Source organism: cf. Phormidesmis sp. LEGE 11477 (genome assembly GCF_015207105.1).
Lineage (GTDB): Bacteria > Cyanobacteriota > Cyanobacteriia > Phormidesmidales > Phormidesmidaceae > Phormidesmis.
The window spans coordinates 1-57671 of sequence record NZ_JADEXO010000026.1 but is presented as its reverse complement, the minus strand read 5'-3'; the positions used below and the strand labels follow the sequence as shown (position 1 = coordinate 57671).

Genomic DNA, 57671 nt, shown 5'->3' with positions numbered 1-57671 from the left:
AACAATTCAGACTATTTGAGCGCGCGCGAAGATACTGGATGGAGATTCATTCCATTGTTGGGAGGAAGCACTCATGAGATGTATGGCCAAGTCGTTGATATAGATGACAAAGAGACGACATTTATCTCTTTGTTGTTTGAAGAAGATGGCACCCTTGAGTTTTATTGCAATAGCATTGAAAGCATGCTAGATACTTGGGCAGATGCGTATGAATTAGGGGCATATCAATCCATTGATGAAATAGAGGTAGAAGGGCACACAATTCCCTTATTAGAAGAAGACTCAGACATGGTTGCCTCGATTATAAGAAAAAACAACCCTGGAGTAGCAGAAAAGGCAATTGAAGACATAAGCCTGTTGAAGACGTTCTCTGAAGTTATGCATCGAGATACACGCACGAAAATTATAATGACATTGAGGTTATTGCAGCGTTATAAGCCTCCTGCTGCTGCTGACATCATCATTCAGTCACTAAAGAAGAATGAGAACCTATTTTTATATGAAAATCAGCAGCTTCTTTTATTTATTGCAGAAACTCTAGGTGAGCTATCTGAAAGAAAAGCTATAGGTAGCTTAAAGACTATTCTAAGAAAAACTAGCTATGAGAAAGTGAAGAGACAAGCAGAATACTCGTTGACTAAGCTCATTGATTGAGCTAATAGAGTGGAGCATTCTGTTCATTCCCAGATAAAGCAGACGCCTACAGCCGCTCTATAGTAAAGGATTCTGAACGTTCGGTCGGGCTAGTGCTTCTTGCTAAGCAGGCGGATTAAGCTTGGCTCTCTTGATGTCTTACAGCCTCTCATCAGGAGAGGGCTTTCCGAGCGGCGCTTTGTCGCATACGTTGCTATCAATAGCTAGCACATAGGAATCTTGATGTCCTCTTAGTGCTTTGTTAAAGTGCTGTCTGTGTTTTCTTAAATTTGTGTTGGAAATATGGAGGGGCAGGAGAACAACTGCGATCGCCTCCGCTTTTCCCCCACACATTTCACTGAAATCACATGTCCAACCACGTTATTTTCATTCACCCAGATGGCACTAGCCCCGCCCACTTCGGCATGGCGCGATTTGTTAAAGCAGGCCCCGACGGTCGGCTCAACTGGGATCAGTTAGACGAAGCGGCTGTCTATCTAGGCCACATGGAAGACCAGCTTACGGGCACGTCTAATGGGGGCGCGGTCACTCACGCAACAGGTGTGAAGGTCTACGCCGAATCGTTCGGGTTTGAGGTGGTTCGTGACGAAGACGGTAATCCAGTCATCGATGAAGCCACGGGCCGAGCGGTTGAAGAAGAGCTAATCGCGCTGTCCGGCACCAACCAGACCATCATGCAAGAGGCCGTTGCCGCCGGGAAAGCGACCGCGCTGATCAACTCTGGAGTGATTGCAGAGCCAGGGACGGCTGCGTTTGCTGCCGAAGTTGGACAGGCAGATGTACCCGCAGATGCAGAAGGATTCTCGGCGTTCCCGCGCGGTCAGTTCGCAGACATCACTCGTCAAGTGGTTGAATCTGGTATCGATGTGATCTTGGGCGGCGGCCTGGTGAACTATCTGCCAGTAGGCACCGAACCGCCTGCAGGTGCGGTTTATGCCAGCTCGGCTCAGCAGCTAGACGCGATTTCTACAGGGTCGAACATTCGCCCGGACACCAACCTAATTGAGCTAGCCGAAAGTCTAGGCTACACCGTGGTCTACACGAAAGCAGAGTTAGACGCGGTGGCCAGCGACCTAAGCGTGACGAAAGTGCTGGGCATCTTCGCGAACGAGGATACTTTCAATGACACTATTCGCACGCTAGGTGGGGGCCGTACGCCAGATGGAGGGCTCCCCGGCTTCGATGAGAACCTAGTTAATACAGATACTCCGCCCTATGTTCCCTCTGCGCCAACGGTGGGCGAGATGCTCGCGGCAGGGCAGGTCGTCTTAGAGCGCAGCCCTAAGTTTGCAGAAGGATCTTTGGTGGTGCTCGAAGAAGAAGGCACTGACAACTTTGGCAATATCAACAGCGCTTCTGGCATGCTAGAGGGATTGCTACGAACCGATGAGGCAGTTGGCGTAGCGCTAGATTTTTATGAGCGCCATCCTAATACGCTAATCATCACGGCTGCTGACAGCGATGCGGGCGGCTTGCAAACCGATGATACGGGCGAAACAGCGGGAACGACTTCGACTAACCCAACCGGTATCGACTCGCCCGATTTTCCCACTTTTCAAAACCCTAACGACGGCCAGCAGGGCGTGGGCACAGCGGCGTTTGTCGCTCAGCCTTCAGAGAGTGGTAATGTCTACAACTTCGATGTGGCCTGGGCTGGGCGACCTGACTTTGCCGGGGCGATTGTCACCAAAGCGCATGGCCTGAATGCCGATCGGCTGCCACAAACAGTGGACAATACCGATATCTATCGGGCTATGTACGAGACTTTGTTTGAGGTAGAACTGCCCGATCGCCCTGTCCCGGAGTTCGTTCCGGCCCCGGCGGCGACTGAGGACACTGGCAACGTCATCTTTATTCACCCAGATGGCACTAGCCCTTCGATGTATGGGTTTGCTCGCTTTGAAAGCGTTGGCCCAGATGGACGGTTGAACTACGATTTGATGTCTGATTCAGGGGTGTATCTAGGCCACATGCGCGATCAGCTAGTGGGCACTTCTAATGCGGGTGCGGTCACCCATGCGACTGGCGTTAAGGCACAGTCAGGTTCTTTTGGGCTAGATGAATTTGGCGATCCGGTGGTTTCTCGCTCGGGTAAGCGCGGCGTGACGATTCTAGAAGAGGCGATCGCAGCCGGCAAGTCCACGGCAGTAATCAACTCTGGCTTTATCGCCGAACCTGGCACAGGCGCGTTCCTTGCAGAAGTCGAAAGTCGTGGTAACGTTACCAGCATTACCGAACAGATTATAGACTCAGGCGTCAACGTCATTTTAGGCGGCGGCGAAATTCACTATTTGCCCGTGGGCACCATGGGCCGCTTTGGGGAAGAAGGCGTTCGCGAAGACGGTCGCAACCTGATCGCAGAAGCAGAAGCCGCTGGCTTTACCGTTGTTTTTGATCTAGAAGAGCTACAAGATATTTCTGAAGGAACTGAGCAGCTGCTAGGGATCTTTGCCGCTGAGGACACCTACAACGACAACCCTGAAGAACTCAACCAGTCGCTAGGGCTAGATAACTACGGCCAGCTACTGCCCGACGGTACGCCAACTAACCAGCCGACAGTAGCCCAGATGCTAGAAGCGGCGCTGCCTATCCTATCGGCTGACCCAGACGGCTTTATGGTCGTGATGGAAGAAGAAGGCACCGACAACCTTGGCAACGACAACAACTCAGGTGGCGTTCTAGAAGCTACCCTGCGCGCTGATGCCGCTTTGGGCGTAGCGATGGACTTCATTCAGGCAGAAGATCCCAATACCCTGTTGATTACTGCTGCCGATAGCGAAGCGGGTGGCGTTCAAGTTTGGCAGCCCACGCCCTTTGGCCCAGCCTTGCCAGAAACCATTCCAGAAGGGGTGACGCTACCGACTAATCCCACCGACACAGAGACTTTTGAGAATCCAGCAGACGGCGCTGAGGGGAGAGTGCCGCCGCTGACTACTTTTGCTTCGCAGCCTAGTTTAGACGGTGAGATGGGCAACTTCGTTACCGCCTGGGCTGGCACCTCTGACTTTGCTGGCAGCGTGGTCGCCAAGACCTACGGTATGAACGCCGATTTGTTAAATCCAACGGTAGATAATACTGAGATTTATCAGATTATGTACCAGACCCTCTTTGGCGTTGATTCGCTGCCCGACTACCAGGATGGGACGAATGAAGCCGATCAGCTAGTAGGCGGCGACGACAGCGATGTGGTAGTCGGGTTTGGCGGCGACGACCTGATAGCGGGTGGACTCGGTGACGACATACTGTATGGCAGCGATGGCGACGACCGGATCAGGGGCGATGCCAACAGACGAAGTGCTCAAATAGGCGAGAGCGGCGGCGACGACATTCTCTACGGCGGTGATGGTAACGACATCATGGGCGGGAAGGGCGGCAATGATAGCCTGTTTGGCGAAATCGGCGACGATACGCTTTATGGCGATCGCGGCGACGACATCCTCTACGGCGGGCTCGGCAGCGATCGGCTCTTCGGCGATGACAAGCGCAGCAGCGGTGCGGATGTATTCGTGCTGGCAGCGGGCGAGGGCAGCGATCGCATCATGGACTTCGAAGTGGGTAAAGACACGATCGGTCTGGCAGGTACGCTCTCTTTCGGCCAGCTCAGTATCGTCCAGTCAGGTGCAAACGCCATGATTGAACTCGGAGAAGAGACACTGGCGATTGTTCGTAATACCAGCGCTGACTTGCTAACCGAATCCGCGTTTATGTCGATCGACCTATAGCCAAGGTCCAAGGCCACTTTCGTCAGCGGCCTGCTTCTACAGCGTTCGCCACTTTGTTCTCAACTTGTTCAAGCATTTGAGCCCACGACAACAGAGCAAAGTGGCAGCCGGTCTATTTGTAGCTATACTCACTGCTAAAGCTAAACTCCCTGATACGCTGGTAGAGCATTCTCTTGTCGCTTAAGCCAATGGGCATTCCACAGAAGCTTCGCACTGTCCAGCAAACGACACCTCAGCAAACTGCACCAGCTTCAAATCTGACGGGCGCGGATTCCTTTGCGGGGTCTACTCGTCAGATTCAATCTAATCCTAACGATCATTTTGCGATCGCATTCGCCCCACTCGATCTAGCTCAGGCTTACGCGCTAGCAGACGATGGTGCTAACGGTGCGATCGCGCTTTTTAGCGGCATGGTTCGTAATCAAACCGATGGCCAGCCTGTCATCGCACTTGAATACCAAGCCTACGAACCGATGGCCGTCGAGGTGTTTAAACAGATTGCGGTTCAAATTCGTCAGCAGTGGCCCGACATTACCCGCGTTGTCATTCACCATCGCACTGGCAGGCTAACAGTTGGTGAGATTAGCGTCCTAGTTACTATCGGTAGCCCCCACCGCGCCGAAGCGTTTGCCGCCTGCCAATATGCGATCGATACGCTTAAGCACAACGCACCGATCTGGAAAAAAGAGCATTGGCAAGATGGATCTACGAGCTGGGTCAGCATTGCAGCTTGCGAAACCGACTCATGAGATCAGTCAGTGAAACTGAGGCGTGAGACTGTAAAGTGGAAAGCAATCTTAATTCCGTAGTTTAGGACACGTCTAACTCGTCCCTTGGCGTAGTACCGTTGAGCGTACTTAAGGACAGCAGGCCGTGAGGGATACCTACCGACTCAGCGGTGATTTTGGCAAGAATGGCTTTCCAGACCGATACGGAACTAAAAGCAGCGTATGCAGAGCGCCTGAAGCAAGCTGGTAAGGGCGTCTCGACTGACGTCCCTGTGGGCAATCACGGTAGCACAGTCGATATTCTGACCGAGTGTGAAGTCATCTTTTGCACAGCCAAGCTGGATAGAAAAAGCGCCCTGCTGATGAAGTCTAAGCTCGATTTTGTTAGCCGCTTTTCACCCGACTGGCAAAGGCTCGTTGTGGTTCAAAGCGTCGTTGAGCCTAGTGCGATTAGCCTACTCACCGAAGCCGACATTCAGCTCATCGAGCTTTCTAACGCGCCCGTTGAAGGCACCACGACAGAGCCTAAAGACCCTATAGTACCGGGAGAAGTTCCAGGAAAAGTAATAGAAGAGCAGCCGCAGCAAACGCCTTTTGGCCAGATTTTTGATCGGGAGAATTTGTACGCTTATCCTTCTCTAGATAGCGTTGAAGGTGGAGAGGGGTTTCGCGTAGCGCTGGTGGTAATCGGCATCGTTGTTTTAGTTGGAATCCTGGGTGCTGTTGTTTCTTCAGTGCGATCGCCAGAACAGCCGTCATCTGACTTACCTGCATTCTTAGCTAGCCGTCCTTAGGAAAACCCTCTAATCGTCTACGCGATCGCCGATGCGTGAGCGGTCTCTATCAAGTACCCATCAAGTAAAAACTTACTGAACCCAAAACGGCACATACTTCATTAGTTTGGGCGCGGCTGAGGCATCGTAAGGCTTGATAGCATCTGCCTCTATCGCTTCTTTTATCAAGCGCGAGGACGCTGCTCTATTTTTCTCTTCGATGCCAAATCGTTTACGGATAGTGGCGTTGGTCATGAATTCGCGGCTAGCATAGCGCAAGCAGCTATGAAGATAGCAGGCTCTAATCCGATCTTCCTTATCCATCTTTATCAGTGGACGCGGTGCAAGTAAGACAGATCGAGTGCTCTCTTCGACAACTTCAAAGATAGGGGGTGGTAGCTGATAGTACTCTGTTTGGAAAACGACTTTATCAATGCCAGTACCGCGCTCCTCACAAATTCTCATCCGTCGCATCAAGGATGCTAGTGACTCGTTTCGAGACTTCGGTGGACTATCAAGAAAGCGGTTGGTATCGATCAGAGGCTGACCTGGATTAGTAATTTCCATGCGGTCTTCGAAAATTTCTACCATCGGCCCCGAGCCAGTAATACTAAAGTCTTGGTGAATAAGCGTATTAGCCACCAGTTCACGGATAGCAATATCTGGATACATCGGTACCGTTCTACGGAAGACTTGCTCTATCACTTCGCTCGAAGGTAGCAAGCCACTGATATATAGAATCAAACCTTCAAATCCGCTGGCGTAGCCTCTAGCGTCTTCTTGCTCTCGGATGGTTTCGATTCGGCTGTTGCCCTTATACTGGATGACTCTGACGGCTTTACGACGTAAGGATGGGAATTTTGAGAGCTTCTTGGCAAACAAGATAGCGCCTACATTGGTGATATTCCATCTGCCAGAGTCGTCGTGGCGGATAATGTCATCGGCTTCTAGCGCTTCCAAGACGCCCGAACGAGTCTCGGGCAGCGGTTGCTGCATCAGATCGAAATAGGCAGGATAGTCGATCAGTTGAACCACCTGCTCTTCGCCTGCTCTGGCGATCGCAATATCGTTTTCAAAAGGCGTTTGGTCGAGCGATCGCCAAAGGGCTCTTTCCTTCTCTTGAAAAGCTTTCAGGTTCTTCTTGGCTGTACCGACGCGGATATAGGCTTGCCCTGAGAAGCGCACAGGATGGCGATTAGCAGCGGCGATTTCTAGTAAGACTACGGGCTGATCATCTACAGTGACTTCAAAAAACTGAAAGTTGATTTTTGGCTCCAGCAGCCTCAGCAGCCAGCTTTCTAGCTCTTCGTTGCCTTTCTTGGTAGTACTAGGAACGAATCGAGTACCTACGACCCGATGGTTTTCATCTTGAATTCTCCATATCAGGTAGGCTCTCGGCCTGTTTGCTAGGGCAGCTGCATTGGCCAGCGCCGAGATATATTCACCGATTTCTTGCGGATTGTCGTTATTGACTTTGAACTCTATCCACTCAGTTTCTTTGGGTCGCTTACACAGTTCTCGAACCAGGTTGATTAGGCGCTGATCGTGGATGTTGAAAATCATGCTGCCCCATTGGCTATCAGCTCATCGAGATTATCTTTCGTCACAACTTTTTTGAATAATGCCTACCCTCATTATCTTAAGAAGATAGTAAAAGCGGTTAGGCATTGCTAGTCAACCGATGGAAGATAATAACGTACCGTTCCGGTGAACGGTTGGCTGAGCTGCTTGGAGTTTGCTCTGGCGAGCATCGATAACTGCGCCAAGCTGCTGAGCAAACAATGGCGTTTGACTCAGCATTTTTTGGACGGCCTCGACTTCTAAGATTAAAACTTCTAAGTCCTCGCTAGCTGTGACGGTCATCGGCGTCGGCTCGTTAGCTAGGACAGCCGAATAGCCAAAGAAGTCACCTCGGGTTAGTGCAGCGATGGTGTGTTTTTTGCCTTTGGCGTCTTGGAAGAAGGCGATCGCACTGCCGGCCAGCACAAAATGCAGCTTCACCCCCTGCTGATCTTGCACAATCGGCGATTCTCCTGCGCCAAAATGACAGAAGCTCGCCTGGGCCGCCATATCTTCTAAGACAGCATCTTCTACCATGGCCAAACTCGGCAAAGACTTCATGTAGCTAGCCAACCGTCGCAGCATCTCGCCATCAGTCACCTTCGGCGCGTGGTGATGGTATACATCGCGAATCGGAAACGGAATCGATAAGCCGTTTCGCTTAGCCGCATACCAAATCCGGGTGACAAACTCGTCTCTAATGGTTGGCACCAGCGCATAGTCTGCTAGAAACAGCCGAACCCGATAGGTAATCGAGAAATCATCATAGGAAAGCGTATGCACAATCGGCGCTGGGGTGTCTAGTACGCCGTCTGTGCCCAATGCCGTTTCTATCATTACTCGCTTTACCTTATTGGGCGGATCGTCGTACGAAAAGCCAATATCAACCGGCTCGATATGACGAGTCTGGGGCCCTTTATAGTTACGAATCACCGCCTGAGAAAGGATAGAGTTGGGCACCACTAGCATCTCTAGCTCTCTATTGACGATATGTACAGAGCGCCAGTTGACTTCGACGACCTTGCCTCTATTGCCGTCTATTTCTAGCCAGTCCCCCACCTGAAAAGGCCGCTCAAACAGCAGCGCCATGCCAGAAATTAGATTACCCAAGGTATCTTGCAGCGCAAAACCAATCACCACACCGCCCAAACCCAAGGCAGCGACCAGGCCACCCAAATCTTGATCAAACACTTCGCGTAGCACTAGAGCCGCGCCAATGGCGATCAAAAACACCCGGACTAAGTCGCGAAATAGCTTAGGTATTTCCGCCTGCCAAGAGTGCGGCTTCGCCCCGGTAAAGAGCAGCACATTAGCAAATGACAGTGCCACCGCAATCAAAGCCACCCACGCTAGCGTTTCAACAATCTTGATGACTACCCAATCGCCGCTAAGCTCTAAAACTCGCGTCAATAAGAAGAACAGCGCCGCCAGCGGAAATACAAAAGTCCGCAGCTCTCGCATCACCTTCACCATGGGATGATGGCGTTTATCCAACTGCAATATCAGCTCACCGACTAGCAGCATGAGTATGGGAAAGCCCAGCATCAGAACCAGACCCCACCGCAGCCAATCCTCTGCAAGCGATACATTCATAGCCTTTAGCGCTCTCCGGTGTTCTTGAGGTAACAGATTTTCTAGCTTGTGAACAACCCTTCTAGGATATTGACTCGAAAGACAGACAGGCTTTTCCCCTTTCGCGGCTCAATATCACCTACAGGCGCAAACTCGTATAGATTGCTCAGACGCCTGACGACTGCCTCGGTGACATAAATGCTGCTCGGCTCGGCGGCTGACTGAACATGATGCGCGGTTATCACTGTATCGCCCCATATGTCATAGATCAGCCGCTGTGTGCCCACCGTGCCAGCTATGACCTCTCCGGTATGAACGCCTATTCGCATCTTTAGATCGACTTTCCATTCACGATTGATTTGGGCGACGATCTGGAACGACTCAGCGGCAAAGTCAATTACCCGTTTGGCGTGATCTAGCCGCGCTACCGACAAACCGCTCACTGCTAGGTACTCACTGCCGGTCGTCTTGATCTTTTCGACGCCGTGACTCTCGGTCGCTTCGTCTAGTGCTTTGACTAATTCGTTCAATATCTCGATCGCTTGTTTGGGCTTGAGCGCTTCTGTCATCCGCTGAAAATTCAGCACGTTCATAAAGATAACCGTGACGCTCTCTGCTTCATCGGCAACCAGGTTCTCACCTTTTCTTATGCGCTTGGCCACTGAAGCAGGAAACATGTTCAAAAGCAGCGCTTCAGTTTCCTGCGTCTTTTGAGCGACTAAGGCGTTGGCCTTATAGTTCTTTTTAACCATGTGATTGAATGCTTTAGCCAGTTCGCCTAACTCGTCGTCCGCTAGCACTTCAACAAATGCTTCTTGATGCCCTGCCGCTAGGCGACGAAAACCTTCACTAAGCTGATTGACAGGCTTTAAAAAGGCCCTTGCTAGCCATAGGGAAGCCAGCGTGATCAAGAATACTAGCCCGGCAGCCGAGATCAAAACGCGCCTGGCAAATACGGCAACAGGCGCGAAAATTTCGGCTTGATTGATCTCGGAGATGATGATCCAGTTGACGCCTCGAATATCTAGCTGTGTGTAAGCGCTAAGGACAGGTTGACCTAGATAGTTAGTCACTGTATCGACGCCAGATTGTCCATTCTGGGCGCGGTCGATCGTTGGGTTATTGACTGGCTGAGTGAGGATCGAGGTTTCTAACTGTCTGATGCGATCACCTTGTTCGAGATCTATTGTGGTAGAGGCGATCGCATCAAAATACGCATCAGGATCTTCCAGCCGCGCCCTAGAATCTGAGCGCATCGTAGCGTCCTCACCGACTATAAAAGTCTCTCCCGTTTCGCCCAAACCATCAGCGGCCCAGCGCTGGTTGCCGGTCATCACCCGGTTAATTTCGTCGACTGAAAGCTGTATGGCCATGACGCCAACCAGCTCTACCCCGTCGTAAATAGGCGTCGCCATGAACGCAGCAGGCGCACTGTAGGAAGGCAGGTAGAACTCAAAATCGACCATAGCAACATAGCCGCTATTCTGCCTTTGAGCATCTCTATAGACTTCTGCAAGGTTAGAGCTAGCAGTGCCAAAAAGAAGACTCGTAGCAAAATCAATCTCTTTTTCGACGGAATAAACAACATTTCCTTGATTGTCGATCAAGAACAGATCGTAGTAGCCAAACTCTTCGACCACCTCTCTAAAAATAGGGTGATAGCGTTTGTGAGCTTGACTGTAGTCGGTGCGATCGCCTGGCCCTTCAAACGCTTCCCTATCACCAACGGGATTAGGATTTTCGACAATGTATTCAAACTGCAAGTAGCGAGCAGCTAGAGCAGCGGGCAGATAGATATCCGAGTTGACCTCGCGGCCTGTTTTCTCTGCCAGCGCTGGCGCAAATTCGTTTCGATAAAAGTCGCGCAGTCCATTTGTTCGCCGCGCGTCAATCGAGGCAGACTCGTCTAATACCAAGTCATACGCCGCCGTAAAAGCCTTCATCGCCTCAACGGTGCTAGGTGCGTTGCCATAGACTTGGACTTCGCTACGCAGCGTTTGAAAGTAGTTTTCTATCTGCCTAGCCTTGGCGGCGCGTAGGCTGGTGAGCTGGTTTTCAAAGCTGCCAGCCAGCGCTTTTTGGCCGCTGCGATAGCCTTCGTAAGCGATCACTACAATTGAGCCGATGCTGACAGCTAGCAGCATCGACATTAGCTTCGACTGAATACTCAAACGGTTAAAACTACGCACACACAACCTTTTGCATTACGAAACGGAGTCAGCCGAAACGTCAGAATGCTTGTTTTTTCCGAGGTGATCGCACTACTGACTTGTTAGAAATTTCAGACAGATCTCAGGCACCAGCCAGAGTCGCCCGCTCAAGACATCGGCGGTTTTGATCCAAAAGGCTTGGGTAGTGCGATCACCTTCTACTAGATCAAACTTTTCATCTAGCTGATAGAACGCCACATCGACAAACCGAGCGCGAAATAGCTGAACTAGCTCGTGTTTGGGCTTGCCATTGAGCGTAAAGATGTTGTCTAGACAGCTTAGATACTCGATATCTGTCAGCTCGGCCTGAATTTCCTCTTGAAACTCGCGGGACAGGGCGGCCTCGCTAGTCTCACCAAAGTCAATACCGCCACCTAAGAACCGATAAAATATTTTCTTTGTTTTTGGGTCTTGTCCCTGGCTGACGAAAAGGTGGTTTCGGTGTTCTATCAGCCCTAGGGCAATAGGGCGAATGCGTTTGGGCATAGCTGTCTTTGACGTTTAGTCTTTTGTTCGTTGAGTCTCTTGTTCGTTGAGTCTCTTGTTCGTTGAGTCTCTTGTTCGTTGAGTCTTTTAGCGTTCAATCTGCAAGCGTTTAAGTTTTAGACATTCGGCTGTGTGCTCTACCCCGTGCGCTCTTATCTACGTTGGCTTTTTACGTTGGCTATTTTTGGAAGCTGGCTAGCTAGTCTGGGAAAGCCGCTTCAGGGTTCTCTTGTGGAGTAGGCCAATCTTCGTTTTCACCGCCGATGATAATCCGGCGAATTTCGACGTAGTCTTTACTGAACTGACGCACGGTGTTGATCAATATATCTAGCGCGATCGCATCTGTCGTGCCTAAATCAAACCAGCAGCGACCCCACAGCCCTTTGAATTCGACCTCAGCCATATTGTGCATTAGCGAAAGCAGCGATTCCTCGGCGGCATCTTCGTCGTAGTCAAAGTAGCTAATATCTACGCCGGTCTCTTGCACCTGAAGATTCTCAGCATTGAACCCACCCAGCTTCCCCATAAAATACCAGGAAGCAAAAATCTCTTCAACGTACTGCTGCTCAGGAATAGACGGCACCGTCTCAAACTCTAGCCAGATCCATAGATTGAAAAAATCACACTCGCGAAACTGAACCTGCACAGCGCTACTCCACACAAAAGCCACTAGCACTATAGAGTAAAGCTAGGGGATAAAGTCATCATTCCTGGTTCATCTTTGCCACCAATGCTTCACCTGCGCGATATCAGCTACCATCCCACTGTCACACCCACACCTATCCTCAGACAAATCTCTTTCGATCTTGCCCCTAAGCAGCTAGGTCTAATCGTCGGCCCTAGCGGTTCTGGCAAAAGCACTCTTCTCGAAATCTTGTCAGGACTAGCTACCCCCACTGATGGCCAAATCTTTTGGAGAGAGAAACCGCTGCTGCCGGAGGCGCTTCAGCAGATAGGCGGGCTAGTCTTTCAGTTTCCTGAGCGTCACTTTTGTGGTCATACTGTCTTTGAAGAGCTAAATATAGGCCACCATCCTAAGCTCAGCGCTGACCGCGTTTACGAAGCCCTAGCAGCAGTCGGCCTCGGCGATCTATCTTTCCAGGCGTCACCGCAGCAACTTAGCGGCGGACAGCAAAGACGACTAGCCCTAGCCGTTCAGCTAATTCGTCAACCCTATCTATTACTCTTAGACGAACCCACCGCCGGGCTTGACTGGTCTATGCGTCAGCAGCTAGTCAATCTACTTGCTCAGCTCAAACAAGAGTGGAGTTTACTGATCGTCTCCCATGACGCCGAAGATCTCATCGACATTGCCGACTACTGCTGGACAATCGATCATGGCCAGCTTTCTAGCGCCGATTCAGACCAGTTTCGCCGATCGTGATATCCTCTTCCCCGATGACAAACCTGCTTCCAACCCATCTTGACCTCTGGCAATCGACGCTAAGCTGGCAGCCAACTATCGAACAGCAGCGGCTGTTTCAAGCGCTTTATACACAGATCCTATCCGGGAACCAGCAGCTAAATCTTACTCGCATTACCGAACCCGAAGATTTTTGGGAAAAGCATCTTTGGGACTCGCTGAGCGGCTTGGCTCCCTGGCTAGCTGATCTGGCCGCAGCGACTACGCCGGAACCAAGCCCAAACCTGCCAGTGAACACCCTGCCAGTGAACACCCTGCCAGTGAACACAGAGACTAGTTTGAGCTTCGAGGATACCGAGTCTATTCCACTGAGAATGATTGATATTGGCACAGGCGGCGGATTTCCAGGGATACCAGCCGCGATCGCGCTCTCTCCTTTCACGATCGACCTTACCCTAGTAGACGCTACTCGTAAAAAGATCTTTTTCTTGCAAACGCTTTGTCAGCAGCTTGGTCTTAGCGCCGACTGCATCGCCACTCGCGCCGAAGCGCTAGGCCGAGACGCCCACCACCGCGAGACCTATGATCTAGCCTTAATCAGGGCCGTTGGATCAGCCGCCACCTGCGCGGAATATGTCCTGCCTTTTCTAAAAGTGGGTGGTCAAGCTGTGATCTATCGGGGCCAGTGGACTCTAGAGGAAACGGACGCACTTATCCCTGTAATTGAATTGCTCGGCGGCGAGCTTACTGACCTCCAAAGCTGGCAAACGCCGCTGACACACAGCAGTCGACATTGCTTATTCATCCACAAAGAACAGCCCATATCGACAGATTTTCCACGGGCAGTTGGGATTCCGGGAAAGTCGCCGTTGACATAGCTCTATTTTTTGGATCTAGATTCCCTGGTTTAGTGCTCTATCCAAGCTAATTGATCTCTACCCTCATTTTGCGACCTGACGCTGCGCTAAGCTTGGTTTTTGATCGTCATGACTTCAACGATCTTGAGTGCTAGCTCATCAGGAATGGCGAGTATCCGCCGCAAGTCGTCGATAAAAGCCTGCTCTTCTTTAGAGATCGTGCCGTCGGCAAATGCAAGATCAACCGCAAAGGTGAAAGCTGCTGGCGCTAGCTGAGGGGGAAGAGCAGCTTTTGCACTTTGGATCAAGATCATCGGGCCGTGCTTATCCAAACATTCGAGCAGGTAGCTGCGAATACGAGAGAAGCCGCCTTCGGTAACATCTTTGAATAGCTGCATCCGACTAAGCCGTAGCACCATGGCTTCGTTTTCGGCATCAGAGAGATAGCCGTCAGAGGCGATCGCTACCAGGCAAATCGCCGTAAATGCTTCCACCACGTTCATTGCGACTCTAGCTTCACCCACAGTCTTGAACATGGCATCAAAAATCCCCATAGCCTAATCCTCTCACTCTGTTGCACTTCAACCAGTGTGGACAAGGTCGGGGGCGTTCTACCAGCTTAGTGTGCTGCAATCCGCTAGAAGCATTTACGAGAAGTGAGCATTAGCCTAGAACCCCTACGCAAAAAGGGAGAAAGTCACGACTTTCCCCCTTCCTTCAAATAGATACCACCCACTAGACAGCTCGCTAGTCTAGCATCTCCAATTCTGGCATCTCCAATTCTGGCATCTCCAATTCTGGCATCTCCAATTCTGGCATCTCCAATCAGACGCTTTGACGCATCTCAGACTCTAGCTGTTCTAGCAAAGCCTGATTGCCCCTTTGCTTAGCGACCTCCATTCGATGCTGAAGCGATCGCGCAATATTTTGCTGATGGAGCGCAGTAGACTCTTCGAGCAAAGCCCGCCTAGCCCGCGAGGCAGAGCTGTGACCTGTTAGCTTGCCGCCTAGAGTTGTCCAGGTATTTGGAGTCGCTGTATCATTGCCGAGCTGCTGGATCTCGCCTGTGCGCGTAGTCTGATAGGCCGATCCTCGGTAGCTCAGACGCTCGGCTGGCTGAGGAATAGGCACATGGCGGACATATTTGTATTGAGACTGCTGACCTCGGTACTGAGTAGAAGCGTTGCTAGGGGTAACTTCTAGTACTGGGGGATTGTAGTCGTATTCGACGCCGCGATAAGTTAGTTTCATTCTCTTCGTTCCTTGAAAGTTAGCGTGGTTGGGTTAGGAACGCGTTCCTTCAGGCTCAGCGGGAGCTGCTGTCCTTACTTCCGTCTCGAACTACTACCTAAAGATCAATCGAGATGAACGAACTCAGATTTCTTCTGTTTCTGTATCTATTTTTACAATTTTTCCAAAAAATAACAACTCAGCATGACATTCGGATATCCGTCTCATATTTCTTTAATCTCAATCAGAGAAAGGGATTGACGCTATTGAAGTTATCTATCCTATTCAAATTCTTCATAAGACGACAAATTAATATACATTTACGGAACTTACTTAGCACATCGCCTTCATCTATTGGATTCGATAGATAGTTTGATCAGGAGTTCAAGCATTCAAACGCGCTTGCAAACGTCAGCTTTTATTCGGCTATCTAACCGTTACAAGCGACTGGTTTTATCTAGAATAGGATCGTAGAGGTCCCAGAGCGTAAGTTGCTCTTGAAGCCTAGAGCGTAAATAGCTCTTTAGACTCTGGGTTCGTTCTTTGTCGATTTTGGTAGTTTATCTCCTGCATGAAATGCATCATCAATCGGCGATCGCAGTTTTCCGCCAGCCATCGCTATTGGCTACCTGAGCTCAGCCCAGCAGAGAACCTTCAGCGTTTTGGCAAATGCACCACAAAGCCTGGACACGGCCACAATTACGTACTGAACGTTTCATTAGAAGGTGAGCTCGATCCTTACGGCATGGTGCTCGATCTGGCCAAAGCCAAAGCCATCATCCGCCAAGAAATCATCGACGCGCTCGATTTTTCATATCTCAACGAAACTTGGCCAGAATTCAAAAAAACGCTGCCCACTACCGAGCATGTGGCTCAGACAATTTGGCAGCGCCTGAAGACTCACTTACCCATTGTGGATATTCAGCTATTTGAGACACCTGAGCTATGGGCCAACTACAAAGGAAATGGAATGGAAGCGTATTTAACGGTATCCGATCACTTCAGCGCTGCTCATCAGCTAGCCCTGCCACAGCTCAGCGAGGAAGAAAATCGAGCAATCTACGGTAAGTGCGCTAGCCCCAACGGTCACGGTCATAACTATCAAGTTGAGGTAACGGTCAAAGGGCAAATCGACCCGCGAACCGGCATGATCGTCGATTTAGGGGATTTGCAAAGTGCGATCGCCCACCACGTCATCGAAAGATTCGATCACACCTTCCTCAACAAAGACGTTCCCTACTTTAGTAGCGTCGTTCCCACCGCCGAAAATATCGTCATTCATATCTGTCACCTACTCCACCAACCCGTCGCCGATATCGGGGCAACCCTTCACAAAGTAAAACTGATCGAAAGCCCAAACAACTCTGCCGAAGTCATAGCAGAATCTATCGACCACCCAAGCAAAAATGAGCGAAGCTCACAATCTTTGGCAGCGGTTTGAAATCACCTTAGCGGCTTTTTGCTCAAACATTTCTAACCATTGCAACCAGTCAGAAGCAGCCTCCAAGAAACACTAAAAAAGCCGTCCCTTATGTAAGGGACGACTTTTAGATGAGGCTTCTAGCTAATCAATCTTCGAGTAAGTACTCTAAGGCATCGTCTAGGCAATAGTAGCCATCTTCGCATTGCTATTGGCAAGCAATGTCTGCAGCTCTTCAGAATCGACAGTTTCTTTATCTACCAGCATATCTGCTAGCTGATCTAGAATGTGACGATTTTCTACTAGCACCTGCTTACAGCGAGCATAGGCCTGGTCAACTAGAGATCGAACTTCAGCATCGATCGATGCCGCTGTCTTCTCAGAAAAGTCACGCTCGCTGGCAATATCGCGACCCAGGAACGGGTTGCCCTGCTGACGACCGAGCGCCACCGGCCCTAGAATGTCACTCATGCCAAACCGGGTCACCATCTGACGGGCCGTATTCGCGACTTGCTGCAAGTCATTAGAAGCACCAGTGGTCACTTCTTCATCGCCAAAGACAATCTCTTCAGCCAAACGACCGCCCAAAGCGACTGCCATTTGGTTCTGTAAATAAGAGCGAGAGTATAGACCAGACTCCAAGCGTTCTTCACTAGGCGTAAACCAAGTTAAACCGCCCGCCCGTCCACGAGGGATAATGCTGATTTTTTGAACCGGGTCGTAGTCAGGCATCAAAGCACCAACCAAGGCGTGACCCGCTTCGTGATAGGCCACTAGCACTTTACGCTTTTCGCTCATGACCCGATCTTTCTTCTCGGGCCCGGCCAATACGCGATCAATTGCATCGTTGACTTCATCCATTGCAATCTCAGTGAGATTGCGGCGGGCTGCCAAAATAGCGGCTTCGTTCAACAGGTTAGACAGATCGGCACCGGTAAAACCAGGCGTGCGACGAGCGATCTTCTCTAGATCGACATCTTGAGAGAAGGTCTTGCCGCGAGAGTGAACGTTGAGAATCTCCAGGCGACCCGAGTAGTCAGGGCGATCGACGACCACCTGACGGTCGAAACGACCAGGACGCAGGAGGGCAGCATCCAAGACATCAGGGCGGTTAGTCGCCGCAATGATGATGATGCCTGTGTTGCCTTCAAAGCCATCCATCTCGGTCAGTAGCTGGTTGAGCGTTTGCTCGCGCTCGTCGTTACCACCGCCTAGACCGGCCCCTCGTTGACGACCAACGGCGTCAATCTCATCGATAAAGACGATACAGGGCGCGTTTGACTTAGCTTGCTCGAACAGGTCGCGCACACGAGAGGCACCCACACCGACGAACATCTCGACAAACTCAGAACCAGAGATAGAGAAGAAGGGAACGCCTGCCTCACCTGCGACGGCTTTAGCCAGAAGCGTTTTACCTGTACCTGGAGGGCCGACTAGCAGCACACCTTTGGGAATCTTGGCACCAATTGCCGTAAAGCGATCGGCGTTCTTCAAGAAGTCAACGACTTCGGTCAGTTCCAGCTTGGCTTGATCAATACCCGCTACATCACCAAAAGTGACTTGAGTCTGAGGCTCCATCTGCACCCGTGCTTTGGATTTACCAAAGTTCATGGCCTGACTGCCAGGGCCGTTAGAAGCGCGGCGGAACAGGAAGAAGAGCGCAACCAGCAGCAAAGCTGGAATAATCAGAGCGCTGAACAACCTAACAAAAGCGTTTTCGTCTTGGGTCGGTTGGACTGTGATGTCCACGTTGTTTTCTGTGAGCAGCTCGACCAGACCAGGGTCTTGAGGCAGATTGACAACGACGCGGCCTGTACCGTCTGGTGAGGCAAAGCGAGCCTGAGATTTATCCGATGTAATGGATACGCTCTCAACACGCCCTTGCTGAACGTCGTTAATAAACTGGCTATAGCGCTGAGACTGGGTCTCGACGCGAGGTTGATCGAAAAATGCAGTTGCCAATGCGATGACAACAACGACGAGTAGTACGTAAAGACCCGCGTTTCTCCAGCGTTTATTCACCGGGTGGAAGCCTCCTTTAAATAGTTGAGTGAGGATGCTTAGTCTTAAAGCTGGCCAATTTTTTGAAGAAGACGTTCATCAGGCTGTAAGAGACGCTGCTTTCGCACTGCTCTACAGCAAAATGGTCTAAAACTGAAGCCTGAAGCTCAACACTGATAGCTTAATTCCTTCGTTATTAACTTATGTTAACTCATTTCAGGAATCATCGACTTTTCTTCTGTCAAACTCGCTAGCTGCCGCTGTAACGCTTTAAGGCTGGCATTTTGAACGTTGTACTTTAGTGTAATGTCTCTATCTAGGATTGTGTGAATAGGCAAAAGCCCAACAACACAGTTGCTGTAGGCGATCGCATCAAACCCTGCCACCGCCGCCCTAGTCCAAGGCGATCCGTTTACCTTCATGCCCTTTGCACTCAGCAACGTTTGTAATCGCTGTCTCATCAATCCCGGTAAACACTGCGTTTGCAGCGGCGTCCACCACTGCCCTTGAGCGACGCCCCATAGATTGCCAGTCGCAGTTTCTAGCCACTCTCTTTTAGAGTTCATCAAAATAGCTTCTTGAGCGCCCGCTCTTTGAGCCTGTTTTCGAGCCTGCCAGCAAGCCAGATAATTGCCCGTTTTGTGCCGGGGAAAGCTCCGCTGATAATCAGTAGAGGCTAGCTGGCAAGTCACGCCTTCAGTTTGTTGCTGGGTTAGGCAAGGCGGTAAGTTACGACCTGTGATCCAAACTTTACCGTCAGGAAACACGGTGAGTCGTAGGACTAGATAGTGAGCTTTGAGCTGCTGTGCCCCTTGATATATGGAGAGCCAATCGGGCTGTACCCAATCAAAGTAAGTAAGGGATTGGGTGAGGCGATCGCAGTGCGCTTTCCACATCGTCATTGGATGGGCTAAATCTTGCCCATATACCCGCAGCGTGGTGAACACGCTGGCACCAAACCGCAAAGCCGCCGTATCGAAATTCGGACCCGAAAGAAACCCAGCACCGCTCTCGCCGTTCTCAAACAAATATCCGTCATACCAGAACAGACCTTCCGTCATTTGGCACTGCTCCTATAGCAAATCCCTCGGCTAGCAAATCCCTCGGCTAGCAAATCCCTCGGCGAATCCCCCCGATCAATAACTGGATGAATCACTCAGTACTCGATCTGCGACTAGCCCCGCCAGCCGATCGTTCAAAAACGCCGCACGTTCCGTCAGACGTTACCTGCAACCCTACCAAAGGCGATTCAACATTACGACAGCGCTGCCCTCGAAGATGACGGCAATAATAGCAAGTGCGAGTCGGATCAGCAGCCTTTGCCGGTTTGACTCGCATCAATTCTTGCTGGTCGAGTCCGCGAATCACTAGCTGATTACCCTGCCAGCTCGCCTCCACAATCCCAGTATCTGATAGCTGCGCCCAGCGTGGATCGCTTTCTAATAGTGGCGGCAATCGTAGCTGCACGCCTTGACGATCTATATCTATCTCACCTTCGTACAGCGTGCCTTGCGGTGGCGCTGGCTGCCAAAAAGCTGAGGCCAAAGGCAGGTCAATCGACTGGGCAGGTGTAGGCAAGTGCAGATGATAGCGAGCCTGCAAATCATCTAGACTGGCCAAACTGTTTAGCTGGCGCTGGTCGCCGTGGACAAAGATTACGTGCTGTGGACGAAGATTGTGAATAAGCTGCGTTGTCCCAACGCCGTCGCAGTGATTTGTCAGCATATAGTGCTCGACTGCCTCTGAATCCACTACAGCTGCTAGTTCGGCCAACCAATCGAAGCGGTGATAGGCTCCATACATCTGTTCTGATAGCTGCGTTTGCCAGAGTGAAATACTTTCCACATCCGGCACGAATACAGTCCAATCAACCGCGCTAGCGATTCCGTAGGCGCTTGGATGGGTAGCTGGATGCACAATAAAGACCGTCGCCTCTGGCTCATCAGCTAGTAGCTCTGGCGAAATTTGAGGTTCTAAGCGTCTCACTCGAGGCAAAACGCGCTCGTCCCAAAACAGCGGCTGGTGCTGAGCAAAATTTTGTACCGTGGTGGGCAGCGCCGATAAGCAGCCCAAGTAGGCATCACAGCCTCTGGCAATCAGCGGATCTACCCAGACATTGATCGGCTGACCAGTGAAATTATGATGACTACGCATCAGCATCAACAGCTCTTGACCTAGCCCTAGTAGCGGACTAGGAAAAACAGCGCGCCCCCCATGAGCTAACGCTCCGCTCAATCGTTCAACCAGGTAGTTTTCTTGCTGCTTGCGATGAGGATGCCGCTCAGTCCCATAGCTACCTTCTACGATCAGCACGTCCGGCTTTAGGTTCCTCAGTTCTGCTAAGGGCATGCCATCGACTAGTCGCCCGTTAGAAAGGAAACAGTCACCGCTATAGAAAACGCTATAGGTGCGCTGAGGTGTCTGATAGGTCAGCAAAAAAGCAGCGGCTCCTGGCATATGGCCCGCTGGCCAGAGCTGTACAGACAGCCCAGGGGCAATTTCGACTGGCGATCGCCACGGCAAAGACCGACAAAAATCTGTATCACTTTGCCCCGGCCAGTTTAAAGGCAACAGCCGAGTGGTCACCTCGCTAGCGAATATTGGCAGCAGAGGAAAGGTGCGATGTAGCGCCAGCAGTCCTCGCATATGGTCGGTATGAGCGTGGCTGCAGAAGGCAAAGTCGGCAGGCTTGGCTCGAAGCGCAGTGATATCGGCTAGACCACAGTCAAACAAAATAGAGTAGGGGCCAATCTGAATACTCAGACAGACCCCCTCATCTTCATAGCCGACGCTATGGGGCAAACAAGACAGCTCAGTCACAGGGGGGCGCTATATGCACAGACCATGCATTGAAAATTGGAAAAAACAGGTAGAAAAACCGCAGAATTGCGACGCGACTAATACTAATAAAGTACTAATAAAGTTATCTCAGCAAACAAAGTTATCTCAGTAGAAAGCACTTAGTGAGCAGATCCGTTGCCGTGATAGTTTTCAGAATCGTAGAAACCGTTGCGAGTACCAAAGAACAAGCAGGCAACTGAAAACAAGCCAGTCAAGATAAAGAAAACGAGCTTGATGTCCATAAGATTAAGTTAGTTAACTTCATCTAAGATCCTAGCAACTCCACTAGAGTGAGCCAGCAATTCTTAATGGTTTATGACAAATAGTTTTGAACAGGGAAAAAACAAGCCTCGATTTACACCCCACTCATCTTTGCCTACGCCATTAGACCCGTTCTTGGAATCGCCTGCTAGATTGATCGAACCCAACTGGTGCGATCGCCCTTCCACCCAGCTCGCCCCCGATCTCCTCGGCTGCACGCTTTATCGACAGCTTTCTAGCGGCATGCTAATCCGGGCCACCATTGTCGAAACTGAAGCCTACGCCCCTGGCGATCCGGCCTGTCACGCTTACAAAGGTCTCAGCCGCCGCAACGCTGCGATGTTCGGGCCACCCGGTCACAGCTACGTCTATCTGATATACGGCATGTATCACTGCCTAAATGTCGTTAGCGAATCGACTGGAATCGGCAGTGCCGTTCTGATCAGGGCGCTAGAGCTCAATGCCATTCCTTCCCATCTCACGCCTAAACAGACTGCAAAGCCTCACCGCATTGCCGCAGGCCCAGGCAAACTCTGTAGAGCGCTAGCAATCGATCGAACCCTAGATGGAATTTTGTACCATCCTGACAATGGGCTTTGGCTAGTGCATCGACCCCGAACCATCCCCAAAAATCAGATAGTGCAGACGACTCGCATCGGTATCACTAAAGCCGCAGACAAGCCTTGGCGATGGTATCTAAAAAACAGCCAATCAGTTTCTAAGCTTGCTGCCTAGACCTGCTCTCAGATTCAAATTCAGCTGAGCCCTAAATGCAGCTAGAACAGACCTAATTACTCCACTCAAAGCTTACGCACTTGAGGAGCACGTGTTCAAGTCTTACTCACTCAATCCCAGGACGTTTAGAGGGTCAGTTCCTTCCCACTGGCGGTGAATTTTACGGTTTCTACGTCCCAATCGCTGTTGTTCAGTAGGGTTTCTTCGACGCTACCAAACAGAGCTCTTTGCTCGCAGCTAGAGAGTGAGACAAACTGGCGCTGTGAACCTGGCGCTAGCTGCATATCGACGGTTGCTATGCTGCCATTGATATCAACCTGATAGCCAGACAGCTTAAAGGCGTTGTATTCCACTGCGCCCATCGCCTTGCCTACCGCAGAGGCGATCGCTTGGTCGCTGGGTACCTGCACCGACTGCTCAACAAAATCATTACACTGATCGTCGACTGTATAGACCGAGACAGTTACCATCTCATCGGCTGCGCCTGGCTGCTTGTCAATCCCAGCACCATCCGGCTTTGCTTCAGGCTGAACCTTATCAGGCGTTTGATCTTCAGCCGCAGAGGGATCTACTTCAGCAGCAGGGGTTTCTTCTGGATCGACCGTTACCGTATCCGGCGCGGTTGCACAGCCAGCAAAGACCAAACTCAACGTCAGCGCTAAGCCCGCTATAGACGTTTGGCCACGCTGGCGAGAAATGTGTTTTTGAATAGACTCTGGCAACCGAACCATCTGACGCAATACTGAATACAGCACTATATACAAAGACATTCTCATCCTACAAAACAACTCCCCCGACCTGCCAAATTTATGTGCCAATTTGCAAAGTACGTCGATGCTATTTGTCTTGGCCAATCCTCTATAGTTGACAGCAGTTAACAGCGCACCAGTTGACAGCGCGTCCGTGCGATCGCCCCTCCTCTATGACTACCCTTCCCTGGACCCGGCAACACATCATCTCTCTAGCTGACTTTAGGCCGTCGGAGTACAAAACTATCCTTGACACAGCGCTAAGCTTTCAAGGGGTACTGGCCCGCCGTAACAAGAAGGTGCCCACCCTACAAGGGCAGGTAGTCGCTAACCTCTTTTTTGAACCGTCTACTCGCACTCGTAGCAGCTTTGAACTTGCAGCCAAAAGACTCTCTGCTGACACCTTGAACTTTAGTCCCGGCAGCTCCTCGCTATCTAAAGGGGAAACTATCCTCGATACGGCTAAGACCTATCTAGCGATGGGTACAGATTTAATGGTGATTCGCCACCAGGGATCGGGGGTGCCTGCCACTATTGCCAGAGAAATGGATCGACTAGGCTCTGGCGTCGGCGTGCTTAATGCTGGCGATGGGCAGCACGAGCATCCGTCTCAGGCGCTGCTCGATCTGCTGACGATTTGTAACTCACTAGATGCCAACCAGCCAAAGATTGAGGATCTAAAAGGTAAAAAGATAGCAATCGTGGGCGATATTTTGCATTCGCGAGTAGCCCGATCAAACCTGTGGAGCCTCAGCGCTTGCGGGGCACAGGTTCATCTAGCAGCGCCCCCAACGCTACTGCCAAAGGCGTTTAAGGCAGCTTTTTCCCAGTCGCTAGCCACTCACGCCGGAACGATAGAGCGTCAGGTATTTGTCCATTGGGCGCTAGAGCCAGCACTGGATAAGGCTGACTTTGTCATGGCGCTGAGATTACAAAAAGAGCGGATGAGCGCACATCTGCTGCCGAGCCTACGAGCATATCATCGGCAATTTGGCATTACGCGCGATCGCCTCAAAATCTGTCAGCCCACCGTCAAAATCCTGCACCCTGGCCCGACTAACCGAGGAATCGAAATCACCTCTGATCTGATGGACGATCCCCGACTTAGTCTAGTCTCCAAACAAGTTGCGAGCGGTGTCGCCGTGCGGATGGCGCTGCTGTATCTGATGGGCGGCGCTAAGAACGGAGTCGTCAACCAGCTATAAAGCCTATAGCACCCCTTCTAATTCTGAATCATCTTCCGGGGTTGATTCTGGCTCTAATTCGGCATCAGCTACTTTCTTAAACGAGTTGTGTAATTCTAATAGGTGCTCTTCAACGGCTTCGTTTTCAGGCGTGAAGCTGCTGAATAATAGGACAGTTTGGTCATCGTAGCCAATAAAAGTTGCGATCGCCCGGCTCAAAGCCACTGGTCGGTCGGCTAACCAAATCGTAAATGCCTCCTGATCGTCGATGGTCACTTGACCATAGGGACCTACCGCCGATCCCTCTGTAATAAAGCTATCGATATTGGCGTTGATCAACACGCCCGGCGGCGAATCTACAACGAAAATCTCCGTCACCACCTCATCGGGGCTTCCCTTCGTACCGTCTAGGATTTGCACATTGTCATCTGGGCTCACCGCAATCTGCCAAGACACTGGATAGTCGATCGACATGCGATCATCTGAATAGTTAGCCGTTGGCGATACCGCAGATCCGTCTTCCGCCAGCGCATCTTCACTGGGCAGATCTTCACTGGGCAGATCTTCACTGGGCAACTCAGGAACGGCAGGATCTAGATCGCCTGCTAGAGCCGGAACTGACGCCAGCGTGTCCTTGGCTTGAGCAATCTGGGCAGGCTGCAAAGAGACCAGGCCAAACCCAGCTAAGGCTAGCAAAGTAGAATTCATCAGCATAAAAATATCCATCGAACAGCTTCTATCATCTCGCTTTGTAACATCTTTGTTAAGATGTCTACATATTCGATCTCGTATCTGGCTAACTTTTCTAGCTTTCTCACCCAGTAAGGCGAAAACAAAGCATCGAGGTAGCAAGAGACGATTCAGCCAAGGGACGATCGGCTCAAGAGACTAGCCAATGAGCGTCTAAGTCTTTGTGCGCTACAGCCCTTTATCATCCCACTACACTTTTATCGTCACTCACGGAGACGTTTGTCCATGCTGCGCTTGGAAAATATCAGCAAGATTTATCCCGCCGGAGAAGTTCTAAAGGATGTGAACTGGGAGGTCAAGCCCGGTGAGCGCATTGGGCTAGTCGGCGTCAATGGTGCAGGCAAATCCACTCAGCTTAAAATTATTCAAGGCGAGATAGAACCGACTACAGGATCGATCGTCCGGCCCAGCGGACTGCATATTGCCGCGCTTAATCAAGAATTTGAGGTTGATCCCCGGCGAACTGTCCGCGAAGAATTCTGGACGGTCTTTAAAGAAGCTAACAAAATTCAACATGACCTGGCAGAAATTCCAATCAAGATGGAAAGTGCTAGCCCCAAGGAATTAAATAAGCTGATCAACCTGCTAGACAAAAAGCAGCGGCAGTTTGAAGCGCTAGATGGCTATGGCCTAGAGGCACGGATCGAAAAGATTTTGCCAGAGATGGGATTCGATAGCGATGCTGGTGAGCGACTAGTCAGCTCTTATAGTGGCGGCTGGCAAATGCGGATGGGTCTTGGCAAAGTGCTCTTGCAGTCTCCTGATCTATTGTTGCTTGACGAGCCGACTAACCACCTCGATCTAGAGACGATCGAATGGCTAGAGACCTATCTCAAGGGGCTATCGATCCCGATGGTGATTGTCTCTCATGACCGAGAGTTCCTCGATCGCCTCTGCACGTCTATTGTTGAGACAGAAAGAGGCGTCTCGACGACATATCTAGGAAACTACAGCGCTTATATCGCTCAAAAAACGGAAAATCAGGCCGCTCAGCTCAGTACCTATGAGCGACAGCAAAAAGAGCTGGCTAAGCAGCAGACGTTTGTTGATAAGTTCAGGGCCAGCGCTACGCGCAGCACCCAGGCCAAAAGTAGAGAAAAGCTGCTCGCTAAAGTAGAAAGAGTAGAAGCGCCAATTGCCGACTTGCGAGGGCTGCAGTTTCAGTTCCAGCCAGCACCGCGCAGTGGACGAGAAGTGGTCAAGATTAGCGACATGACTCATAGCTATGACGACAAGATCTTGTTTTTAGGTGCGGATCTAGAAGTAGAGCGAGGCGATCGCATTGCTTTTGTTGGACCCAACGGTGCGGGCAAATCCACCTTGCTACGTCTGATTACTGGCATCGAGTCACCGGATGACGGCAGCGTTACTATCGGCAATCACAACGTGATCCCCGGCTATTTCGAACAAAATCAGGCCGAGGCGCTCGACTTGAACAAAACCGTTATCCAAACTATCCACCATGAAGTGCCTGATTGGAAGAATGAAGAAGTTCGCACCCTGCTAGGCCGGTTTCTGTTTAGTGGCGATGCTGCTTTCAAAAAAGTAAACGCGCTTAGCGGTGGAGAAAAAGCTCGCCTAGCCTTAGCAAGAATGCTCTTGCAGCCCGCTAATTTGCTGATCCTAGATGAGCCCACAAACCATCTCGATATTCCGGCCAAAGAGATGTTGGAAACTGCGCTTAAGAACTATGACGGCACAGCGCTAATTGTCTCGCACGACCGCTACTTTATCTCTCAGGTGGCCAACAAGATAGTTGAGATTAGAGACGGCGAACTGAGAGCCTATCAAGGTGACTATCACTACTACCTAGACAAGCTGGCCGAAGAAAAAGAAAGGGCAAGGCTAGAGAAAGTAGACGCCGAAAAAGCAGCTAAGTCAGCGGCGAAACGCCAGAAACAAAAAGAAAAGCAGCGACAAAAACAAATGGCTCAAGCTGCCGCCAAAAGCTCCTGACAGCCCTAGAGAAGTAGCGCCGTAGACGGCTAGAGCCCAGCTCATGATAAAGCGTGTCGTTTCTAATCAGTTAGGCACGCTTTATTTTTAGGGGAGACTCATGTTAAATGTTTAGTTATATCCACTTACTGCTGTGTTGCACGCTTATCATCCCGTAAGATCGGGCGACCACATTGACTGGTCGCACAGTTGCAGCTAAACCTGAGCATCAAAACAACCATAAAACAAGTCGATCAAAAATATTAAGTTCAATCTTTCTCAGTGGTAAATAGAGTTACTTTAAGACTTCAGATGCGACCTTATGTTCATATATTCATATATAAGGTGGATAGCCTAGGGGCAGCCAGGAGTAGCTCATAGCAAAGTCAGCTTTTAGCTAGCCGACTTGGGCAGCGGCTAACTCGCTTTTCGACCTGCTAGTTGTTTCTTCTCATGATCTCGTTGTTCCTAACGGCGTCGTAGTACAGCTTCTATTACTACCTTTGCGTTGATCGCCTTTGCGCTGATCAGCTGAGCGCTGCTTGTATAGATGTGAAACAAGCGATACCTCAGCAAGCTTTTAATCAGCCCCGTTTTCTCACTGTTGCTAATTACAGAGGTTCCTTGTATGGCAGACTCGCCTATTTCCCCAATGGTATTAGTCATCCTTGATGGATGGGGCTGCCGAGACGACCGTGATGGTAATGCCGTTAGTCAGGCTAGTACACCGGTCGTTGATAGCCTGTGGGACACCTATCCCAAAGCTAAGATCAATACATCTGGTAAATATGTCGGATTGCCCAACGGACAGATGGGTAATTCAGAAGTCGGCCATCTCAACATTGGTGCGGGCCGGGTGGTGCCTCAAGAGCTAGTTCGCATTTCTAATGCAGTAGAAGACGGCAGCATCGAGGAAAACCTAGATCTGCTGAAGGTGTGCCAAAAGGTAGCCTACACAGGTAGTAAGCTTCACTTCGTAGGCTTGTGTTCGGATGGTGGCGTGCATGCACATCTAGACCACCTAATCGGCCTCATAGAAATGGCCAAGCGACAGGGCGTTGAGGATATCTGTATTCATGCAATCACAGACGGACGTGATACCAAGCCCACAGACGGCGAATTTGCTCTCAAAAAGCTACAGGACGCGATTGATCGAATTGGGGTTGGACAGATCGTCACGCTCAGCGGTCGATACTATGCTATGGACCGCGACAACCGCTGGGATCGCGTAGAGAAAGCCTACCGAGTCATGACTGAAAATGGCGATAGCTTTCCCAAAGACCCTTCTGTCCTATCTGCTTTAAAGGCATCGTACGAACAGGGAATAAACGATGAGTTTGTAGAACCTATTCGCTTGGCACCAGGGGCGGTTGAGGCAGAAGATGGGGTCATCTTCTTTAATTTCAGACCTGACCGAGCCCGGCAGCTAACCCAAGCGTTTGTCATGCGCGAGTTCAGAAGCTTCGAGCGCGACCCGATCTTGCCACTGACTTTTGTGACCATGACGCAGTACGACCCTTCACTACCAGTAGGCGTTGCCTTTAAGCCGCAGAGCCTAAATAACATCTTGGGGCAAGTCATTTCAGATCAGGGACTCAAGCAATTTCGCACGGCTGAGACCGAGAAGTACGCTCATGTGACTTACTTTTTTAATGGTGGCTTGGAGGATGCATTTCCCGGAGAACACAGAGAGCTAGTGCCCAGTCCGATGGTGGCCACTTATGACAAAGATCCTAAGATGTCGGCGAAAAGGGTGACCGATACGGCGATTGCAGCAGTCAACAAGCGTGAGTATTCTTTGATCGTGATCAACTACGCCAACCCTGACATGGTGGGACACACTGGCAATATGGACGCTACGATTGCAGCGCTAGAGGCAGTTGATGCAGAGTTAGGCAGACTCGTCTCGGCGGTTGTCGATGTGGGAGGCACCTCGATTATCATCGCGGACCATGGCAACGCCGAGTACATGCACGATGAAGAGGGACGCCCCTGGACCGCGCACACAACCAATCCAGTGCCGTTCATTCTGGTAGAAGGTGAAGGGTTAAAAATTCCCGGTCATGGCGCAGAAGTGCAGATCAGACAAGAGGGTGGGTGCCTAGCAGATATTGCGCCGACTATTTTGCAGATTTTACAGCTGCCGATTCCAGAAGACATGAATGGACAGTCAATGATCGTGCCGGCTCAAGCAGAGTACAAGCAGAGCAGAACGCCGGTTAAGGTGTCATTGCAGCGCTGATAGCTCCAGTGTGGATAGCTAGTGTGGCCAGACGCATTCTATTGATTGATAGCGATGTCGATTGATGACCTCTCCTAGCTCAGACGCTACCAGTTCATCTATGTTCTGCGATAGACTAAATCACACCGCCATGTATAGGGTTTTTCCATGACAGTTACGGTTATCAAAATTATTTGGGCGATCGCAGCCGTTGGCGTTTGCGTTTTGGTTCTGTTGCATAGTCCTAAAGGCGATGGCCTCGGCGCTCTAGGCGGTCAGGCACAGCTCTTTACCAGTACCAAAAGTGCTGAAGAAACATTGAATAGAGCTACGTGGCTGCTAACTATTGTATTTATGACGCTAACGGTGGTGCTCAGCGGCGGCTGGCTAGAGACAGGTGCTTAGTAGAGCCCAGTCGGTGAACCCTAGCTGGCCTGATACAGTTGGCTCAATTAATTAGCTTAAATTCGATCAGCCATTGGAAGAACTCTTTGAATCATAGTCAAAGGGTTCTTTTGGTGAAGACGGCTATCTGAAGGATAAAAGCTGCGAGTCATGGCGCTGTATTAACCATCGGTAACTTGGATGATTTTGATATCGTGGTTGCCGATCAGTGAGGTTAGCTGACGCTTGCCAGTTTCTGCTAGCGCTTGTCTAGCCTTGTCAATGATGATCTGCTCTTGGTGGGTCGGATGATTCCGATCGGCGATCGCTCCGCCTACTCTGACACTCACCGCGACTACCGACTCATCAGCTAGCGTCAGTGGCTCCTCGGTCAGCACGGTTTGCAGGGTCTCTCCATACTGGCGCAGTCCGCTTTTATCTTTACCAGTTAGGACGCATAGAAACTCTGCGCCTTCAGGAGCGGTGCTATTGCAGTACAGCCAGGTGTCGACAGTGACATTCTGGCGAATGGTAGTCGCGATCGCCTCATCGAGTAGCTTATCCTGGCGCTCGGTCGTGCTCACTTCGCCTAAAGGCTCTTTGCGATGGGCTTCTACAATCAACAGTCCGATCGAGTCAAACTTAGCGTTGCCCGGCTGTAGCTTCATCTGCTGAATCAGGGCGGACAGCGTCTGGGCCAAAACTTTAGAAGAAATTAGGCTCGTATTTTGATCGATTAGCCCCAAGGCTTGCAAAAGATTCTGGTGGCTTTGACGTAGCGTGTCGGTATTGTGATCGCGGTTGGAGAGCAGGTGATCGCGCTCTTGCAACTGCGCTTCTAGCGCCGCCGTCTGTTTTTGAGCCCGAGCAATTCGCCATCCTCTTTTGATCAAGCTAGGCAGTAGAACTAGCAGCCCGATCACAACACCAATAGCTAGCGTAGATAGCAGCAGTAGCGCCAAAGAGAACTGAAACTGCTGCACTAGCAGGTGGACTTCTACTAGTGTGTTGTTCTGTAGGGCGAAGGCGATCGCTAGAAAAGCAATTACAATCGCAGCGATAATCAGCAGCGGCATACCCAAAAGTCCTGCGCGAAGACCTTTCTAGCCTAGCAGGGGGGTATGACTTTTGATTTAAAAAGAACGTCTATAGCCCTGATACCACATAAGGAATCAGCCAGGGCGGCAGTTGATTTAGAGCAGCCTGCTGACCCGGTAGCCCCTTGTGTTCGTAGTGAAATTGCAAATTCGCCAGGATCGCGGCGAGTCTAGGCTGGAAAAGCGGTGAGTCTTCTGTTAGACCTGCAATCGACTGAATGTAGCTATGCAGAGACTTTTGTAGCGCATCAGCTCTTTTAGTCTCAGTATCAGTGAACTCTAGCATTTGCATATGCACATCACCTAAACAGTGATAGATAGCAGCAGTGTCCATATCGCTCAAGATATCGCAGTCCTCAGCGGTTTTGAGCGTAGCATTGAAGGCTGCGATCGCCGCTTGTTGATAGACAAGTTTTTGAGTCAGCTCTACAGCGTTTTCTTTGGCTAGATCCCAATAGACCAACGCTAGATTGTTGTAAGTAGCCGCGCAGGCTGCCGGGTCGATCTCGGCGGTACGGTAGACCAGTGCCTCTTGGTAAGCGCCGATCGCCTGCTCATACTTGTCGATTGATGCTTCATGCTTTGCCAAACTCCAGCGAGCGATACCTAGATTGTTTTGTACCGCCGCGTAGTCGAGCGCGTGGTCTGCTAGATCATAACCAGATAGCGCCTCTTGATAAGCGCCAATCGCTAGGCGCAGGTGCTGATCGGTTTGATCGTGGTGAGATAGCTTCCAGTAGACCGAACCTAGGCTGTTGCACAGCGTGGCATGCTCTAGCGGCGTCTCTGTAGATGAGCTGAGCATAATAGCCTGGTTGTAGACAGCAGCAGCCTGCTGGAGGCAAAAAGCAGAATCTCCGTAAGTTGCTAGGAGACTATAAACTGCGCCAATGTTGCTGTATATCTGACAGGACATCGTGGCATCTTGCTGCTCTAAAGCCCGCGAATAAATCTGAATGCTTTGAACCATACAGTCAGTGGTTTGCTGCGGGTCGTCTAGCTGCTGAGCCTTGAGCCAGTAGAGAGTGCCTAGATCGTTCAGGCAGCTACTTAGGCCAAGGTCTGCGCCGTTGGCATCGCGTATTTTTATGCCCTTTGCTTCTAAGCTGTCTACTTCTAAACTATCTACTTCTAAACCACCTGCTTCTAGGCCGTGTGCTTCTACGCACTGCAATCCTGCTTCGTAAGCGCTGATTGCGGACTCGATGGTGGTGAGGGTGCGATCACCCGCTTCGATTGAGCGCCGCCGTTGATAGCCCACTGAAAAATGATTGTTCGCGTCTTGCTGCCAATCAATCGGAGCAGACTGGTCTGTTATCAAGTCACTGTCGGCACGTAAGGATTCTGTCTCTGATTCTTCCCACTCACCTAGCTCCTCATCTATCTCTCCATGCAGCCGAACGGGCCACTGGGCAGTGTCAGCGTCGAGATCCGTATCAAGGTTCATGCGGCGGCTGTTGACTGCCACCTGCTCGTCTGCTATCTGCTCGTCTGCTATCTGTGGATCGGCTGTGTGCAGATCTACTATTGGCCAGGTATCTGTTCGCGCGTCAGCCGCTGCATTCAATGAATCGCTCACACTAGCAAGTGTCCTAGCGGGCGTTGGAGTCGGATCGCTGACGAACTCGTACACACCGTTACGCCACTGCCAAAAGGCAGGTGCAGACTCTTGAATCGTCCGTAGCCAGGGCCAAGACACCCAAACGAGCAAACTCGTATTAAGCCTGGGCAAAAGCGTATCTATCTTTTCTAGCGATCGCAAAAAGTAATTCTGAGCGATCGCTGACTGGCGTGTCATCTGTTCAATACCTAGCACCTGCAGTTGACTCAATCGCCTATTACTCTGCTCTATCTGCTGGATTCGACGGACAACTTGTCTAGGTAAATGAGCATCCTCAGGCTCAAATATCAGCCGATCTAGAACGGCAGCCGACCCTATTTGTGAGTTCGCAAGTGAACTATCGAAGTTAGCGGGACTAAAAGATGCGCTGCCGTTCAAGGCAATATCGTCTTCTAGCTGCGTGGCTAACCGTTCTTGCAAAATGACGCTGTCGCACACAGCCACTAAGAGCTGCCTACGCAGGTTTAGGCTTAGCGCTGACTTTAGCGCCTGATATGCTTGCTGATTGACCCCGAGAATCTGACGAGACTTTGGCTGAACTGCAATCATGAAAGTGCGAGGGTGAATGGCTTGACAGAAATTAGGCTCCACAGAGCTGGATTAAGCGGAGCCGAGTTAAACGAAGCTAGGTTCAATGGGTCCGGGTTTAACGGCGCTAGTCTATAGAGTTTGTCTAATAGAGCTGGCCCAACGGAACTCAGTAAATACACCGACGTCTGTATCAATTTTTATAGATTAAGCGAATATACGGATGTTTGTGAGCTTACAAGTTAGAAGACTAGATAGATCTACAGGAAGGGGGTTGTGACCTCTCACCTTTTTCATGCATTAGTTTGCAGTGTCAGGAATAACTTGATGGCCCGCTGAAACTGCTATGCTTAAGTACCTAAACATAAGCAAACTGGCACATCCACTGCGCTCTTTAATTCACCTTTGAGTACATGCCGCTTTCTGTCGCTACTTCATCTATTCGTCAGTCTCAGCATCCCCTAGTCCGTCAGTTAGCTGAGGGCATAGAAGCCGGCTGGCAGCAGTTGGCGCTTTCGCCGTACTATCTTCCAGAAGAGCTAGGCTACGTGGAAGGCAAGCTAGAGGGCGAGAAACTTATTATTGAAAATCGCTGCTATCAGACGCCTCAGTTTAGAAAGATGCATCTAGAGCTAGCGAAAATCGGCAAGAATTTGGATATCTTGCACTGTGTAATGTTTCCGCGACCCGAGTATGAACTGCCAATCTTTGGCTGTGACATTGTTAGCGGTAGAGGCCAGATCAGCGCCGCAATTGTTGATTTGTCAGCAGCAACTGCCGCAGGCGATTTGACTACTGAATACACCCGTCAGCTTTCCCAACTGGCTCAGACTAACTATAGTCAGCCTAGAGATTTACCTGAGTGGGGAAAGCGGATTTTCTCGGAGTTTTGCTGCTTTGTAAAACCGACAACGCCCGCTGAAGAGCAACAGTTTCTGGCACAGGCTAAAGCCTATCTGAGCATTCACATACAGACGGCGCTGAGCAAATTACCGACACCTGAGCGCCGAGCCGACTTGATCGCTCGACAGCGCTATTACTGCCAGCAGCAGCAGCAAAATGACAAAACTCGCCGCGTCTTAGAAAAAGCGTTTGACCCTCAGTGGGCCGAGCGCTACATGACGACGGTGCTATTCGATCTACCGGAGGCATAGGAGAACAGTGGCGGGGCAAGGGCTGAAGGAAAGGCACGAGAAAAGATACGAAGAAAGAAAAGATGTGTACGAGTCGAAATCGGCAGTCGCTAGCGGTGAACTGATTGTGCTATCGGGTCCTAGCGGGGTGGGCAAAGGAACGCTGCTGGCGCATCTGCGCGATCGCCATCCCAATCTACAAGTCTCAATCTCGGTGACGACTCGTCAGCCTAGATCTGGAGAAGTTAACGGTCAACACTATTACTTTGTGAGTACAGCCGCGTTTGAAGCGATGATCGAGCGAGGTGAACTACTCGAATGGGCAAAATTTGCCGGGAACTATTACGGCACGCCCAAAGGCCCAATCGAAGCTGTGATCGCCTCGGGCCAGCGAATTGTTTTAGAGATCGAACTAGTGGGAGCGCGCCAGATCAAAGAGAGTTTTCCGGAAGCGAAGCGAATTTTTGTGTTGCCCCCTGATGTAGCGGCATTAGAGACGCGGATTCGCAGCCGAGGACAAGACAATGAGGGCGCGATCGCCAAACGCTTGGCCCAGTCAAAGGTAGAACTCGCCGCTGCTGACGAATTCGATTTTCAGATCGTTAACGATAGCCTAGAAACGGCACTCGCCGATCTAGAAGCCGCGCTCTTTAGCTAGTGCATCAGCTAGTGCATCTTGGTTCAATACGTTCAAATTAAATCAATCAACCTGATCTGATAGTTCTAAGCTAACGCCTCTTCGCTGAGACAGACAGCCAGGACGTACAGCTCAGGTGTACAACCCGTGAAAAAGACTACGTTTTCTTTTCTAGCATTCTCTTTGCTGGCGCTATCCGCCTGTACATCATCAACGCAGCCTACGTCAGAATCATCGGGCTTAGAGCCAATAGTTCAAGTCCCACCAGCGTCAGAATCAGCAGTCGAAGTACCGCCGATTGAGCCGACAGTACCAGAGGGTTACTTTCTTCCATACGGAGCGGAAAAGCCTGAGATTTTACTGATTGGTCCTATCGTCGATAATTTAGAGGACTGCGGCAGCTTCGATACCCAAACAGAAATGAATATGTGCGCGAAGCGAAATGCGGATGCGACCAGTGCTCAATTAGAGTTCGTCAAGGCATTCATAGCGGACTCACTGACTGAAGCAGGCAAAACTAGTCTTGCTAGCTCAGAATCCGCGTGGATCAGGTTTCAAGACTTAGACTGCGGTTTCGCTGCCGACCGGTTTGCCGGCGGATCGATTGCGCCGCTAGTTTATGGTGAGTGCCTTAGCGATCGCAACCTCAATCGAACTAGAGAACTAGCAGGTGAAGGGCAAACGTCATTGAGCTACGCAGAGGCCGACGCTCAGCTCAATGAAAGCTATCAGGATCTAATCGCGGCATTGAGCGAGCCGCGCGTAGAGGCCCTGACCGATGTGCAGCTCGCCTGGATTGAGTATCGCGATCGCAACTGCGCTTATGAAGCTGACCATAGTCCAACCGTCACTGACTCCAAAGAACAATGCTTCGCTCGGATGAGCAAACTTCGCGCCGCCGACTTGCAGCAGGCCACTGAACAAAATAGTCTATAAAACTCCAGACTATAGATAGATGTTGCCAGCAGAAATGAGTTCTGTGCTAGCAGGCGCTTAAGCTTTGGCTCTATATTGTGGATGCTGCTTTTGAAATGTCGCTGCTGTATGACAAGCTTCATCCCTACCCCAGAACATATTCGACTGCAAGAGAGCCAATCACAGCCAGGAAAAAATTGGAAGAAATGGGGCCCCTACCTCAGCGAAAGACAGTGGGGCACCGTGCGCGAAGATTACAGCCCGCACGGCAACGCCTGGGATTATTTTCCGCATGAGCAGGCCAGATCTAGAGCCTACCGCTGGGGCGAAGACGGCATCTTGGGCATCTGCGACGATCGTCAGCAGCTTTGCTTTGCTCTATCGATGTGGAACACCCAAGACCCGATTTTGAAAGAGCGGTTCTTTGGCCTGACGGGGAATGAGGGCAATCACGGCGAGGATGTCAAAGAATACTACTTCTATCTAGACAGTACGCCGACTCATTCCTATATGAAGGCGCTGTACAAATATCCGCAGACAGAATTTCCCTATCAGCAGCTATTGGATGGAAATCGAGCGCGCGATCGCACTCAGCCAGAATATGAGCTGATGGAGACAGGCGTGTTTGAAGGCGATCGCTATTTCGATATTCAGATCGAATATGCCAAAGCCGACACCGACGATATTTTGATCCTAATTTCTGTGACCAATCGAGGAGATACGGCTGCTGATCTGCACCTGTTGCCTACCCTATGGTTTCGCAATACCTGGGTATGGCAAACCGATACGCTCAAACCGACTATCAAAGTCAAAGAATCGGACAGTACGTACTCGATTCTAGAAACTCATCACCCCGAGCTAGGACAAAGCTGGCTATATTGCCAAACGCCTACGTCTGCTCGATCTGAGCCAGGTTCATCTAGCTCGACTTCACCTAATCAATGGATACCTTTAGGAGAGAACGCAGACGAACTTTCTTCTACCCAGAACAATCTTTTATTTACTGAGAACGAAACCAACAAAGAACAGCTCTTTGATGTTCCCAACCGCTCTCCCTATGTCAAAGATGCTTTTCACCGCTACTTGATTGAACAAGACACAGCAGCGGTTAACCCCGACCAAGTGGGCACAAAATCAGCCGTTCACTATTCTCTTACCCTCAACCCTGGAGAAACCAAACAGGTCAAGCTCAGACTAGCCAATTCGCCAGAGATAGACGATCCGCTGGGCAGCAGCTTTGACAAAACATTCGACCTGCGCCAGATCGAAGCCGATAAGTTTTATCACCAGGTCTCTCCTGACGTATATACCGCCGACTTGCGAAACGTGCAGCGACAGGCATTTGCTGGCATGATGTGGACCAAACAGTATTACCTATACGATGTCAGCACTTGGCTAAAGGGCGATCCAGACACCATCAATCCACCCACCGAGCGCCTGCGCGGACGCAACCAACACTGGCATCATCTCGACAGTCAAGACATTCTCTCCATGCCCGACACCTGGGAATATCCGTGGTTTGCCGCTTGGGACACAGCCTTTCACTGCATTCCGCTGGCCATGATCGATCCAGACTTTGCTAAACAGCAGCTCGACGTCATGACCCGCGAATGGTACATGCATCCAAACGGTCAGCTACCTGCCTATGAGTGGGCCTTTGGGGATGTGAACCCGCCCGTCCATGCCTGGGCAACTTGGAGACTTTACAAGATTGAGCGCAAGCTAACCGGCAAGAGCGATCGCCTATTTCTAGAGCGCCTGTTCCAAAAGCTATTGTTGAACTTTACCTGGTGGGTAAACCGCAAAGATACAGAAGGCAACAACGTCTTTGAGGGCGGCTTTCTAGGCTTGGACAATATTGGAGTATTTGATCGCAGCAAACCCTTACCGACTGGCGGCAGGCTAGAGCAAGCGGACGGCACTAGCTGGATGGCAATGTACTGTCTGAATATGCTCTCAATGTCCCTAGAATTGGCGCTAGAAAATCCTGTCTACGAAGACATGGCGACTAAGTTCTTTGAACACTTTATCTACATCGCCGAAGCCATGAACGCTTCTGACGAGCACGCTACACAGCTATGGGACGAAGAGGACGGCTTCTTTTACGACGTGCTGCACCTGCCCGACATGAGCCGCATGCCGATCAAGGTTCGCTCGCTAGTCGGTCTGATGCCCCTCTATGCCAACGTCACCCTAGAACCTGAACTGCTAGATCGGCTACCCGGTTTCACTGAGCGATTGGAATGGTTCGAGGCCAACCGCCCTGAACTCTCTAAGAATATGATTACCCACGGTGAAAAAGAAAACAAACGCCGTCTACTTTCTGTTGTAAAACCTGACAAACTACGACGTATCTTAGCAAAGATGCTGAAACCGCACGAGTTTTTAGGACCGACGGGTATTCGGGCGCTTTCTCGCTTCCATGCAGATAATCCATATATCTTTGATGTCAATGGCACAATCTACCGGGTTGATTATGAACCAGCAGAATCTAGCATTGGCCTGTTTGGCGGTAATTCTAACTGGCGCGGTCCGGTATGGTTTCCGACCAACTATTTGCTAATTGAATCATTGCAGCGCTATCACAAGTTTTTTGGCGATCGCTTCAAAATCCAATGTCCCTACGGTTCTGGCCCAGAGATAAATCTGTGGGATGTGGCCACAAAACTAGAAGAGAGAATGATCGGCACTTTTATAAAAGACGAGAACGGTCATCGACCTGTCTATGGTGACAACGAGACTTTTCAAACAGATGAACACTGGCGCGATCATATTCTGTTCTATGAGTACTTCAATGGGGATACGGGCGAGGGCATTGGCGCTAGCCACCAGACAGGCTGGACTGGCCTAGTCGCCAAGCTGATTCATCAGTGCTGCGAATACAAAAGAGAGTAGCGGTCCATAAACCGCAAGCTCTTAGATCCACAGATGATGACTCAACAGTGTTTTGACGATCGCTCATGCTCTCTTCTCGTTTGCCTAGCCCAGATACGCTGACCCTAGAAGAACAGGTGGCGCAGATGATGGTCGTACGGACGACGGGCCATCTATTTGATCACGAGGTGGAATACCCGCAGTGGGAAGCCACGAACGCGCAGATGCAGCGCTATCTTGCTCTAGGCATTGGCGGTGTCATCTTGCTAGGAGGAAGCGCGGCAGAAGTCGGCATACGCACCCAGGCGCTACAGTCCCAGGCGAAATATCCGCTATTGATAGCAGCGGATATTGAGGAAGGAGTCGGGCAGAGGTTTAGCGGAGCGACTTGGTTTGCGCCGCCGATGGCACTAGGCGAGATTGCCAAAAAAGATTTGGATTTGGCGCGGCGGCTGTCGAAGCAGATGGGCCGAGCGATCGCACAAGAAGCCACCGCAATTGGCATAAACTGGCTGTTAGGGCCGGTGGTGGATGTAAACAACAATCCAGACAATCCGGTGATCAACGTGCGAGCGTTTGGTGAAACGGCTGATGTGGTGGCGCAGTTGACCAGCGCCTTTATCCAAGGCACCCAGGCCACAAAAGACAGCGCCTCGGTGCTGAGCGCGGCGAAGCATTTTCCAGGACACGGCGATACGGCGATGGACTCGCACCTAGGACTGCCCGTGATCAATCATGCCTTTGATCGATTGCAAGCATTAGAACTGGTGCCTTTTGAACGGGCGATCGCAGCTGATGTAGACAGCATCATGACGGGCCACCTACAGCTGCCACAGGTAGATCCAGACTATCCATCGACGCTATCTAAGGTGACACTGACTGGCCTACTGCGTCAGGATATGGGCTTCGGCGGTTTGATTGTGACCGATGCGCTGGTAATGGGAGGGATTACTCAGCAGTATGGTGAGAATGAGGCGGCGGTGCTAGCGGTGGCAGCAGGCGCAGATATAGTGCTGATGCCGGGCGATGTCGAAGGCGCGATCGCCTCGATTTGCGAAGCGGTTAATAGCGGGCGCATTGCTGCTAGCGCGATTCTTCAGTCGGTCGAGCGAATCTGGCGAGCTAAGCACAAGATTGCCGATCTGATGGTGACTGATGGGATGAGTCGCCATGCGTGGCAGCATCAGTCAGTGCCGCCTGTGCAGATAGAACAGATTGCGACCGAGAAAGCGCGATCGCTTGCTGCGGAAATTCTACAAACATCCCAGCAAGTGAGCAATGTGCCGAGTCAGTCACTCAGCCAAGGGATTAGTGCGCCGCTGATTCCAGGTCAAAATTTAGTGCTAGTAGACGATCTGTTGAACTGTCGATTTTTAGATAAAACCGCTCCGGCTATTGCTTTGCCAGCGAGCCAGGGCTACGAGCTGACATTGCTAGATAGCCGTAGTGCGAAAACGGCCAACCTGCGCCAGGAGGCGACAACGCTGCTGCAGCTATTTATTCGAGGCAACCCGTTTCGTAGTGGTAAGGGACTAAGTGTGATCGCCGCTGAGCTGATTCGAGCGCTAGAGAACAATGTGCAGGCAGTCGTGGTTTATGGCAGTCCGTACGTGTGGAAAGATGTTCAGGCGCTGTTGCCAGAAGGAACGCCGAGCGTGTTTACGTATGGGCAGATGAAAATGGGGCAGGTGATCGCACTGCAGCCACTGTTGAATCCAAATGGTGAAACGGCTGGTATGATCGATGCGATCGCAGTAGATCAAGCTTTCACAGACTGATGAGTAAGGTTTACAGCTCGTATCCCAAAGTTACTAAAACCACGCCTTCAAGCTCAGCAACTGTCTTAGAGTTTAGCTGTCCTAATCGCTTGATTAAACGAGTCTTGTCTAGCACTCGAAGCTGAAAACAAAGAGCAACGGAATCTTGTAATAGTCCGCCGTCTCCCCGTTTGATTAACATGCAAATTGGTAAGGAAGCGCGGCGTATGTTAGTTGTTAGAGTAATACTGTTTTGTCACTGATGCTCTTCCTTCAAAAGGAGTTCCGCATAGTCGTCCATACCTGATTCTGCTAGAGCGCGGTCTTCTTCTGCAAACTCAGTTGCAAGTGGGGCTAAAAGATCCGGATCGATCTCTACGTGCCTTCGTTGTGCTTGAAATCTAAGAAAAGCGACGAACTCAGCAACTCGTTGAAGCTGCTCCTCTGAAAGTTTTTCGATATCTTGTTTGAGTGATTCACTAGTAATCAGCATAATAACGAACTTCAGTTACAACTTCATTATAAATACTCTCGGCAGTACTCTATAGCATCGGTCACTGAGCTGAGGTACAGTACACTGACTTAAGAGCTTTCTATGACAGTGGTACTGTCGTACGTGTTTAGCGTACATATCGAAACCCACCCCGACCTCCGCTGCACTTCGGACACCCCTCCGGCGGAGGGGACATCGGCTATGTGTTTAGAGATACAGGACTTGGTTCCCTATGGGAACCGTAAGGGAGAGGTTTTCCAAGGTGTACGCTAAACAGGTACGTACTATCAGACGTTTCAGTGCTAGGCGCAGAATTGATTGCGATGGCTTACTGACAAACAATAGGAAAACCGACAGGAGTTTAGAAATCTCTCTCCTATCGGTTTTGAAGCCTCTCAAAAATTGTGGAAAGCTATTGTTTGGCAACAGCTGATCGCGCTTCTTGTCGCATTAGTACGAAGCCCGCGCCTATCCAGAACACCAGCAGTCCGGCTGTAATCAGCAGAGTGGTGATCAGCCCAAGACTAGAGATCAAGGCAGGGGAAGCTGCGGTAAAAAGGCCACCGCCTACAATAGGCTCGAAAAAGAGCTGCTTGTAAGCGAAACTTTCAAACGCACCAGAGCGATTTTCAGGATCTACCATTCGCATTAGCAAGATGCCAGTGGCGGTTACACCCATTGATTGGCCTAGATCGCCAATAGCTTTCTCAAACCAGTAGTCTGGGAAGAGTCGCGGCGCAAACCATAGGAAGAAGACAATATTCCAGGTGATACCTGCTACGCTCAAGATCAAAAATATCCCGAGATTGCCACCAATTACCTGTAAAGAAATAGAGGCAAGGGCAGTAACCACCACCACATCTAGCGCTGTGCCCGCAATGTTTTTGGTTAGCCTAGGAATTACTAGCGCGTCTATGTCCAATCGCACCATTATTAGCTGCACCAGGATGCCGCCAATCAGCGCCATTGGAAATAGCGGTATATATTCCATCACCGTAAACCCGGTGTTTCCCCAGGTCAGGGATTCTATCAAGATCAGCCCTTGCTGAATCAGCCAGCCAAAGATAACAGCAATACCGACAAACCCAAAATTGAGAGAAAGCGGGTCGATTAGCAGTCCGCGAGTCAGGTGAGCCCGCCGCTCCCTAACTCGTTCATTGTCTTCATGGGACATCTCAGGAACGGTATCTTCGACCGCATCAGTATCTTGATCTTGAGCGACTGAGACATGCTGCTTTTTGCGCGCCCAGTCGGCCAAAAGGGTTCCTGTAATGATGCCGGTGACGATACCAACGGTCGCTAAACCTAGGGCTAGATCCGCCCCTTCTTCAAATCCTAGATCCGCGAACGTCGAAGTCATCCCTCCGGCGGTGCCGTGTCCTCCTTCAAATCCAATCTCGATTAGCGCTCCCGAAATTGGATTTGCATTGAACAAGGGAATAAGAATCAGCAGGGTTACAAGGATACCGACTACGTACTGTCCCCAAGCCAAAGACTGACCGAAGATGACCTGTGGCGCTGCCCTACGCCAGATTTGTTTTGGACTAGGAATGACTTCTCCTAAAAAGAGTGCGGCAAAAACAATATTGATAAAGATACCTGGAGCTGAAGACCAGGCTTCGCGGATGGGTTCAGAAAACAGTCCTTCAGAAAGTAGCGCTCCCTCACCCGCGATCGCAGTGACGATTAAACCCAGCACCTGCGGACCTAGCAGCAGCGCCAAGGCCCCGGCGACGATTGATTCGGGTAGATAAAGTCTTTGAATCCAACCAACTTTGTTTTTAATGATTCGGCCTGCTAAAATCAGCAGCGCAATCCAGATAAAGGCGAAGAAAATATCTCGAAGTGAGAGCATAGCGGTAGTGCCAAAGCAACAATCGTTTCTCCGCGAGAGCAATCAACACCTAAGCAACAATTCCTCTCCCGTACTAAGTATTTACAGGGAAGTCTGTCGCGCGGGAAGTAACGATACCTACGATTTCGTAGAACTATTCCTTTTGATGCTAAGAGATCTGTCTCTTGATTACAGAGAGTTACAACTTTTGGTGTAGAGACCAGAGTAGCTTAACGCAGGCTGCATACTATCTTGCCTATCAGACGTTATCTCAAATGATGTCTCTCTTACCTGCGACTGTATTTTTGCTTTGGGCTGCGTGGGCTTTTGGGATATCTCATCTTTACCAAGCCCGCCCTGATCGCTGGGTTCAGGTAATTCTTACGAAAGGTTGGCCTATGAGACAAAGAGAGCTTTTCCATCAGTTCCAGGGTGCTCCAGTATTGACCGCTATCCATCACGGTTAGCAGTGCTTTTACTTGGTCGCTTACTTGGTCGCTTACTTGGTCGCTGGGTAGTTCTTTCTTGCGGGTGCGATCGCTAATCTCTTTGCTCTGAGTCTTTTTGCTCTGAGTCTTTTTGTTCTGAGTTTCTTCGTTCTGAACCAGTTCGGTTCTATTTTGCTGCAAAACAGTATCAATGACATCCAACATAAATTCAATAAACACCGTACTGCTGGCCTCTCTGTCAGCATCTTCAAGCGCTCGGTAATACTGCATCTGTTGGTCTTTGATGACGCTTTCGATTGGCAGCAAAAAGAACAGCTGATTCCACTCTCCTAGAATCAGCGTTGGCCAAAGCCTACCCATGCGACCATTACTATCCATAAAAGGATGAATAAACTCTAGTTCGTAGTGGAACACGCAGCTCTTGATCAAAGCGTGCTCCTCAGTAGACTTAAGCCATTCCATCAAATCTGACATCAGGTGAGAAACTCTCTTTGCGGGCGGAGCCATATGGATAACCTGATTACCCTTTTGAATGCCTACGCCTTCTTTCCGAAACTTTCCCGCATTTATCAAAACATCTGACATTAGAGAATAATGTGTATCCAAGAAATCTGAGAGACTAACGGAATTCAGCCGAGGTAAGGACTCGTAGGCTCGAATAGCGCCTTGAACTTCTCTAACTTCTCTAAGGGGGGCTAGAACCCGCTTACCTTCGAGAATGGCAGTGATCTGCTCAACCGATAGGCTATTTCCTTCGATTGACAAAGTTCCCTGGATGGTTTGAATCCGATTTTGTTTACGTAGCTGCGGCGATATCTGTAGAGACTGCGTATTGAGGCGACCCATCTGCTCTGAAATGGAACTGATCAGGTTGCCAATCTTAGCTGTGATATTAAAGGGCGGCTGGTAGGACATTACAGGATATCTTTTTGCTTTTGTTGCCACAGGCTAATGCTCAAATACACCAAACTATGAACGCATAAAATCCCCCAGTTCAACATCAGGTTGTCCCAAGTAGCATCATAGGCGGCGGTACTCTCGAAGATAGAGACTATGCCTTCGATGGGTTCAGGGGCCATCTGATTTACATTTAATCCAGCGGCGTAGGCTCCAATTGACCAGCGGCTGATCATCAGCCAAGAGATAATTCTAGAAGCCCCTTCTAGTTCAAATAAAGTGCCGGAGAAGACAATTTGAGGAATGAGGATTAAGGGCAGCGTGCTGTTTGCCTGAGTCGGATTGCTGACGAAAGCAGAAATCATCAGACCTAGGCTGGTGCTAGCCAACAGTGTAAGAAAACTGGTCACTAATAGGCTAAGACTCCACGGCATCAGATCCGGCTGGGGGCTTTCAAAGCTAAGCAGAATAACCAGGACTAGCAGCAGCGTTTGAACAAGGGCAAGCCCGGTGTGAATAGAAAACTTGGAACCTAGATAGGGAATGAGCCGCAGATTGACGAGACGCTCGCGCAAATAGATATTGGCTTCTTTGACGATGGTCTGCGCGGTGCCCGAAAGCCCGACCCAGATAGTGGCGCAGGTAAAGACAAACAGGACTTGCAAAGCTAGAGGGCCTTGGGCTGGATCGACCGGACTAGGCGGTTCGGCCAGTGGATTTTTGGATTGAAGCGCTAGGCGAATTAGCAGGACACCGATGGGGGCGGTGAAGAAAAGCAGCAGCAGGCTAAAGCGATCGCGCCTCACCAGTTTCAAATATCGCCGTCCTAGAATCAGCCACTGCCGCCAAGAAGACATCTTTTGTCTTTTGGGTTTCTCAGTCTGGGTTGAATTGTTGGCAGTGCTGAGCACCGATTGAACGTATTGCGTATGATCTGGCGATTGCTTGAACTTTTGCGCCCAGTACTGAACATTTTTGGCCCGCTCCTGGTCGCTGTCACCTTCGTCAAGCTTGATGTAGATATCAGCAAAGTATTTGAAATCAGCCTCAGGTGCCTCGAAGAAAGTCATGGCCTCTTTGGGCGGACCAAAATAACAAAGCTGGCCGCCGCTGCCCATAAAGACAATGCGATCGCATACTTCCAAATTAGAAGTGGCATGCGTCACCAGTACAATCGTGCGCCCCTGATCCGCTAATTCTCTCAATAGCGCCATCATCTTTTTATCCAACCCTGGATCGAGCCCAGAGGTCGGCTCATCGAGAAAGAACAGCTTGGGATTCGCCAGCAGCTCTACCGCGATACTGACGCGCTTCCTTTGGCCACCACTGAGCTGAGCAATTAGCGTATGTCGAACGTGACTGAGCTTGACCTGCTCTAGGGTGCGAGTCACCGCTGCGGGAATATCGGTATCGGGCGGTAGACGCAGTTCGCAGGCGTAGGAGAGCACTTCTTCTACCGTGAGATTGTAATGAACAATATCGTCTTGAGGTACATAGCCAATCTCGGCGCGGTAGAGATCGAAGTTCTGGCGTAAATCATCTCCGTTCAAAAGCACTGTGCCAGAAGTAGTGGGCGCAATGCCTAACAGCGTTTTCATTAGCGTTGATTTGCCAGCGCCGCTGCCGCCGACGATCGCCACTAGCTGCCCTGGCTCAATCGCCAGAGAGACACCGCCTAGAATAGTCTTCTGGGTTTTGGCATACTTTACCTGGCGCACCAGATTCAGCGCATCTAGGCGCAGCTGATCGCCTCGGTCGAATATCTCTAAAACCTCATTTCGCAGCAGCAGCGTGAACGGGCCGATTTGGATAATATCGCCCTCTTGCAAAGCGTAAGGATGGGTAAGGCGATGGCGATTGACATAGGTGCCGTTGGTAGAGCGATCACGCAAAACATATCTCGGCCCCTCCCGCTGAATTGACGCATGATAGCGAGAAACCGAAGGGGCATCTAACGTCATCGCCACCGCATCGGTGACTGCTGCAGGCTCACGGCCTAGCGCCACCGTCGATTCCAGTCCTCGCAAAGCCAGCTTCGTCTGCTTTAGATGTGCGGTGATCGGCACACTTGGTTGCACAACATAATCAAGCAAAATCATGTTCTGAGGATTTTGACCGATCTGAAACTGAGCGTTCTTATGCATCACCATCCCCGGCTGCATCGTCACCCGCGTGTGGTTAATGAACAGTCCATTCGTACTTGGCTTCGATTGCCCATCACCATCTTGAATCCGGTAGGCACCGCCCTTGTGATCACCTTCTTTAGTAAAAACAATATGCCGCCCAGAGACCACGCCCCAGCCTTGGGCAGGCACCACCAGATCTGCCCAGGTACTATCTCTGCCCAGACGATGAACAGGCTGCGTCAACTCGAATCGCAGTATCTGCTCGCGATTACTTAGTTCGATATAAGGACCAGTGAATAGCGTCGTAGAAGATGATGGACGATCCATATCTATATAGTTTCTATCTGTGTGAATTTAAGCAATAAGAAAGCGAGAAAGCGTTGAGTAAACAGCTAAGTAAATAAAAATAAGTCAATGAAGAAATAAAAGATTGAATGAATAGATGAGTCGTTTGCAGCAAAGATATAGACAGTGAAGGTAATTGTATCTTTAACTAGATTTTTGTTTGTTGTGAAGGAAAAAACCATTACAATTCATCAAAAGTAGCGTCTCGTTAGCAGCCTGAGGCAAGGACGAGATCACCAAGCGGGTGAAATATCTCTGAAACGAGATCACTTTATTTATTTTTGTACAGGAACTACTTTCGATGCCTTCAGAGAGTTCGCCAGAAAACGTCGCCAATGAAAGGGTGGAAGATACGCCTCTGATCTTGCTTAGCAATCGGTATCGGGTTCTGAATGTGCTAGGTGATGGGGGCTTTGGCAAGACTTTTTTGGTGGAAGATACGCATATGCCATCGAATCGGCGGTGCGTGCTAAAGCAGCTAAAGCCAGTGCATGAAAAGCCTGAAATCGCGCAGATGGTGAAGGATCGCTTTGAGCGAGAGGCAGCGACGTTAGAGCAGCTAGGTGAGGCGCACGATCAAATTCCGCGCCTGTATGCCTATTTTCAAGAGGGCGGTGAGTTCTACCTGGTAGAAGAGTGGGTAGAGGGAATGACGCTGACGCAAAAGGTGCAGCATGAAGGGCCGCAGAGTGAAAAGACGGTGCAGGCGGTGGTGGCAAATTTGCTAGGTGCGATCGCCTACATCCACAGCCAAAAAATGGTGCATCGCGATATCAAACCCGACAATATTATTTTGCGAGCTAGAGACGGTAAGCCAGTGCTAATCGACTTTGGCGCGGTCAAAGAAACCATGAAGACCGTGATCAACAGCGGTGAACAAAGCACGCACTCTATTGTGGTCGGCACCCCCGGCTACATGCCTAGCGAACAGATGTCTGGTCGCCCAATCTACGCTAGCGATATCTACAGCCTAGGAATGAGCGCTATCTATATGCTCACTGGCAGAATTCCGCAAGAGCTGACCAGCGATCCTCAAACGGGCTCATTGAGCTGGCGAGAACATGCACCTGGTATCAGCACCGGGTTTGCTAATTTTCTAGACTGCGCCACCCATGTCAGCCCACAGAGCCGTTTCGCTACTGTGCGAGATATGCAGTCTGTACTCAACACGCTGATGATGAACCAGATGGGAACTGAGATGTCTGGGCCGACTGCTGGCCAAGCGACTACTGCTTCCCAATCGACCCAAACTGTGGTCTCCTCTGCGCCGTTTGTGCCTGTGCAGGCTACAGGGCCAGATACGATCGCGGTCTCACCGATCAGCGCCGGTCCGACGAATCAACCGGGCTCTATGCCCTATCCGAGTGGCTCTTATCCGAATGGAGCTTATCCAAGTGCGCCTTACCCAATGACCAGCCAGGGGCCTGCACCAGCCTCTTCCCAATCTTCTCAGTGGAAAGGAGCGGTCATCGTTGGCGGGATGGTAGGCTTTAGCATTTTGATTGGGGCGCTGGTTGTGACTCAGCAAATACCCGGCTTTTCTACTAGAGACAGTGATGACTCTGAGGCCGTTGTAGAAACAATAGACCAGACACCCACACCAGAAGAACTTAACCCAGAAGAGCCCCCTACACCCACGCCAACGCCAGTCGCGCTGCCGACTGCGGAGCCTGCCCCGGTCGCACCGCCACCTGCTGCGGCTCCAAATGCAAACGGTTCTGTCGTCGGTCAATCGGGTAGTAAGAACGTCCGGGCGGGCGCAGGCACTAGCTTTGCCGTGGTGGATACGGTGCAGGTCGGCAACCGCATTCGAGTGGTCAACCGGACAAATGACGCCGAAGGCTTTCCCTGGTATCAGATCCTGACGCCCAGTGGCGCACAAGGCTGGATTGCGGGGCAGTTAATTCAGATCGACGGTGACGCCGCGCCGCCTTCTATGCCAACGCCTAGACCCACGCCCAGGCCGACCCCCACACCCGTCGATCGCACCAATGCCACCATCGTCAGTGCAGAGGCAGGCAGCAAGAATATCCGCTCTGGGCCAGGGACTAACTATTCGGTTCAGCATATTGCCTATCCAGGCGATCGCATTATTATTCAAACCAGCTCTACCGACTCAGGCGGCTACACCTGGTACAAAGTCACCTTTCCAAAATCGGGCGCAGAAGGCTGGATTGCGGCTCAGCTAGTCCAGCGAGATTAGTCCGGTGGAATGAGTCCAAAGAGATTGATCCGACAAGATTGGTCCGGCGAGATTAGCATGGAGACGGAGATCTTGATGTTAAGGTTCTAAGCCCTAATCCCTAGCTTTCTCTCTACTTCTCTCTATCGGCCTTTCCTCTCACCATCATCCGCTTACGCTTCCGCCAAGGCTTCTCATGCTGTCAAAGTTGCTTGATTCTATTCCTGCTCGCTACCGTTGGCTGACAGTGGCCACGGTTACGGCAATCAGCATTCCGCTAATCGGATTAGCGGTTCACTTCACGCTGCCCAATGCCGCCGTTTCACCGCCCGATAGCCCAGGCCCGACAGCTGCAAAAACAAGCGAAGCCCCTGAAAGCCCCGCCCGGCTCACTATCACACCGATCGCCCCGCCGCCGCCGGGTTCTATGCCCGCTAGCCCGGTGCCCGTCCCGGATAGTGCGCCTTTAGCACCCATCCAGAATCCACCTCAAATAGAAGAATACGCTGCCCAGTATGAAAATCCGGCAGGGATTAAATACGGCCATTTCCCATACGATGAAGCCTACGGTGGCGATATCGAATCAATTGGGATGTTCACCAGAGAATCTTACGAGCGCGAAGAGTACCTACATTACGAGGCGGCGGCGGCCTTTGAGAGCATGAAAGCTGCCGCTGCTGCTGACGCCATCAAGATTCAGGCAATTTCTGGATTTCGGACGGTCGCTCGCCAAGCAGATCTGTTCGCCGCTCAAGTGGCCAAACTCGGTAGCGAAGCAGCAGCCGCCAAACTCAGCGCCCCGCCCGGACACAGCGAACACCACACTGGCTACGCAGTCGATATCGGCGATGTCACCCTACCCAAGACCGACATCACCTACGACTTTGAATACACGCCTGCCTATAGCTGGCTCAAGGCCAACGCCGGACGCTTCGGCTTCGAGGAGTCTTTCTTTAAAGGCAACCCGCAGGGCGTCAGCTTCGAGCCGTGGCACTGGCGCTTTATCGGCTCTGAAGAAGCTGCTCGCATCTTTGGCCTGAGTCGCCCCTCGCCATAATGACGCGCTCATTTCATCCCAGCAGACACCGCCCCGAGTGAGTATTTACGATTTTAAGGACAGCAGCAATTATCAGTAAGATAAAGTTTTTTGTCCGAGGGTCTACGGCTGGAAAGCTGGTTTTTTGTATTCCTTGAGCGCGACTATGATCGAACAAGCCATCGAACAAGCTTTAATCGAAAAATTGGGCGATCTGAAATATAGCTATCGTCAGGACATTCGCGATCGCATCATGCTAGAGCAAAACTTCCGAGAAAAGTTTGAAGCACTCAACCGCGTAAACCTAAAACAAGACAACGACGACTCCGAAGGCATTTTACACGCACGGCTAATCAACATCCTCAGCCACGGCAACTACTCGCTCTATGAACCCCGCGAAATGCTCGAAGAAAACAAAACCTACTTCAAAAAAATACTCAATGACTTCCTTAGCCGCTACCCATTCAACCCGAGCGATTTCCCGAAACATCCGAGGCCGCAAAGGCAGAAGAATGAACTAGATATACTCAGAACGCATCTACAATTTTCGTCAACTACAAAGATGAGAGATTTTGACCGATGGAAGCCATTCGTAAAATTCAAACCGTAGAAAATGGAGAGATTTATCTCCAGCTACCAGAACAGTTTTGGAACCAGGAAGTAGAAATTATCGTATTAACCTCGCCACAACAGACAGCGCCACCCGCCACCCATAAAAAGAGCTTACGCGGTTCCCTGAGACATTACGCTAAACCTGACTTGACGCACAAGAGCAAGGCGCATGGCAAACAGCGATAAGTGAGAAATATGAACATCGTTGATGCAAATGTCGTTTTGCGATATCTCTTGGACGACCATGCAGAGCTATCACCGCAGGCAGCCGAAATTATCGAGCAGCAAACAGTCGCCCTGCCAATAGAAGTTGCCTGCGAAGTAATATACGTATTGCAAAAAGTCTATACCATTGACCGCAAAGATATTCAGCAACAACTTGGTAAATTGCTGACTGAGAATTTGATAGAGATGGACAAGTCCGTAGTATTCCTCAAAGGTCTTAACTCCGCTCAACCTACGGGATAGGTTGCACGAAAGTCACTGGCGGCTGAGCGGAGTCGAAGTCACATGCCCATCGTCGCATAGCCAGAATCGACGTAGATCACCTGGCCAGTAATGCCGCTAGACAAATCGCTGCATAGGAACGCCGCCGTATTGCCGACTTCTATCTGGGTGACGGTACGTCGCAGGGGCGCGGTGTCTTCGACGTGATGGATCATATCGAGGATGCCACCGATCGCAGAAGAGGCCAGCGTCCGAATCGGGCCAGCCGAAATGCCATTAACGCGAATGTTTTGCGGCCCAAGATCTGCCGCTAGATAGCGAACGCTCATTTCTAGCGCGGCTTTGGCCACGCCCATGACGTTGTAGTTGGGGACGACGCGCACGCCGCCTAGATAGGTCAAGGTGACGATACTGCCGCCTTCTGGCATTAGGTCTTTGGCACCTTGGGCTAGGCGAGTGAGGGAATAGGCGCTGACGCTAAGGGCTAGATCGAATCCGGCACGGGAAGTGTCGCTAAAGGCACCCGTGAGATCGTCGCGGTTGGCGAAGGCAAGGCAGTGGATCAAAATGTCGAAGCTGCCCCATTTGTCTTGGATGGTGCTAAAGAGCGTGTTGACCTGATCGTCGTCTTGAACATTGCAGGGCAGGAAAAGGCTGGGATTGAGAGGTTCAGTGAGATCGCGAACTTTTTTCTCAGCGCGGCCTTTTTCATCGGGGAGGTAGGTGACGCCAATTTCTGCCCCGGCGGCATGGAGCTGCTGAGCAATTCCCCAGGCAATCGAGCGATTGTTGGCGATGCCGGTGACAAGGGCTTTTTTTCCGGTCAGATCTAGCATGTCTCTTTTATCTATTGAAGGTCGTTTGAAGGTCGTTAAATGCGCCTTAGGAGCATACTGAAAAAAGGGGATCGCCGGATAGGGGCGTACGTATGTAGATATGCGTCTCTGTTTTGTAACGTCGAATACAAAACACTCTAGAGAGCATAGGCTTTATTGTAGGTAGCATAGTGAGCTTCCCCTGACATTCTAGTTTTACTCTTGGTCTTGCTCATATAAGGGCCTTGACTTTTTGATATGCATAGGTCAGCCTAGCCCCGAAATTCCCCTTATCCTTGTCATCATGGTTGCAGTTCCCAGTTCGCCGATCGCTGATATGTTTCGCTCGTTTGTAGGAGGAGCTTTGCCGCCAGTGGTGGAGTCGTATGAGCGCAATAAAACGATTTTCTTTCCTGGCGACCCGGCTGAGCGGGTGTATTTTCTGACGAAGGGGGCAGTGAAGCTATCGCGGGTCTATGAGGCGGGCGAAGAGATTACGGTGGCTTTGCTGCGTGAGAATAGCGTGTTTGGTGTGCTGTCGTTGATTACGGGCGATCGCTCGGACCGGTTCTATCATGCGGTGGCGTTTACGCCGGTTGAGCTGATGTCTTTGCAGGCTGACCAAATGAGTGTGGCGCTCAAGGAACATCCAGAGCTGTCGGCGATGATGCTGCGAGGGCTGTCTTCGCGGATTTTACAAACTGAGATGATGATCGAAACGCTGGCTCATCGAGATATGGGGTCGCGGCTGGTGAGCTTTTTATTGATTCTTTGTCGTGATTTTGGCGTGCCTGGAAATGAGGGCATTACGGTAGATCTCAAGCTGTCTCATCAGGCGATCGCAGAGGCAATTGGTTCTACGCGGGTGACAGTGACTCGGCTACTGGGCGATCTGCGTGAGCAGGGCATGATCTCTATTCACAAGAAAAAGATCACGGTTCACGATCCAGTAACGCTGTCTCAACAGTTCACTTAGTAGTTTGTTAAGTCGTAGTTTGTTAAGTCGTAGTTTGTTAAGTCGTAGTTTGTTAAGTCAGTAGCTCACTAGGTTCAGTAGGTTGCTAGACCAGTAGCTCGTATGCGGTGTCGTATTGTAGACGCATTAGAGACTAGTCGCATCGCTCGTTAGAACAATCAGTTACCATCTTGATGCGAGTGGTGCGTTCTTGCTTGCGGCCATGTAGGGATGAATGACTGGATTTATATTACTTTTTGCGGTGGCCTGTTTGGGCGGTGTGATTGCGACGGTAGGCGATCGCATTGGCATGAAGGTGGGCAAGTCTCGTCTGAGTCTGTTCAACTTGCGCCCAAGGCAGACGGCGACACTCGTCAGCGTGGTGACTGGGATGGTGGCCTCTTTTTCGACGCTGATGCTGCTGATCGCGCTAGATGGGCAGCTACGTAAAGGACTTTTTCAGCTAGACGATATTCAACAGGATCTTTCTGAGGCACAAAGCGATCTAGAGTCGGCGGTAGCAGAGCGAGAAGTTGTAGAAGGCACGCTAGAAGAATCAAGAGAGTTACAGACAGAAGCTCAAGATCGGCTGAGGCAAACCAATCGGTCGTTGCGAACGGCGATCGCCAGAGAAGAAGAAACGCTCAGCAGCCTAATTGAGACGCAAGACCAGCTAGAAAGCGTCTCGACCCAGATCGGCAGCCTGCGCGATGAGATTGGCGGACTGCGCGCCGAACGACAGCAGCTAATCGAAGAACGCGCCACAGTGCGATCGCAAATTGAGCGGCGTGATCAGGCTTTGAGAGAGAGAGACCAAGAGCTGCAACTGCGCGATCAGCAGATTGCCCAGCGCGACCAGGATATTGAAGAACGCACCCGCCGCCTCAACGATTTGCAAGCGCAGCAAACGCTACTCACAGAAGAGATTGCTCGCCTAGACGACGAATTTCAGGTCTTACGGCTAGGCAATGTAGCGATCCGCCGCAACGAGACCCTAGCGGTGACGATCGCCCGTTCTGATTCTGAAGCAGCCGCTCAGCGGGCGGTGGAGGCTGCGCTGATTCAGGCAAATGCGATCGCCCTGCGAAATATCTGGCCGGGCCTAGAAGAAGTCAACAACTTTGTCATCCAATTCGATCCCGACGTGGTGCAACAGATTATCGAATCGACGACAGACACTAGAAGCTATCTGATCCGGGTTTACTCAGCTGCTAACTACGTAGTGGGAGAGCCCTGCGTCGGCGAGATTTTGAATGCAGGAGGCGAGCCCTGCTTACAGGTCAATCTAGAAGCGCCAGTCAACGAAATTCGCTATATTCCTGGGGAAACCATTGCCTCTGTGCAGGTGAGATCAGAAGATCTGACTAACGAAGATCTCGCAGAGCGCTACCGAGCCCTTCAGGTACGCGCTGAGATTCAGGCCAGGAGAGATGGCATTATCTATTTCAATCCGATCGTCGCTAGAGGGCTGAGCGACCCAGTTCTAGACTTTTTGCGACAGGTTCAAGTCTACAATCAGCCAATAGAAATTCAAGCGATCGCCAGTCAGTCAACCTATACGATTGGCCCGGTCTATCTAGAGCTAGCAGCAGTTCAGCGCGATCGCGTACTCTTTACTACCCAAAGCCTGCAGACTGAAGCGCCTAACAACCCAGCATCCCCTGAGCCGGAGACCTTTAGGCCAACGCCCTCTAGTTTACGCAAAAACAACATTTTGAAATAAAAGTTCTTTTGTTCGGAGCAAAAGCTGGCGAGAATATAAAGAAATCAAACTTTTTATCATAAATTAGGCCGCAAATCTGACAAAACCTTTCAGATGGTTACTACTTACGCAAAAGTTAAGCAAATCTTTTATTCCATGTCTAAAATAAATCAGCAGTTCTAGCACAGCTACTTGTCCCAACGTAATTCATTTATAGTTTTGGTCACTGCAGCCGACGCTAGCTATAACCGGCTATCGCTGTTCCTTCTCTCACCCGCTATCGGAGCTTCCCCATGAAATTTGAAGATATCTATCAGTTTTTTGAAGATCCGCCGCCGGTTTATCTCAATAAAGAGCTTGCTGTCTGCTACGTTCTTTCTGTGCTTACCCGTCACGACTCATACGGCACAGAGCTAATTCACGCTATTGAAAAAGACTATCCGAACTATCGGCTGTCTGACACCGTGCTCTACAGCGCCTTGAAGTTTCTCGAAAACCAGGCGGCAATCATGGGCTATTGGAAGAAGGTCGAAGGTCGAGGTCGCCCTCGCCGGATGTATCGCCTGCGCCCAGACTGGCAGATGAAAGCTCGCGAGCTAGCCGATCTATGGCAGCGATATATGGTGGGCAAGCAAAACGCTACGCCTGTTACCGCTCAGAAGAGCAACGTGCAGATTCCGGCTCAGATGCGACCTGTTTCGGCTGGTGTTAAATACGCTAGCTCCTAGCTTGTCTGATAGCGCCTGCTCGATAGTGCCTGCTTCATCCTCCAAAGACCGCTATGTTTGAGCATCGTTATGTTTGAGTACCGTGCTGTGGCAGATAATCGCCACAGCATTTTTTGTGGGATGTTTTTGTGGGAGAGTAGGGGCATAGCCTGTATCTGCTGCTCTTTGTTGTTTGCTTCGGAGTTTCTTTTGTGTTCACTGATCCAACCCGAGCCTCTACGCTGCTTCTGACTGGCCTGATGGTGATTGGCTTGGTGTTCTTTATCCGGGCGTCTACGAAAGACAGAATTGAGGTGGCTCAGTTTGGTTCGACTCAGCCGCCGGAGCCTTTGCAGCAGGCGGTGATGGACTATTTCCAAGGACGTGCCTACAGGCAGATAGAGCCGACGCCAGCAGAGGCTAGCAAGAAGCAGCCAGTCGTCGCCGCGCTCACAGACGACTCAGCCGTAACGGTAGCGGGATTGGTGAGCCCTAGCTGGTTTCTAGCCGTTTTCTTATCAGCATTGGCGGCGGTCGGATTCGCCTGTTTGGCGCTGATTGTGGTGACGCTTTTTCCAGGTTGGGGGCGGGTGATGTTTGTACTGGTAGCGGCCTCGCCCCTGGCAGGGGTTTTCTATTGGAGAAAATCTAGTCGGCCAGAGAAGGTGGTATTTCGAGTAGAAACGGCGGAAGCTGAGGACTTTGCCTCGAAGCTAACAGTCAGAGGCCATCGGGATGAGTTAGCTGAGCTTAAGAACGCTTTGGCCTCTACATTAAAAGCTTGGTAGGAGGATGTTGAGATCTGCCTACTTTCTCGATCGAAGCGCAACAAAGGCAAAAAAACGCATAAAAAAGGAGCGACGGATATGCATCGCTCCTTATACTTTATTTCGACTACTGCTCTATTTCGGTTGCTACTTGTTTCAATTGAACTGGTCTCAACCGGATCTAGCTCAGATGGATCTATTGCAGTAGATCTGTTAAAGCTCAGTTAAGAGGCGCGGCTAAAGCTTTCTCTATATAGAAACGGCGACTTCTTCTTCTTCTTCGCTCATGAGTAGACGAAGGCTAGGAAACAGGAAATGGTTCTCTTCCACATACTGAGCACCGAATAGACCTTTCTCTGCCCAAAAGTAGCGATCGGTTGTGTGTTCGTTTCGCTTAACTAGCAGTAGGGCCGGTGGACAGATACCTTGAGCATGAATGTAGTTGCGAGCGGCTGTGACCGGCTTCTCCTCTCCGCTTTCAATGCTAAATTGAGGAACTGATTCTAGAATGCGACGTCCCTCTAGGCGACGACGGCTTTTGCGTTTGCGTCTGCGTGCCAACTGTTTCCCTCCCGTAGTGTGTTTCAGGTGTAGCAAGAGCTACAAAATGACTAAGACCTTGCAAAATATATCAGGTACGACTTAGAATTTCAAGTTGGTTAAAAAAACAATTTGCGTTTATCTTTGGCTAAGGCTTGAAAGCGTGTTGTATGGCAGAACAGCGTTTCTATAGGTTGCGCTCAGCGATATTTCTGCCTAAGACGTATTAAGGAAATGTTAAAACTTAACACTTCAGCTCAATTAAATGCTCTGTATATAGCCCGTACATAATAGTCCGTATATAGCAGCTTCTAGTTCATTCCATTTTGCTTGCGTAGACGCTTTTATGGCTGCGATCGCCTCTCCTGAATTTTTGTCGCTCTGTCGGGTTCAACTGCGTTTGTTGATTCAGCAGATGGAGGAATCTTCTGCGGCTATCTATGTTGCCGATCTAGCCATGGACGATCCAGCCGAGGAGGAAGGTACGTATGCTCGTAAGCAGCGCAATTTTGCGCCCGTAGTCAGCTATCCAGAATCGATTGAGCGCTGGGTAGAGAACTTTGAAGGCAGATATGGGGACGGTGAGCTAGGCACACTGGCTTTGCCGGGAAGTACTGAGAGATTTACTGAGGGCTTCGCTGAGGAATTTACAGACGAAGTAGCTAGCCAACCAGCAGCGGCAAACGACCGTTCTAAAGGGGTTGAGGGACGCGATCGCCCAGAGCTACAGGGCGATCAGCGGCTAGTAGTGCCACTGGTGTATAGCGAGGTAGTGGTGGGGTTGCTGGTAACGGTGCGGCGCGATCGCCCCTGGAGAAACGATGAACAGCAGCATATCGAAGCAGTCGCTCAGATGCTGGCGGCGAGCTGTGTATTAGAGCGGCGCAATCAGTGGCTGCAAAGTCAGCTTTCTGACAAGCGAGAACTTCAAAGTCGCCAGTCGGAAATTTTTCACAATTTGCTGCATCAGTTTCGCAATCCGCTGACGGCGGTGACGACCTTTGGGCAACTGCTGGTCAGGCGGCTTGAGCCAGAAGATCCAAATGAGCCCGTGGCCACCGGGATTGTACGAGAAAGCAAGCGACTGCGCGAGATGGTGGCTCACTTTGATGAGACAGTGGCAATTGGCGATGCGGATCTGGCGAATGACGTTGCTGTTAGCCCACCGCTGCTACCGCCTGCACCGTTGAGTTTACCGCCTCAAACAGAGCCTATTGTGTCAGCGGTTGGGGCAACGGTAGCTGCAGAATCTGATGAGAAAAGCAGAGGCACTGGGCTAGGTCATGTGCTGACCCTATCCGCTCAGTATTTGCCGGATATTCTAGAGCCTATTTTGGCGGTGGCTGGCATTGTGGCAACTGAAAAAGGGGTGGAGCTGCACGCGCAGGTGGCCCCAGATACGCCTTCGGTATGGGGCGAGGAAGAGGCGCTAGGTGAAGTAGTGAGTAACCTAGTAGACAATGCGGTGAAGTATACGCCTGCAGGCGGGCGGGTGTGGGTGCAGACGGGGGTGAGTCGGATGCGCCAGACTGAGGATCGGTATTCGGCGCAGGGGCAGTATCAGGG

The 57671-nt window shown here is 50.7% G+C and carries 49 protein-coding genes and 1 riboswitch (1 of these 50 running past the window's edge); of the genes, 27 read left to right on the top strand and 22 right to left on the bottom strand.

The window, feature by feature from the left end; all coding sequences use genetic code 11:
• The 4 genes from IQ256_RS10035 to IQ256_RS10020 all read left to right on the top strand — a co-directional run.
• A protein-coding gene (locus tag IQ256_RS10035) for a HEAT repeat domain-containing protein (protein WP_193855409.1) crosses the window boundary here: on the top strand, positions 1 to 654 show its 3' portion. 42 nt of this gene lie to the left of the window's left edge; only the last 654 of its 696 coding nucleotides appear in the window; the start codon falls outside the window, past its left edge; its stop codon occupies positions 652 to 654.
• A gap of 347 nt (positions 655 to 1001) precedes the next feature.
• Complete coding sequence (locus tag IQ256_RS10030) at positions 1002 to 4376, top strand: alkaline phosphatase (protein ID WP_193855408.1); 3375 nt, start codon at positions 1002 to 1004, stop codon at positions 4374 to 4376.
• A gap of 173 nt (positions 4377 to 4549) precedes the next feature.
• A complete protein-coding gene (locus IQ256_RS10025; protein ID WP_228024735.1) occupies positions 4550 to 5125 on the top strand; it encodes a molybdenum cofactor biosynthesis protein MoaE in 576 nt (191 codons plus the stop codon).
• 164 nt (positions 5126 to 5289) lie between these two features.
• Positions 5290 to 5898, top strand: coding sequence for a hypothetical protein (locus IQ256_RS10020; RefSeq protein ID WP_193855407.1), 609 nt, complete (start codon positions 5290 to 5292; stop codon positions 5896 to 5898).
• A gap of 72 nt (positions 5899 to 5970) precedes the next feature.
• Here the strand turns inward: IQ256_RS10020 and IQ256_RS10015 are convergent, their stop codons facing one another.
• From IQ256_RS10015 to IQ256_RS09995, 5 genes are all read right to left on the bottom strand, one after another.
• Positions 5971 to 7440, bottom strand: a complete 1470-nt coding sequence (locus tag IQ256_RS10015) for an ATP-binding protein (protein WP_193855406.1) — start codon at positions 7438 to 7440, stop codon at positions 5971 to 5973.
• 111 nt (positions 7441 to 7551) lie between these two features.
• Positions 7552 to 9030, bottom strand: a complete 1479-nt coding sequence (locus IQ256_RS10010; RefSeq protein WP_193855405.1) for a mechanosensitive ion channel family protein — start codon at positions 9028 to 9030, stop codon at positions 7552 to 7554.
• 41 nt (positions 9031 to 9071) lie between these two features.
• A complete protein-coding gene (locus IQ256_RS30350; RefSeq protein ID WP_193855404.1) occupies positions 9072 to 11198 on the bottom strand; it encodes an adenylate/guanylate cyclase domain-containing protein in 2127 nt (708 codons plus the stop codon).
• A 72-nt stretch (positions 11199 to 11270) separates the two neighbouring features.
• Entirely contained in the window at positions 11271 to 11705 is a 435-nt protein-coding gene (locus tag IQ256_RS10000) for an NUDIX hydrolase (protein WP_193855403.1), read from the bottom strand.
• Positions 11706 to 11904: 199 nt separating this feature from the next.
• The gene (locus tag IQ256_RS09995) at positions 11905 to 12351 is read right to left on the bottom strand and encodes a DUF3531 family protein (protein WP_193855402.1); all 447 of its coding nucleotides are present in this window, start codon (positions 12349 to 12351) and stop codon (positions 11905 to 11907) included.
• An 84-nt stretch (positions 12352 to 12435) separates the two neighbouring features.
• Here IQ256_RS09995 and IQ256_RS09990 point away from each other — a divergent pair, with 84 nt between their 5' ends.
• Positions 12436 to 13089, top strand: a complete 654-nt coding sequence (locus tag IQ256_RS09990) for an ABC transporter ATP-binding protein (protein WP_193855413.1) — start codon at positions 12436 to 12438, stop codon at positions 13087 to 13089.
• Between the two features lie 14 nt (positions 13090 to 13103).
• Positions 13104 to 13946, top strand: a complete 843-nt coding sequence (gene rsmG / locus IQ256_RS09985; protein ID WP_193855401.1) for a 16S rRNA (guanine(527)-N(7))-methyltransferase RsmG — start codon at positions 13104 to 13106, stop codon at positions 13944 to 13946.
• An 86-nt stretch (positions 13947 to 14032) separates the two neighbouring features.
• Here rsmG and IQ256_RS09980 read toward each other — a convergent pair whose 3' ends face one another.
• Both IQ256_RS09980 and IQ256_RS09975 read right to left on the bottom strand, forming a co-directional pair.
• Complete coding sequence (locus tag IQ256_RS09980) at positions 14033 to 14479, bottom strand: tellurite resistance TerB family protein (protein WP_193855400.1); 447 nt, start codon at positions 14477 to 14479, stop codon at positions 14033 to 14035.
• 271 nt (positions 14480 to 14750) lie between these two features.
• On the bottom strand, positions 14751 to 15176 hold the full coding sequence (locus IQ256_RS09975) for a DUF4278 domain-containing protein (protein WP_193855399.1): 426 nt from the start codon (positions 15174 to 15176) through the stop codon (positions 14751 to 14753).
• 38 nt (positions 15177 to 15214) lie between these two features.
• A riboswitch (Glutamine riboswitch) is annotated at positions 15215 to 15298 on the bottom strand.
• Between the two features lie 428 nt (positions 15299 to 15726).
• Between IQ256_RS09975 and IQ256_RS09970 the strand changes: the two genes are divergently transcribed.
• The gene (locus tag IQ256_RS09970; RefSeq protein ID WP_193855398.1) at positions 15727 to 16596 is read left to right on the top strand and encodes a 6-carboxytetrahydropterin synthase; all 870 of its coding nucleotides are present in this window, start codon (positions 15727 to 15729) and stop codon (positions 16594 to 16596) included.
• Between the two features lie 159 nt (positions 16597 to 16755).
• Here IQ256_RS09970 and ftsH3 read toward each other — a convergent pair whose 3' ends face one another.
• The 4 genes from ftsH3 to IQ256_RS30030 all read right to left on the bottom strand — a co-directional run bounded on the left by ftsH3 (position 16756) and on the right by IQ256_RS30030 (position 21659).
• A complete protein-coding gene (gene ftsH3, locus IQ256_RS09965) occupies positions 16756 to 18597 on the bottom strand; it encodes an ATP-dependent zinc metalloprotease FtsH3 (RefSeq protein ID WP_193855397.1) in 1842 nt (613 codons plus the stop codon).
• A 185-nt stretch (positions 18598 to 18782) separates the two neighbouring features.
• Entirely contained in the window at positions 18783 to 19637 is an 855-nt protein-coding gene (locus IQ256_RS09960; protein ID WP_193855396.1) for an aminotransferase class IV, read from the bottom strand.
• A gap of 91 nt (positions 19638 to 19728) precedes the next feature.
• Positions 19729 to 21396 carry an MBL fold metallo-hydrolase gene (locus IQ256_RS09955; protein WP_193855395.1) on the bottom strand — a complete coding sequence of 556 codons (1668 nt, stop codon included), beginning with the start codon at positions 21394 to 21396 and terminating at the stop codon, positions 19729 to 19731.
• Positions 21397 to 21536: 140 nt separating this feature from the next.
• Positions 21537 to 21659, bottom strand: a complete 123-nt coding sequence (locus IQ256_RS30030; RefSeq protein ID WP_006454305.1) for a hypothetical protein — start codon at positions 21657 to 21659, stop codon at positions 21537 to 21539.
• Positions 21660 to 21732: 73 nt separating this feature from the next.
• Here IQ256_RS30030 and IQ256_RS09950 point away from each other — a divergent pair, with 73 nt between their 5' ends.
• Entirely contained in the window at positions 21733 to 22413 is a 681-nt protein-coding gene (locus tag IQ256_RS09950) for a DNA-3-methyladenine glycosylase (RefSeq protein WP_193855394.1), read from the top strand.
• Positions 22414 to 22538: 125 nt separating this feature from the next.
• Here IQ256_RS09950 and IQ256_RS09945 read toward each other — a convergent pair whose 3' ends face one another.
• Positions 22539 to 23183, bottom strand: coding sequence for a sporulation/spore germination protein (locus IQ256_RS09945; RefSeq protein WP_193855393.1), 645 nt, complete (start codon positions 23181 to 23183; stop codon positions 22539 to 22541).
• Between the two features lie 152 nt (positions 23184 to 23335).
• On the opposite strand from IQ256_RS09945, the gene IQ256_RS09940 reads away from it, so the two are divergent.
• Positions 23336 to 24367: an aspartate carbamoyltransferase catalytic subunit gene (locus IQ256_RS09940; RefSeq protein ID WP_193855392.1), complete on the top strand. Its 1032-nt coding sequence runs from the start codon at positions 23336 to 23338 to the stop codon at positions 24365 to 24367.
• 3 nt (positions 24368 to 24370) lie between these two features.
• On the opposite strand, the gene IQ256_RS09935 is transcribed toward IQ256_RS09940, so the two are convergent.
• Positions 24371 to 25072: a hypothetical protein gene (locus IQ256_RS09935; RefSeq protein ID WP_193855391.1), complete on the bottom strand. Its 702-nt coding sequence runs from the start codon at positions 25070 to 25072 to the stop codon at positions 24371 to 24373.
• A 249-nt stretch (positions 25073 to 25321) separates the two neighbouring features.
• On the opposite strand from IQ256_RS09935, the gene abc-f reads away from it, so the two are divergent.
• The 3 genes from abc-f to secG all read left to right on the top strand — a co-directional run bounded on the left by abc-f (position 25322) and on the right by secG (position 29657).
• On the top strand, positions 25322 to 27052 hold the full coding sequence (gene abc-f / locus IQ256_RS09930) for a ribosomal protection-like ABC-F family protein (RefSeq protein ID WP_193855390.1): 1731 nt from the start codon (positions 25322 to 25324) through the stop codon (positions 27050 to 27052).
• A 607-nt stretch (positions 27053 to 27659) separates the two neighbouring features.
• The gene (gpmI, locus tag IQ256_RS09925; RefSeq protein WP_193855389.1) at positions 27660 to 29273 is read left to right on the top strand and encodes a 2,3-bisphosphoglycerate-independent phosphoglycerate mutase; all 1614 of its coding nucleotides are present in this window, start codon (positions 27660 to 27662) and stop codon (positions 29271 to 29273) included.
• A 147-nt stretch (positions 29274 to 29420) separates the two neighbouring features.
• Positions 29421 to 29657, top strand: a complete 237-nt coding sequence (secG, locus tag IQ256_RS09920; RefSeq protein ID WP_193855388.1) for a preprotein translocase subunit SecG — start codon at positions 29421 to 29423, stop codon at positions 29655 to 29657.
• 161 nt (positions 29658 to 29818) lie between these two features.
• Here the strand turns inward: secG and IQ256_RS09915 are convergent, their stop codons facing one another.
• Together IQ256_RS09915 and IQ256_RS09910 are read right to left on the bottom strand one after the other, a co-directional pair.
• Positions 29819 to 30712, bottom strand: a complete 894-nt coding sequence (locus IQ256_RS09915) for a lipopolysaccharide assembly LapA domain-containing protein (protein ID WP_193855387.1) — start codon at positions 30710 to 30712, stop codon at positions 29819 to 29821.
• A gap of 70 nt (positions 30713 to 30782) precedes the next feature.
• Entirely contained in the window at positions 30783 to 32903 is a 2121-nt protein-coding gene (locus tag IQ256_RS09910; protein ID WP_193855386.1) for a tetratricopeptide repeat protein, read from the bottom strand.
• A 392-nt stretch (positions 32904 to 33295) separates the two neighbouring features.
• Here IQ256_RS09910 and IQ256_RS09905 point away from each other — a divergent pair, with 392 nt between their 5' ends.
• The 5 genes from IQ256_RS09905 (at position 33296) to IQ256_RS09885 (ending at position 40219) form a co-directional block, all read left to right on the top strand.
• Positions 33296 to 34036: a phycocyanobilin:ferredoxin oxidoreductase gene (locus IQ256_RS09905; RefSeq protein WP_193855385.1), complete on the top strand. Its 741-nt coding sequence runs from the start codon at positions 33296 to 33298 to the stop codon at positions 34034 to 34036.
• Between the two features lie 7 nt (positions 34037 to 34043).
• The gene (gene gmk, locus IQ256_RS09900; protein WP_370623401.1) at positions 34044 to 34673 is read left to right on the top strand and encodes a guanylate kinase; all 630 of its coding nucleotides are present in this window, start codon (positions 34044 to 34046) and stop codon (positions 34671 to 34673) included.
• Positions 34674 to 34799: 126 nt separating this feature from the next.
• Complete coding sequence (locus IQ256_RS09895) at positions 34800 to 35588, top strand: lysozyme inhibitor LprI family protein (protein WP_193855384.1); 789 nt, start codon at positions 34800 to 34802, stop codon at positions 35586 to 35588.
• A gap of 108 nt (positions 35589 to 35696) precedes the next feature.
• Positions 35697 to 38462 (top strand): glucosidase, encoded by a 2766-nt coding sequence (locus tag IQ256_RS09890; RefSeq protein WP_193855383.1) that lies wholly within the window; start codon positions 35697 to 35699, stop codon positions 38460 to 38462.
• Between the two features lie 65 nt (positions 38463 to 38527).
• A complete protein-coding gene (locus IQ256_RS09885; protein ID WP_193855382.1) occupies positions 38528 to 40219 on the top strand; it encodes a glycoside hydrolase family 3 N-terminal domain-containing protein in 1692 nt (563 codons plus the stop codon).
• A 10-nt stretch (positions 40220 to 40229) separates the two neighbouring features.
• On the opposite strand, the gene IQ256_RS09880 is transcribed toward IQ256_RS09885, so the two are convergent.
• The 5 genes from IQ256_RS09880 to IQ256_RS09860 form a co-directional block, all read right to left on the bottom strand.
• Positions 40230 to 40445 (bottom strand): type II toxin-antitoxin system PemK/MazF family toxin, encoded by a 216-nt coding sequence (locus IQ256_RS09880; RefSeq protein WP_370623403.1) that lies wholly within the window; start codon positions 40443 to 40445, stop codon positions 40230 to 40232.
• Between the two features lie 9 nt (positions 40446 to 40454).
• A complete protein-coding gene (locus IQ256_RS09875; RefSeq protein WP_193855380.1) occupies positions 40455 to 40691 on the bottom strand; it encodes a hypothetical protein in 237 nt (78 codons plus the stop codon).
• A gap of 412 nt (positions 40692 to 41103) precedes the next feature.
• Positions 41104 to 42546, bottom strand: coding sequence for a sodium/glutamate symporter (locus IQ256_RS09870; protein ID WP_193855379.1), 1443 nt, complete (start codon positions 42544 to 42546; stop codon positions 41104 to 41106).
• A 266-nt stretch (positions 42547 to 42812) separates the two neighbouring features.
• Complete coding sequence (locus IQ256_RS09865) at positions 42813 to 43889, bottom strand: Fic family protein (protein ID WP_193855378.1); 1077 nt, start codon at positions 43887 to 43889, stop codon at positions 42813 to 42815.
• The gene (locus IQ256_RS09860) at positions 43889 to 46324 is read right to left on the bottom strand and encodes an ATP-binding cassette domain-containing protein (protein WP_193855377.1); all 2436 of its coding nucleotides are present in this window, start codon (positions 46322 to 46324) and stop codon (positions 43889 to 43891) included. The genes IQ256_RS09865 and IQ256_RS09860 overlap by 1 nt, the downstream gene beginning before the upstream one ends.
• Positions 46325 to 46643: 319 nt before the next feature.
• Between IQ256_RS09860 and IQ256_RS09855 the strand changes: the two genes are divergently transcribed.
• The 5 genes from IQ256_RS09855 to IQ256_RS09835 all read left to right on the top strand — a co-directional run bounded on the left by IQ256_RS09855 (position 46644) and on the right by IQ256_RS09835 (position 50640).
• Entirely contained in the window at positions 46644 to 48545 is a 1902-nt protein-coding gene (locus IQ256_RS09855) for a serine/threonine protein kinase (protein WP_193855376.1), read from the top strand.
• Between the two features lie 175 nt (positions 48546 to 48720).
• Positions 48721 to 49581, top strand: coding sequence for a D-alanyl-D-alanine carboxypeptidase family protein (locus IQ256_RS09850; protein WP_193855375.1), 861 nt, complete (start codon positions 48721 to 48723; stop codon positions 49579 to 49581).
• A gap of 145 nt (positions 49582 to 49726) precedes the next feature.
• On the top strand, positions 49727 to 50170 hold the full coding sequence (locus IQ256_RS29540) for a hypothetical protein (protein WP_228024734.1): 444 nt from the start codon (positions 49727 to 49729) through the stop codon (positions 50168 to 50170).
• Positions 50140 to 50358, top strand: a complete 219-nt coding sequence (locus tag IQ256_RS09840; RefSeq protein ID WP_193855374.1) for a hypothetical protein — start codon at positions 50140 to 50142, stop codon at positions 50356 to 50358. Before IQ256_RS29540 ends, IQ256_RS09840 begins: the two co-directional genes overlap by 31 nt.
• Positions 50359 to 50367: 9 nt before the next feature.
• Positions 50368 to 50640, top strand: coding sequence for a PIN domain-containing protein (locus IQ256_RS09835; protein WP_193855373.1), 273 nt, complete (start codon positions 50368 to 50370; stop codon positions 50638 to 50640).
• Between the two features lie 38 nt (positions 50641 to 50678).
• Here the strand turns inward: IQ256_RS09835 and fabI are convergent, their stop codons facing one another.
• A complete protein-coding gene (fabI, locus tag IQ256_RS09830) occupies positions 50679 to 51455 on the bottom strand; it encodes an enoyl-ACP reductase FabI (RefSeq protein WP_193855372.1) in 777 nt (258 codons plus the stop codon).
• Between the two features lie 283 nt (positions 51456 to 51738).
• Here fabI and ntcA point away from each other — a divergent pair, with 283 nt between their 5' ends.
• The 4 genes from ntcA to IQ256_RS09810 all read left to right on the top strand — a co-directional run bounded on the left by ntcA (position 51739) and on the right by IQ256_RS09810 (position 55586).
• Complete coding sequence (gene ntcA, locus IQ256_RS09825) at positions 51739 to 52410, top strand: global nitrogen regulator NtcA (protein WP_193855371.1); 672 nt, start codon at positions 51739 to 51741, stop codon at positions 52408 to 52410.
• Between the two features lie 214 nt (positions 52411 to 52624).
• Positions 52625 to 54112, top strand: coding sequence for a DUF3084 domain-containing protein (locus IQ256_RS09820; protein WP_193855370.1), 1488 nt, complete (start codon positions 52625 to 52627; stop codon positions 54110 to 54112).
• A 272-nt stretch (positions 54113 to 54384) separates the two neighbouring features.
• Complete coding sequence (locus IQ256_RS09815; protein ID WP_193855369.1) at positions 54385 to 54819, top strand: PadR family transcriptional regulator; 435 nt, start codon at positions 54385 to 54387, stop codon at positions 54817 to 54819.
• Between the two features lie 191 nt (positions 54820 to 55010).
• Positions 55011 to 55586, top strand: coding sequence for a cofactor assembly of complex C subunit B (locus IQ256_RS09810; protein ID WP_370623399.1), 576 nt, complete (start codon positions 55011 to 55013; stop codon positions 55584 to 55586).
• 228 nt (positions 55587 to 55814) lie between these two features.
• Here the strand turns inward: IQ256_RS09810 and IQ256_RS09805 are convergent, their stop codons facing one another.
• On the bottom strand, positions 55815 to 56126 hold the full coding sequence (locus IQ256_RS09805) for a DUF3155 domain-containing protein (RefSeq protein ID WP_193855368.1): 312 nt from the start codon (positions 56124 to 56126) through the stop codon (positions 55815 to 55817).
• Between the two features lie 325 nt (positions 56127 to 56451).
• Between IQ256_RS09805 and IQ256_RS09800 the strand changes: the two genes are divergently transcribed.
• The coding region (locus IQ256_RS09800) for a GAF domain-containing sensor histidine kinase (RefSeq protein WP_193855367.1) at positions 56452 to 57671 on the top strand (1220 nt) is incomplete at its 3' end.

What these genes read in the sequence shown, in the direction of transcription:
- IQ256_RS10030 (WP_193855408.1), top strand. Translation starts at nt 1,002, where the DNA reads ATGTCCAACCACGTTATTTTCATTCACCCAGATGGCACTAGCCCCGCC.
- IQ256_RS10020 (WP_193855407.1), top strand. Translation starts at nt 5,290, where the DNA reads ATGGCTTTCCAGACCGATACGGAACTAAAAGCAGCGTATGCAGAGCGC.
- IQ256_RS10015 (WP_193855406.1), bottom strand. Translation starts at nt 7,440, where the DNA reads ATGATTTTCAACATCCACGATCAGCGCCTAATCAACCTGGTTCGAGAA.
- IQ256_RS10010 (WP_193855405.1), bottom strand. Translation starts at nt 9,030, where the DNA reads ATGAATGTATCGCTTGCAGAGGATTGGCTGCGGTGGGGTCTGGTTCTG.
- IQ256_RS10000 (WP_193855403.1), bottom strand. Translation starts at nt 11,705, where the DNA reads ATGCCCAAACGCATTCGCCCTATTGCCCTAGGGCTGATAGAACACCGA.
- IQ256_RS09990 (WP_193855413.1), top strand. Translation starts at nt 12,436, where the DNA reads ATGCTTCACCTGCGCGATATCAGCTACCATCCCACTGTCACACCCACA.
- rsmG (WP_193855401.1), top strand. Translation starts at nt 13,104, where the DNA reads ATGACAAACCTGCTTCCAACCCATCTTGACCTCTGGCAATCGACGCTA.
- IQ256_RS09980 (WP_193855400.1), bottom strand. Translation starts at nt 14,479, where the DNA reads ATGGGGATTTTTGATGCCATGTTCAAGACTGTGGGTGAAGCTAGAGTC.
- IQ256_RS09975 (WP_193855399.1), bottom strand. Translation starts at nt 15,176, where the DNA reads ATGAAACTAACTTATCGCGGCGTCGAATACGACTACAATCCCCCAGTA.
- IQ256_RS09970 (WP_193855398.1), top strand. Translation starts at nt 15,727, where the DNA reads ATGAAATGCATCATCAATCGGCGATCGCAGTTTTCCGCCAGCCATCGC.
- IQ256_RS09960 (WP_193855396.1), bottom strand. Translation starts at nt 19,637, where the DNA reads ATGACGGAAGGTCTGTTCTGGTATGACGGATATTTGTTTGAGAACGGC.
- IQ256_RS30030 (WP_006454305.1), bottom strand. Translation starts at nt 21,659, where the DNA reads ATGGACATCAAGCTCGTTTTCTTTATCTTGACTGGCTTGTTTTCAGTT.
- IQ256_RS09950 (WP_193855394.1), top strand. Translation starts at nt 21,733, where the DNA reads ATGACAAATAGTTTTGAACAGGGAAAAAACAAGCCTCGATTTACACCC.
- IQ256_RS09945 (WP_193855393.1), bottom strand. Translation starts at nt 23,183, where the DNA reads ATGTCTTTGTATATAGTGCTGTATTCAGTATTGCGTCAGATGGTTCGG.
- IQ256_RS09940 (WP_193855392.1), top strand. Translation starts at nt 23,336, where the DNA reads ATGACTACCCTTCCCTGGACCCGGCAACACATCATCTCTCTAGCTGAC.
- IQ256_RS09935 (WP_193855391.1), bottom strand. Translation starts at nt 25,072, where the DNA reads ATGGATATTTTTATGCTGATGAATTCTACTTTGCTAGCCTTAGCTGGG.
- abc-f (WP_193855390.1), top strand. Translation starts at nt 25,322, where the DNA reads ATGCTGCGCTTGGAAAATATCAGCAAGATTTATCCCGCCGGAGAAGTT.
- gpmI (WP_193855389.1), top strand. Translation starts at nt 27,660, where the DNA reads ATGGCAGACTCGCCTATTTCCCCAATGGTATTAGTCATCCTTGATGGA.
- secG (WP_193855388.1), top strand. Translation starts at nt 29,421, where the DNA reads ATGACAGTTACGGTTATCAAAATTATTTGGGCGATCGCAGCCGTTGGC.
- IQ256_RS09915 (WP_193855387.1), bottom strand. Translation starts at nt 30,712, where the DNA reads ATGCCGCTGCTGATTATCGCTGCGATTGTAATTGCTTTTCTAGCGATC.
- IQ256_RS09910 (WP_193855386.1), bottom strand. Translation starts at nt 32,903, where the DNA reads ATGATTGCAGTTCAGCCAAAGTCTCGTCAGATTCTCGGGGTCAATCAG.
- IQ256_RS09905 (WP_193855385.1), top strand. Translation starts at nt 33,296, where the DNA reads ATGCCGCTTTCTGTCGCTACTTCATCTATTCGTCAGTCTCAGCATCCC.
- IQ256_RS09890 (WP_193855383.1), top strand. Translation starts at nt 35,697, where the DNA reads ATGACAAGCTTCATCCCTACCCCAGAACATATTCGACTGCAAGAGAGC.
- IQ256_RS09885 (WP_193855382.1), top strand. Translation starts at nt 38,528, where the DNA reads ATGCTCTCTTCTCGTTTGCCTAGCCCAGATACGCTGACCCTAGAAGAA.
- IQ256_RS09875 (WP_193855380.1), bottom strand. Translation starts at nt 40,691, where the DNA reads ATGCTGATTACTAGTGAATCACTCAAACAAGATATCGAAAAACTTTCA.
- IQ256_RS09870 (WP_193855379.1), bottom strand. Translation starts at nt 42,546, where the DNA reads ATGCTCTCACTTCGAGATATTTTCTTCGCCTTTATCTGGATTGCGCTG.
- IQ256_RS09865 (WP_193855378.1), bottom strand. Translation starts at nt 43,889, where the DNA reads ATGTCCTACCAGCCGCCCTTTAATATCACAGCTAAGATTGGCAACCTG.
- IQ256_RS09860 (WP_193855377.1), bottom strand. Translation starts at nt 46,324, where the DNA reads ATGGATCGTCCATCATCTTCTACGACGCTATTCACTGGTCCTTATATC.
- IQ256_RS09855 (WP_193855376.1), top strand. Translation starts at nt 46,644, where the DNA reads ATGCCTTCAGAGAGTTCGCCAGAAAACGTCGCCAATGAAAGGGTGGAA.
- IQ256_RS09850 (WP_193855375.1), top strand. Translation starts at nt 48,721, where the DNA reads ATGCTGTCAAAGTTGCTTGATTCTATTCCTGCTCGCTACCGTTGGCTG.
- IQ256_RS29540 (WP_228024734.1), top strand. Translation starts at nt 49,727, where the DNA reads ATGATCGAACAAGCCATCGAACAAGCTTTAATCGAAAAATTGGGCGAT.
- IQ256_RS09840 (WP_193855374.1), top strand. Translation starts at nt 50,140, where the DNA reads ATGGAAGCCATTCGTAAAATTCAAACCGTAGAAAATGGAGAGATTTAT.
- IQ256_RS09835 (WP_193855373.1), top strand. Translation starts at nt 50,368, where the DNA reads ATGAACATCGTTGATGCAAATGTCGTTTTGCGATATCTCTTGGACGAC.
- fabI (WP_193855372.1), bottom strand. Translation starts at nt 51,455, where the DNA reads ATGCTAGATCTGACCGGAAAAAAAGCCCTTGTCACCGGCATCGCCAAC.
- ntcA (WP_193855371.1), top strand. Translation starts at nt 51,739, where the DNA reads ATGGTTGCAGTTCCCAGTTCGCCGATCGCTGATATGTTTCGCTCGTTT.
- IQ256_RS09820 (WP_193855370.1), top strand. Translation starts at nt 52,625, where the DNA reads ATGACTGGATTTATATTACTTTTTGCGGTGGCCTGTTTGGGCGGTGTG.
- IQ256_RS09815 (WP_193855369.1), top strand. Translation starts at nt 54,385, where the DNA reads ATGAAATTTGAAGATATCTATCAGTTTTTTGAAGATCCGCCGCCGGTT.